The organism is Azospirillum halopraeferens DSM 3675 (assembly GCF_000429625.1).
Lineage (GTDB): Bacteria > Pseudomonadota > Alphaproteobacteria > Azospirillales > Azospirillaceae > Azospirillum > Azospirillum halopraeferens.
This window is the reverse complement of record NZ_AUCF01000039.1, coordinates 1-47,615: the sequence shown is the minus strand read 5'-3', so window position 1 is coordinate 47,615 and position 47,615 is coordinate 1. Positions and strand designations below refer to the sequence as shown.

Genomic DNA, 47,615 nt, shown 5'->3' with positions numbered 1-47,615 from the left:
TGGCGCGCACGTCGTGGGCCTTGCCGTTGTACCAGTACGCGTCGGGGAAGAAGAGGACCTTGGGCTCGATCTGGCCGAAGCGGTCCACCACCCCCTGCGCGCCAAAGTCGGGGGAGCAGGAGGACCAGGTGGCGCCCAGACCGGCGGTGGCCAGCATGGCGGCCAGCGTCTCGGGCATGTTGGGCATATAGGCGGCGACCCGGTCGCCGACGCCGACCCCGGCGGCCTTCAGCGCCTGCTGCAGGCGCGACACCTCGGCCTTCAGCTCGGCCCCGCTCCAGCGGCGGCGCACCTTGTCCTCGCCCCGGAAGACCACGGCGTCACCCGCCGGCGCACCGGCCAGAACGGTTTCGGCGTAGTTCAGGCGGGCGTCGGGGAACCAGCGCGCACCGGGCATGCGGTCGCCGTCCACCAGCACGCGCTCGCCGGGCTCGCCGGCCACGCCGGCCCACTCCCACAGGAAGCGCCAGAAATCCTCCTTCCTCGCCACCGACCAGGCCCACAGCTCTTCATAATCGGCCAGGGCCAGGGCGAAGCGGGCGTTGACCGCCGCGCGGAAGCCGGTCAGCGCCGCGGCGGCGATGCGTTCGGGCGACGGCTGCCACAGGGGTGCTGCGGCGTTCATGGTGTTCATGGCGTTCATGGTGTCCGGGGTCATGGCCGTTTCCTCACTGCGCGGTCCAGCCGCCGTCCATGACCAGCGCCGAGCCGGTCATCTGCGCCGCCGCGTCGGAGCACAGGAAGACGGTGAGGTCGCCGAGCTGTTCGGGCGTGACGAACTGCCGGGACGGCTGCTTCTCCTCCAGAAGCTGCCGGCGCGCCGTCGCCCCGTCGAGGCCGCGGATCTGCGCCAGGGCGTCCACCTGCGCCTGCACCAGCGGCGTCAGCACCCAGCCGGGGCAGACGGCGTTGCAGGTGACGCCGCTGCCCGCCGTCTCCAGCCCCACCACCTTGGTCAGCCCGACGACGCCGTGCTTGGCCGCCACGTAGGCCGCCTTGTGCGCCGAGGCGACCAGCCCGTGCACCGAGGCGATGTTGACGATGCGACCCCAGCCCCGCGCCTTCATCCCCGGCAGGGCCAGCCGGGTGGTGTGGAACACCGCCGACAGGTTGATGGCGATGACGGCGTCCCACCGCTCGGCCGGGAACGCCTCCACCGGGGCGACGTGCTGGATGCCGGCGTTGTTGACCAGGATGTCGATCCGCCCCGGGTCCGCTTGCGCGTGGGCGACCAGCGCCTCCGCCCCGTCCGGCGCCGACAGGTCGGCGCCGTGGAAGGAGACGCGCACCCCGTGCTCGTGCGCCAGGGTGGCGCGCAGGTCCTCGATCGCCCCGGCGTCGCCCAGGCCGTTCAGCACGATGTCGGCGCCGCGCGCCGCCAGCGCGCGGGCAACCGCCAGGCCGATCCCGCTGGTCGATCCGGTGACCAGCGCGGCCTTGCCCTTCAGGTCCATGTCCCTATCCCTTTTCCTGTCCATGGGGTCGCACGCCTGCGGCGTGCGCCCGGTCGGTCTCAATGCGCCATCAGCACGGGGATGGCGGCGTGGTGGAGCACGTGGCGGGTGGCGCCGCCCAGCACCAGTTCGGCCAGGCGCGAGTGGCCGTAGCCGCCCATCACCAGCAGGTCGGCGCCGAAGCCGGCGGCGGCGTCCAGGATGGCGGGGCCGACGCCCCGCGCGCCGGCCGGCACGGCGTCGCTGCGCACGCCAACGCCGTTGCGCGCGAGGTGGGCGGCCGCCTCGGTCAGGGAGTCGGCGCCCTCGCCGACGCGGAACAGCAGCACCTCCGCGGCGGCGGCCAGGATCGGCATGGCGTCGGCGACGGCGCGGCTGGCCTCGCGGCTGCCGTCCCAGGCCACCGCGACCCGCGCGCCGGGCACCCCCGGCGCCCCCGCGTCGGGGACCACCAGCACCGGCCGGCCGGCGGTCATCAGCAGGTGGTGGACGAGGGTGCCGGCGGGCAGCTCCTCCTCGTGGTCGGCGTCGGGCGCGCCGGCCACCGTCAGCCCGGCGTGGCGCGCGCGCCGGCACACCTGTTCCACCCCGCCGCCGGTGTCCATCCACCACAGGGCCGGTACGCCGGCGGCCCGGGCCGCCGCGTGGAAGCCGTCGCGGATGCGGGCGGTGTCGGCGGTGATGGCGTCGGCCTGCGCGGCCAGCGCCTCCGCCGGGATGCCCGCGCGGATGGCGTTGGGCACGTGCGGGTGCACCTCCACCCGCAGCCCCACCAGGGTGGCGCCGAAGCGGGCCGCCAGCCCGGCCGCCACGGCCAGGCGGTGGTCGCTGTGGGCGGTGCGGTCGAGATGGACCAGGATGTCCTTGTGCATGGTGATGTCCTCCGTCCCCGTCGTGCGCGCTCAGCCGCCGTAGACCTGCCGGGGCAGCCAGAGCACCAGTTCCTGCCAGTAGAAGCAGGCGGTCACTGCGGCGGCCTGGAGCAGCACGAAGGGGATCACGCCGCGGTAGATGTGCATGATGGTGAAGCCCGGCGGGCACACGCCCTTCAGATAGAACAGGGAGAAGCCCACCGGCGGCGTCAGGAACGAGGTCTGCAGGCAGACCGCGAAGATCACCACGAACCAGACCATGTCGAAGCCCAGCGCCTGCACCACCGGCGCCACCAGCGGCAGCATGATCAGTGTGATCTCCAGCCAGTCGAGGAAGAAGCCCAGCAGGAAGGCGATCAGCAGGATGAAGATCACCACGCCGGTCGGCTCGAACGGCAGCCCCTTCAGCAGGTCGGCGATGAACTCGTCGCCGCCCAGCGAGCGCATCACCAGCGAGAACGCGGTCGCCCCCAGGAAGATGGCGAAGATGAAGGCGGTGGTGTGCATGGTGGCGCGGCACGCCTCGCGCAGCACCGTCAGGGTCAGCCGGCCGTTGGCCGCCGCCAGCAGGGTCGCCCCGAAGGCACCCACCCCCGACGCCTCGGTCGGCGTGGCGATGCCGAAGAAGATGGTGCCCAGCACCGCCAGGATCAGCGCCAGCGCCGGCAGCACCGCCAGCACCACGTTCAGCACCGCCCGCCAGTCCAGCGGCGGCTGGTTCTCGTCGATGGGGGCCAGGTCGGGTTTCAGGTTGGCGATGATGATCACGTAGGCCATGTAGAGGCCGCCCAGCAGCAGGCCGGGCATCAGCGCCCCCATGAACAGGTCGCCCACCGGCAGCGAGAGCTGGTCGGCCATCAGCACCAGCATGATCGACGGAGGGATCAGGATGCCCAGCGTGCCCGAGGCGGCGACCACCCCCGACGCCAGCTCGCGCGAGTAACGGTGCTGCTGCATCACCGGGATCGACATCATGGCCAGCAGCACCACCGAGGCGCCGACGATGCCCGTGGACGCCGCCAGGAGCACGCCGATCAGCACCACCGTCAGCGCCAGCCCGCCGCGCATGCGGCCGAAGGCGCGCACGAAGTTGTGCATCATCTTCTCGGCGACGCCCGATCGGTCGAGCATCTGGCCCATGAAGACGAACATGGGCAGCGCCACCAGCACCCAGTTGCCCACCTGCGCCCAGATGCGGTCGGCGATGATGGCGAAGTCCGACCAGGCGTCGAGCAGGAAGGTGTCGACGTCGAAATGGTTGCTCAGCAGGATGCCCAGCCCGGTGAAGGCGACCGACAGGCCGCCGAGGATCCAGGCGATCGGAAACCCGGTGAACAGCAGCAGGATGAACAGGACGAGCAGTCCCGTGACGATGATCTCGAAGGCTTCCATGGCGGGTGTCCTTGCGGGCGGCGTCGGTCAGCGCGGCGGCACGGGGCGGGGAAAGCCCAGAACCAGCGCCGTGCAGCGCGACAGGCGGGCCAGTGCGGCCAGCGTCAGCAGCATGAAGCCGAACGGGACCGCGGCCTTGATGACCCAGCGGTAGGGCAGGCCGCCCGGCGCCGGGGACACCTCGTTCAGCAGATAGGCGGTGTGGGCGAGCTTGCTCCCCTCGATGATCACGGCGACGGCGAAGGGCAGCAGCAGCGCCACGATGCCGATGATCTCGATGATTGCGCGGGTGCGCCGCGACCAGCGCTCGGCCAGAACGTCGACGCGGACGTGGCCGTCGGTCTGCAGCGTGTAGGCCAGCCCGATCAGGAAGCCGACGCCGTAGATGTGCCACTGAAGCTCCTCGAACATGATGGAGCCCCGCCCGAGCAGGTAGCGCATGGCCACCTGCACGACGATCACCAGCATCAGCAGCGGCCACAGCCAGGACGCGGCCTCTCCCGTGAACCGGATGGCCCGGTCCGTGGCGGCGGAAAACGCGGTGTGCGGCAGATCCCCGGCCGCGTCGGTGTGCGCGTCCTGCGCGGTGGTGTTCATGACGGGCGCTCCGGCGGCGGGATCGGCGGCTCACTCCGGCGGCATCGGACCGATGCCGCCGGCATGCCCCTCCCGACCGATGCCGGGCATCGATCGGGAGGGTTCGATGGCCGGAAAATGATGAACGGGATCATTTTCCGGCGGGCTTACTTCCAGCCGCGCGGCAGGTAGCCGAGCTGCTTCCAGTTCTCGTAGCCGGCGATGAATGCCTGCTGCGATTCATGGACCTTCCGGAACAGCTCGTTCTTCGCCGATTCCTCGGCGATCACCTCTTCCGAGGCGGTGCGCAGGGCGCGCAGGATCTCGTCGTCGAGCCGCACGGCCTTCACGCCCTCCTTCTCGAAGCGGCGCAGCGTCTCGCCCTGGAGCGCTTCGGACTTGGCCAGCGCGATGGTGACGCCGGCGGTGCAGGCGGTTTCGATCTGCGCCCGGGCGGCGGGGGCCAGGCCCTCCCAGGCGTCCTGCTTCACGTAGAGGTACTGGGCGGTGTAGGGCTGGTGCCAGCCCGGCAGGTAGTAGAACTTTGCGACCTTGTAGAAGCCGAGCTGCTCGTCCACCGAGGGCAGCGAGAACTCGGTGGCGTCGAGCACGCCCTTCTCCAGCGCCTGGAACAGCTCGCTGCCGGGCAGCACGGTGACCGAGGCGCCCAGCTTCTGCAACACCCGGCCGCCCAGGCCGGCGGCGCGGATCTTCAGGCCCTTGATCTGATCCAGCGAGGTCAGCTCGAAGCGGAACCAGCCGGCCGCTTCCGGGCTGATGACGCCGCAGAAGATCGGCACCACCCGGTGCGGCGCGTAGACCTCGCGCAGCAGCTCGTTGCCGCCGCCGAAGTACATCCACGCCATGAACTCCCACGGCTCCATGCCGAAGGGGACCGCGCCGAACAGCACCGAGGCCGGGACCTTCCCCTGCTCGTAGCCCATCCAGGAATAGCCGGCGTCGGTCTTGCCGGTGCTGACGGCGTCGAAGATCTCCACGCCCGGCACCAGCTTGCCCGGCTCGAAGATCTCGAAGCGGATCTTGCCGTCGCTGGACTGCTGAAGCTGCTGCGCCACCCACGGCAGCGTGTCGCCCAGCGCCTTCAGGTTGGAGCCGAAGGCGATCGGCACGCTCCAGCGCACCCGGTCGCTGCGCCCCTGGGCCTCCGCCGGTGCGGCCAGCCCGGCGGCGAGGCCCAGCACGGACGCGGACAGAACCAGGGTGCGGAGGGCGCGGCGGCCCCGAGAGAAGAGTGACATGGTCGATGGCCTCCCGTTATGAACCGTTGAGCCTTCGAAGCCGAAGGCGTGACGCCGGCCGGGGCGGCGAACGCGGACCGTCGCGGGGGAGGGGTACGGCGGAGCGACGCTCCGCCCCGGCGGCGGCGCGCCACCGCGCACCGTCCGATGCTCCTCCCGTCCGGCGACCGTCCCCCGGGTTCACCCCGGGCGTTCGTGCTCCGCCCCGACCGACGGATCGATCGAAGGACGCTGCTGTGCGGACCCTTGCCCGGGCTCGCGGCCCGGTTGCCCCCTGATCAGCAAGGCCCGTGCCAGTCCGCCCGCTGCCGCGCCGACCGCGGATTCCGCAGGGCCGCTGCCGACGAATGTCTTGAGGAGAGGATGATCGGCCTGCCAGAATGTCTGTGTCGGCAGACACTGTGTCGGCACGGCGGACACCGTGCGATTCCGATGCCCGGACCGATGCGGGGGCTGCGGTTGCGCGACGGGGCGTTCCGGCGGGCAAGAACAGGGTGCGACCGGCACCGCATGCCGGCGCGGGGGAGGACGACCATGACGACCGGAATCTCGTTCGACGCGCTGCGCGAACACGCGGTGGCGTCGCTGTTCCAGCATCTCAGCGACACCTGCGTCGGCCTGCTGATCGTGGACCGGGAGGCGCGCATCGCCTGGCTGGGGGAGCGCTACGCCGAACTGCTGGGGAATCCGGTGAACCCGCTGGGCAAGCCGGTGGAGGAGGTGATTCCGCACAGCCAGATGCGCCGGGTGGTGGAGACCGGACAGCCCAACCTGCTGGACCTGATGGAGGTGGGGGAGCGCGTCTTCGTCGTCACCCGCCTGCCGCTGCGCGACGCGGAGGGCACGCTGATCGGTGCCATCGGCTTCGCCCTGTTCGACCGTGCCGAGCACCTGCGCCCGCTGGTCACCAAGTACCAGGCCTTGCAGGAGGAACTGTCGCGCACCCGGCGCGAACTGGCGCTGGAGCGGCGGGCCAAATACTCCTTCTCCCAGCTCATCGGCGTGTCCGAGGCCATGAACGAGGTGAAGCGACTGGGCCGCCGCGCCGCCCGGATGGACTCCACGGTCCTGCTGCTTGGCGAGACCGGCACGGGCAAGGAGCTGCTGGCGCACGCCATCCACGCGACCTCGCCGCGGGCGCGGCGGCCGCTGGTCGGGCTGAACGTGGCGGCGATCCCCGAGAACCTGCTGGAGGCCGAGCTGTTCGGCGTGGCCCCCGGCGCTTACACCGGGGCCGACCGGCGCCTGCGCGAGGGCAAGTTCCAGCTTGCCGACGGCGGCACCCTGTTCCTGGACGAGATCGGCGACATGCCGCTGGCCCTGCAGACCAAGCTGCTGCGCGTTCTGCAGGAGCGGGAGGTGGAGCCGCTCGGCTCCAACCGGATGATCCCGGTGGACGTCCGCATCATCGCAGCGACCAGCCGCGACCTCGCCGCCATGGTGCGGGACGGCGGCTTCCGCGCCGACCTCTACTACCGCCTGAACATCGTGCCGATCATGCTGCCGCCGCTGCGCGACCGCCCGGAGGACATCGAGGGCATCGCCGCCGCCATCCTCGACCGCCTTTCCGGCCGGTTCGGCGAGCCGCCGCGCGAACTGGACGAGGGCGCCGTCGCGGCCCTGCGCGCCCACACCTGGCCCGGCAACGTGCGCGAGCTGCACAACGTCCTGGAACGGGTGATGGCGCTCAGCGACGATCTCTTGCTGACCGCCGCCCACATCGACCGGGTGCTGCCCGTTGCCCCGCCGGCGCCGCCGGCCCGCGCACCGGCACCGCCCGCCGGGAGCCCCGTCCGCTCCCTCAGCGACATCATCCGCGAAACCGAGCGCGCCGCCATCCTCGCCGCCCTGAAGGAGGCGGACGGGGTGAAGGTGAAGGCCGCCGAACTGCTGGGCATTTCGCGCGCCTCTCTTTACGAGCGGTTGCAGGCCATCGGCCTGTCGGGGGACGCCGGCCGGCGGGGGCGCTGACGGGTGCCGTCGAGGACGATCGGGAAGACTATGGCGAGACGCGCTGCATCACGATCGGACGGTTGCGAAGCCGCATGGTCGTGCTCGTTTGGACCCCGCGCGGCGACGCACGGCGCATCATCAGCATGAGGAAAGCCAATGACCGCGAACAAGCACTCTACGGACCGCGCCTGGATGGATCCTGACGACGCGCCCGATCTGTCGGAGCCGGAATGGCAGGCGAAACTCGCCGCGACGCAGGTGCGGCGCGGCCGCCCGCCGGTGAACGATCGGCCGAAGGTCGCCACCAGTCTGCGGCTTGATGCCGAGGTGATCGAGCGGCTGAAGGCGGATGGGCCCGGCTGGCAAACCCGTGCCAACGAACTTCTGCGCACGGCGCTGGGCCTGCGATGATTCCGCTTGCCCCCGGATCGACGAGGATCGGGCGCTGACGGGTGCCGGCGGCCGATCTTATCGACCATTGCGGGAAGTGGCTTCCTCCTCCTCGATTGCGTCTGTATAGGCGTTCGGATTAAACCGAAGGGGGGAAGCCATGCTCAGTTCCATTCAGCCGAGCCGCCGCACGTTCCTGGTCGGCGCCGGCCGCTTCGCCGCCGCGTCGGCCGTTGCCGGCGCCATGCCGTTCTCCGCCGCCGCGGAGGCCGTCAGCCGCCCGATCGAGGCTTCGGCGCTGAAGGACCTGGCCGGTGCGGTGCGGGGCGGGGTGGTGCTTCCCGACGATCCGTTCTTCGGCGACTACGCCCGGCCGAACAACCTGCGCTTCGGCACGCTGCCCACGGCCATCGCGCGCTGCGCCGGGGAGGCCGACGTGCAGGCCTGCATCGCCTGGGTGAAGAAGCACGGCGCGGCGTTCGCCGTGCGCAGCGGCGGACACAACTACGCCGGCTTCTCCACCACCCCCGGCCTGCTGATCGACATGACGCCGATGAGCAGCATCTCCCTGCTGCCGGGCGGCGACGGTCTGGTGCGGATCGGCGGCGGCGTCCTCAACAGCATGGTCTACAAGGCCCTGGAGCGGCTGAACCGCACCATCACCCACGGGCGGTGCGACACCGTGGGCGCGGCGGGCTTCCTGCTGGGCGGCGGCATCGGCTTCAACATGCGCTGGCTGGGCATGGCGTCGGACCTGCTGCACGCCACCGGCGTCGTCACGGCCGACGGCGAGCTGCGCAGCGACGTGCGGGACGGCGGTGCCGACAGCGACCTGTTCTGGGCGTGCCGCGGCGGTGCCGGCGGGAACTTCGGCATCAACACGTCCTTCACCCTGCAAACCGTCCCGGTGGACACGGTCTCGTTCTTCGACGTCACCTGGACGGCGGACGTGGAAGCGGTGCTGCACACCCTGCTGACGCGCCTGGCGGAGGCGCCGCCGGAATTCGGCAGCAAGATCAGCGTCACCCGGCCGCCGCGCGGCAGCGGCAACCCGGCGCTCACGGTGTCCATCCTGGGCCAGCTCCACACATGCGACACCACGGTGGAGGCGATCCTCGGCCCGGTGCTGGAGACGGCGTCCACGGCGACGATCAACAAGGACATGCCCTACTGGCCGGCGCAGGATCTCCTCAGCGAGTTCACCTATCCGTACTTCTATCAGGAGAAATCGTCCTACATGAAGGCGGCGGACATCACGCCCGACGCCGTCGCCGCCATGGTCCGCCTCGCCCGCCTCATGCCGGGCACCAGCATGGGCAATTCCTTCAAGTTCTTCCAGGTGGGCGGCAAGGTGAACGTCATGCCGGCGGACGCCACCGCTTATGTCCACCGCGGCTACGACTGGCTGTTCTCCTCGGAGGTGAACTGGTGGGACCGCAAGGACCCGAAGGCGCTGGTCGACGAGAACCTCGCCTGGCAGGAGCAGTTCTACGCCACCGTCAACGAAGCCACCAGGGCGAAGGGCGCCTTCCAGAACTTCCCCGACCCCTCGCTGAAGGACTGGTCCACCGCCTATTACGGCAACAACTACTCCAGGCTGCGGCAGGTGAAGACCGCCTACGACAAATCCGATCTGTTCACCTACCGCCAGGGCATCAAGCCGCTGTGATCCCGACGGCATCGGAACGATGCCGTCGGGATCAGAAGTTCTCCTGTTCCGCCTCCAGGTAGGCGAGGCTGATGTATTTGCCGATGTTGGCGTCCCATCCCCTGGTGTCGGCGGCGCAGGCGGCGACGCGGGGGTCGCGCAGCACGGCGGCCCTGGCCTCCTCGACGTCGCCGCCGGCCTCCACGGTGGCGACGCAGGTCTCGTAGATGCCCTCGAACAGCGAGCGCTGCCAGTCCAGCACGTCGGGGCCGGGGGTGCCGTGGCCGGGCAGCCAGAGGCGCGTCCGGCTGTTGGCCAGCAGCCCGTCCATGGTCCGGAAGGTGCCGACGTAGGACCCGTCGTCCATGTTGGCGATGCGGCGCTCCATCAGGATGTCGCCGACGCACATGACGCCGTCCTCCGCCACCTCCACCGCGACGTCGCCGGGCGTGTGCGCCGTGCCGTAATGGTGGATGCGCAGCTCCAGGCCGCCCGCCGACAGGACGTCGCCGTGGCCGACGTCGCGGTCGGGGGGGACGATCTCGGTGCCGGCGGTCGCCCCGTTGGTCCAGCGGACCATGGCGGAGCGCCAGAAATCGCCTTCGATGCCGGCCACGGCGGCCCGCGTGTGCGGGTGGGCGTAGCGCGGCAGGTCCATGCCGAAGGCGTTGGTGAAGGCGTGGTTTCCCAGCCAGTGGTCGCCGTGATAGTGGGTGTTGACGATGCCCACTACCGGCGTGTCGGTGACCGTGCGCAGCATGCGGATCGCCATCTCGCCGATCTGCAGCGAGGCGCCGGAATCCACCACCATCACGCCGTCGGGGCCGACCACGAAGGTGATGTTGGCCATCATCCCCTGATTTTCCGGCGTCGGGAAGCCGTCCGGCGCCGGAACGATCCAGACGTGCGGGCTGACCCGGACGATCGGCCGGTCGGGGACCGGCGGCCCCGTGACGAAGGCTCCGACCTCGGCGGCGAACGCGCCGATCGCCCGCCGGTCGGACAGGCCGGCGGCCGTCACCGCGGCGACCGTGGCGGTTGCCGCACCGGCGAGGACGCGGCGCCGGGTGGGAACGATCATGGGACCTCCTGAAAGGGTTCATACGCGGTCAGGAAAATCCTGACCGCTGCGTTCAGACGCCACGCAGGCTTCGGCCCTATCGGGCCGCGGCCGCCGTCGCGGCCGATACCGGGTTTGGATGTCAAGACGTACCGAACCCGGTATCAATGGGCTGCCACCGGCCGGCCGGCCGGGCCGGCCGGGCCGGCGGTCGGGCGGTCGACCAGGATGTCGGTCAGCACCGCGCCGATCCACATGGACCACAGCACCAGCCACGCGGTGAGCACGAAGATCGAGGCGCCGGACACCCCGGCCCCGACGGCGCAGCCGCCGGCCATCACGCTGCCGAAGCCCATCAGGCAGCCGCCGACGATGTAGCGGCGCATGGACGAGCCGTCGTTGAAGCCCTCCAGCGTCAGCTCGCGGCCCAGCGCCCCGGCGATGAAGGCGCCGAGGACGACGCCGGGGATCAGGCCGGTGTCGAAGGTCCAGCGGGTTCCCGGCGGCGACAGCACCAGCATCAGGAAATCGGCCGAGGGCGCGGTGAAGCTGAGGGAGTGGACGGTGACCGGATCGAACGCCGAGGCGGCGGTGCGCCAGGTGAACCACCAGGCCGCGGCCACGGCAAGGCCGACGCCGGCGCCGCCCAGCCCCTTGCCCACCGGCAGCCCGGTGCGCCGGGCAAGCACGACGCCCGCCGCCAGCCACGCCAGGGCGAACAGCAGCGCCCCGCCGTGGCCGATGCCGCTCAGCGCCAGCAGGTCGCGCCCGGCGGCGTCCACCGTCCACAGGGCGTTGAGGGCGGTGCGCAGGGGCGCCAGCAGGCCGCCGGTGGCCGCCTGCGCCACCACCGCGAACACCAGCCCCGACAGCAGGGCCCGCAGGTTCCCCGTGGCCGACAGCACCAGCATGCGGCTGGCGCAGGCGCGCGTCAGCGTCATGCCGCAGCCGAACATCAGCCCGCCGAGGATGGCCCCCGACAGGCTGCCGGGGTTGTTGAGCTGGCGCACGCTGCCGGTGTCGAACAGGCCCAGCAGGATCAGCGTCTGCGTCGCGATGAGCGCGGTGGCGAAGGCCAGCAGCCACACCGCCAGCCGGTCCCCGGGGCGGCCGTGGGCGACCTCCAGCGTCGAGGCGCGCAGGCAGAATCGCGAGCGCTGCGCCAGCGCCCCGAACAGGGCGCCGATCAGCAGCCCGCCGAGGGCTTCGAAATGCTCCTCGCCGAGGAGTTCCATGAGGCCGTCGAACGTCACGGGCGTGTCCCCTTCCCCGTTGTATCAGGGATCTGCGTCAGGGTTTGATGTATGCGTAGCCGTCGCCCGACTGGAGCCGGGTGATGCGCAGCACGCCGGAGCGGGTGAACTCCGCCTCCATGATGAAAGCGTCCTTGTCGAGGTTGCGCCGCTCGATGGTGATCTCGCACACCTCGAAATGGACGCCGCGGGCGTTGAGGTCGGCGATCAGGGGGGCGTAGACGATGGCGTTCTTCTCGTCCTTCGCGCCGTCGAGCAGCAGGTCGATGCCGTCGGCGTGGGTGACCACGCGGATCTCGGTGTCGGGGGCGACGTCCAGGTGGTTGCGGATGTTGCGCAGCGCCTTGGTGCCCTGCAGGGCGGCGTCGTCGATGTGATAGACCACCTTGTCCTGCGCCGCCGCCACCGCCGGCGTCCCCGCCAGGAGGAGGAGCGGCAGCAGCAGGCGGGCGATGCGGCGGGAAACGCTCATGACGGGCTCCTTCGTGGGGGGCGGTGCCGGATGTCCGGCCGTGGGTCAGGCGTCCAGGCCGGGATTGCCGTCGACGCCCTTGAGGGCCGGCAGGTTGAGGGCCGGTGCGGCGAGCGACGTGCGGGCGCGCAGGTTCCGCGCCACCACCTCCCACACGGGTTCGCCGCCGGCGTCGCGCGCCTCCTCCGACACCGGGGCCCATCCGGCCACCTTGTAGGTCTTCGCGGCCTCCAGCGGCCGGTCGCCCAGGGTCAGGTCGCCGATGCGCCGCCCCGCCGGGGCGGTGGGATCGCAGGAGTAGGCGAGGCCGCCGACGCGCACCATGTCGCCGCCCTGCTGGTAATAGGGATCGGGGTTGAACAGGTTGTCGCAGACGTCCTCCAGCACCGCCTTGATCTGCTCGCCGGTCATGGCGGTCAGCGTCACATAGGGGTAGGTGATGGCGGTCTGGTCCAGCAGGTTCTCCATGGTGATGGGTTGGCCCGGCAGGATCGTGGTGCCCCAGCGGAAGCCGGGGGAGAAGGCGATCTCCGCGTCCTTCTCGGCCATCAGCGCGTCCAGGATGAGCTGGTCGAAGCTGCCGTTGAAGTTGCCGCGGCGGTAGAGCAGCCCTTCGCTGACCGCCAGCACCTCCCCCAGCTTGTCCTCGTAGGGTGCGCGCACACGGGTGATGAGCGCGTCCATCTCCGGGTCGGCGGGCAGCAGGTTGGCGAAGACCGGCATCAGCCGGTAGCGGAAATCGCGCACCCGCCCGTCCGTCACCTCCAGGTCGAGGACGCCCAGGAACTTGGCGTTGGAGCCGGCGTTGGTGACCAGCGTGCGGCCGCCGGGGTTGGTGACGATCGACGGGGCGGGCATGCCGTCGTGGGTGTGGCCGCCGAAAATGGCGTCGATGCCCGACACCCGCGACGCCATCTTCAGGTCGACGTCCATGCCGTTGTGCGACAGCACCACCACCACCGCCGCCCCGGCGGCGCGGGCGGCGTCGACGGTCGCCTGCATCTCCTCCTCGCGGATGCCGAAGGTCCAGTCGGCCACCATGTAGCGGGGGTTGGCGATGGGCGTGTAGGGGAACGCCTGCCCGATCACCGCCACCGGCACCCCGTTCACCCGGCGCAGGGTGAAGGGTTTGAACACGTCGTCGCCGAAATCGGCGGTCTTGATGTTCTGCGCGACAATCTCGATGTGGCCGGCGAAGTCCTTCTCCGCCACCTCCTGCACGCGGTCCTGGCCGTAGGTGCATTCCCAGTGCAGGGTCATGATGTCGACGCCCAGCAGCTTGGCGGCGTCCACCATGTCCTGCCCCTGCGTCCACAGCGCCGTGCCCGACCCCTGCCAGGTGTCGCCGCCGTCCAGCAGCAGGGCACCGGGGCGGGTGGCCCGCACCCGCTTCACCAGCGTCGCCAGGTGGGCGAAGCCGCCGACCCGGCCGTACACCGGCGCCCAGCGTTCGAACTCGACGCTGGTGAAGGCGTGGGCTTCCGGCGTGCCGGGCTTGACGCCGAAATGCTCCAGGAACTTCCCGGCGACCAGATGCGGCGCCCGACCCGCCATGTCCCCGATGCCGAGGTTGACGCTCGGCTCGCGGAAATGGATGGGTTTGAGCTGGGCGTGGCAGTCGGTGATGTGCAGCAGCGACACATTGCCGAAGGCGGGTGCGTCGTAGAAGGCGGCGGCCGCCGCCTCGGCACGGGCCGGCCCGGAGGGCAGGACCATGCCGGCGGCGGCGGCGGCGGTGAGGACGTGAAGGAACTCGCGACGGTTCATGGAACGGGCCTCGCGTGCCGGCCGGCGATCACTGGTTGACGGGCGAGCGGGGGTCGAGCAGCAGGGCCATGAGGTGCTTCATCTGCTCCTCGCTGAGGATGCCCATGTGGCCGGCGCGCGGCATGTTGGAACAGGCGTTGTTGGACTTGGAATTGTAGATCTTGGCCCAGGTCGCCTTCATCACCGCGTCGTCCGTGCCGCGCAGCTTGCCGTAATTGTGCAGGCTGGGGCCGATGGTGCCGTGGGAGATCTCCTCGGCGGAGATCTGATGGCAGTTGTAGCAGTTGCCGCCGTTGACCTGCTCCGGCTTGTCGGTCCAGGTGTTGCCGCGCCCGCTCTGGGCGATCTTCTCGCCCTCCTTCCAGTCGCCCAGCCAGACGCCGTCGGCGGGCCACTTGACGGACGCCAGGTTGACCTTCTCGATCTCCTCGCGCCGGGCCGCCGACTCCGGAGCGTAGACCGTCTCCGGATCGGAGCAGAAGACCTGGGTCTCGTCCTGGTTCAGACGGTCCAGCGTGGCGACGCCGCGGCCCTTGAAGCTGGTCTTCAGCATCTGCGCGAAGGCGGCGTCGTCGGCGCCGGGACCCCAGGGACCCGACTGGGCCATGGCCGCGCCGCCCGGCAGCAGGAGGGCGACGGCAACGAGCAACGCACGGTGTTTCATGCCCGCCTCCTTCAGCGCTTGATGCCGGGGGTCTTCATGACCGCCCCGTTGGAATTGGCCGCGATGTACGTGGACAGCGCGATGGTCGCGTCGGAGGCGTAGATCGGCTCCGGGAAGCGTTGCTGGCGGAAGCAGTCGTTGAGACGCCACTGCATGGACCACATCTGGCCGTTGCTGACGCGGTAGGCCGGCCAGCTCGTCCAGCCCGCCGCAGCACCCTCGTGGCCGGGGATGTAGGGCAGGTCCTGCATGCGGATGCGCGTCCCCTCCTGCCCGTGACAGGTGGCGCAGGAGAAGTCGTACGGCCCGCCCTGGAAGAAGAACAGCCGCTTGCCCAGCTCGTACATCGCCCGTTCCTTGGGGTGTTCGGGCGTCACGGTCACCGCCACGTCCCGGGACTGGCCGGACAGGTAGGCGACCAGCGCGTTCATCTCCTCCTTGGGCGGGGCGGTGAAGGAGGCGTCGATGTAGACCTTGGGGTCCTTGCCCTGCAGCGTTTCCATGCAGGTGAGCAGGCGCGATTCCAGGTCCTGGACGCGGTCGGTGTCGGCGAAATACCGCGGCAGCCGGGCGTAGGCGCCCTTCACCACGCCCGGCCCGAGGCCCAGATCGCATTGCTCCAGCGATGCGTTCTTCGGACCGGCCGGCGTCGTCCACAACTCCTCGCCCGCCATCTCGTGCAGTTCGGCGGGATTGCCGTCCTGCAACGCCTCGCGGTACGCCTCGATGCCCGCCTGCGGGTTGTCCATCTGGGCGTGCGCGACGGTGACCGCGGCGACCGCGGCGAGGAACGCCGCGATCCCTGTGCTTGCCTGGTGCATGACTCCTCCCGGAGCGTCGTTGTTCTGGTTGAACCGGCGGTCGGGCCGGCGGGGCCGGCCGGGCGCCCCGGTCAGGTCACCGTCGCCTCGTCGGTGCGGGTGTCGCCGGTGTTGTCGACCCAGGTGACCGTGACCGTGTCGCCGGCCTTGCCGCCCTTGATCCTGAAGGCCAGGAACGGGTTCTTGGAGATCGACGGCCCCCACTGCGCCTGCAGCACGGTGCGGTCGCCCAGCTTGGCGGTGACCTGGTTGATGAACCAGGCGGGAATGGTGGCGCCGCTGGCGTCCTTGCGCTGGCCGGTTTCCATCTCGTGGTTCATCAGGACCTTGATTTCCGTCACGCCGTCCTTCGAGGCGGCGCGGATCTTCATCGGCTTGCCCATGTCGGTGCTCCTTTCCGTTCCGCCTCAGCCGCCGCAGCCGCCCAGCGTGACCTTGATTTCCTTGGACGCGGTGTAGAACTTGCCGTCCGCCTTCACCAGGACGTGGACGTTGGAGGTCTGGCCCATCTTGATGCGGGCGGTGACGTCCGGGATGGTGTCCGCGGCGATGTCGAAGGACCCGGCCAGCATGCTCGGGTTCTTCTCGACCAGGATGGCGATGCGTTCGGTGTTGGGCAGCTTGCTGACCGCCTGCACCGGCACCACCGCGCCGTTCTCGGCGATGTCCGACGCGATGATCTGGACGTCGCCGCCGGTGGCCGGCGTGCCGGCGCCCAGGGCCTTCAGCGCCTCGTCCATGGTGCGGGCCTCGAAGGCCGCCTTGTCCCAGTTGGCCAGGGCCATGCGCGGGAACACCATTCCCGCCGCCGCCAGCGCCCCCAGCAGGGTGAGCACCTGCCGGCGCTCCATCGGATGTTCGATCATGGTTTCGATGTCCTCCTCGTTCGACTCACGTCCCCGGCGCGCCCGCCAGGATCCATTCGACCAGGATCCGCGCCTGGTCGTCGTTCAGGTCGGGCTGCGGCGGCATGGGGATGTCGCCCCACACGCCGTCGCCGCCGTCCTTCACCTTGGCCACCAGGGCGGGCACGCTGTCCCGGCCGCGGTAGCGTTCGGCGATCTCGCGGTAGCCGGGGCCGACGATCCGGGTGTCGACGCCGTGGCACGCCAGGCAGCCCGCCTGTTCGGCCAGGATGCGGGGCGAGGGGGCGTCGTCGTCCGGTTCCTCGTCGGGGCCGGTGCGCCGGCCGCGGACCGGTCCGATGATCCGGTTCTGCGCGGCGAGGTTGCCGTGGGCGCCCAGCGCGTGGTCGGGCAAGGTGGAGGCCAGCTCCACGCCCGCCTTGCAGTCCTTCATGCACAGGGTGTTGGCGGTGTCCGGCGCGGCGCCGGCGGTGTCGAATCCCGGCCCCGGCCACAGGGCGTGCGCCGTGGTCATGCCGTTGCGGTTGGGCATCACCGCCTGCACGTCGCGGATCGTCGCCTCGTTCAGCACGAAGTCGTCGGGCACGATCTCCGCCAGGTTCAGCATGTAGGCGAGCACCGCGTACACGTCGTCGTCGCTCAGCGACTTGGGCGCGTTCCAGGGCATGGCGCGGCGGATGTAGTCGTACAGGGTGGATACCGTCGCCACCTTCATGACGGTGGTGCGCTGGGGGAAGTCGGGCCGTTGCAGCGTGGCGACGCGGCCGCTCGCCATGTCCTCGGCCGTGGTGCCGCCGATCAGCGGGGAGAACACGGTGTTGCTCTCGCCGAAGGTGCCGTGGCAACCGGCGCAGGTGCTCTCCCAGATCTCCATGCCGCGGTCGACGGTGCCGGACCCCGGCGGCAGGCCGGCGAAGTCGGGCCCCACGTCGATGTCCCAGGCGCGGATCTCGTCCGGGGTGGCGGGGCGGCCGAGGCCGAATCCGTCGGCCGCACCCGCCGGCAGGGCGGCGCACAGGACACCGGCCAGGAGCAGTGCCCTAAAGGATCTGGACATTGCTCACATCCCCGTTTTCGGCGACCTGCCAGGTCTGGATGGCGTTGTTGTGGTAGATCGACCGCGTGCCGCGCACCTGCCGCAACTGGCCGTAAGAGGGCTGGACGTAGCCGGTCTCGTCGACGGCGCGCGATTGCAGCAGGGCGGGACGACCGTCCCACACCCAGGGCACGCTGAAGCGGGTCAGGCATTTGGACAGGACGGGGGTTTGCAGGGTCGCCTCGGTCCAGTTGATGCCGCCGTCGAACGACACGTCCACCCGCGTGATGCGGCCGCGCCCCGACCAGGCCAGGCCGCTGACCGAGAAGAAGCCGCGGTCGAGCAGCGCCTGGCCGCCCGACGGGGTGGTGATGACGGACTTGCACTCCTGGATCGAGGTGTACTGCCGGTGCTGCCCGTCGGGCATCAGGTCGACGTAGTGGATCGCCTCGTCCTTGGCGGCGTAGGGGCGTTCGCCCACCTCGATGCGGCGCAGCCACTTCACCCACGACACGCCCTGCACGCCCGGCACCACCAGGCGCAGGGGATAGCCGTTCTCCGGCCGCAGCATCTCGCCGTTCTGGCCGTAGGCCACCAGCACCTCGCCGGACAGCACCGGCTCGATGGGGATGGTGCGGGTCATCGACGAGCCGTCGCCGCCCTCCGCCAGCACGAACCGGGCGGCCCGCAGGTCGGCCCCGCAATCCTCCAGCAGGGTGCGCAGGGGCACGCCGGTGAATTCGCTGCACGACAGCATGCCGTGGCTGTACTGGACGGTGGGGACCGCGACGTTGCCCCACTCCATGCCGGTGTTGGCGCCGCACTCGATGAAGTGCATGCGCGACACCGAAGGCAGGCGCATCAGGTCGTCCAGCGTGTAGACCTTGGGCGTGCGCACCAGCTCCGGCCGTGCGCCGTTGATCATGAAGCGGTGCCGGGCCGGGTCGATGTCGTGCCAGCCCTGGTGGTGCCGTTCGAAATGCAGGCCGGACGGGGTGATGATGCCGAACAGCCCCTGCAGCGGCGTGAACGACACGCTGGCCGCGGCGACCTGGGTCAGGCCGGGGCTCTGGCGGCGCGCCAGGGCGCGCTCGTGGCGCGACGGCAGGCCGTAGGGGTTGGCGGCGACCGGCCGGCCGAGGCTGCCGCCCCAGGGCGTGGTTTGCAGGATGTCGGGGTCGCCGGCCCCCGCCGCAACGGCGGACGGGGCGGCGACGGCCGCGGCGGCGACCGTGGCGGCACCGGCGGCCAGGAAACCGGCGCGCAGGAACTCGCGCCGGCCTTTGCTGACCAGGTGGATCTGCTCTCCGGTCAGGAAGTTCTCGGGGGCCCGCCGCAGACGCCCGGACGTCACATCCGCCGCGGGATCGGGGGGGCCGGCTCGGGGGCTGTCCCCCTTGGCTGTGCGCATGAGTGTCATCACCATCCCTGAGTGTTCGGTCTTTGCCGAATATTCTTGTCTGCTGATGATACGTGCGCGGAACAAAGGCCAACAACCGGGTGGAACCCGGACGCGATCCGGGGTAAACCCGCGGTTTGTGTGGGATTTGTGGCGAATGCGACGATCGTTCGCTCGGCTGGCGCCGGTGCGCGCCGATCAATCCGGCCGGTATTACCCTCTCGATCAATGCCAAGGCATTGATCTGCCGGGTTTTACGGTCGGCAATAGATGGAAGTGATCAATTGCCGACCGTATGAGGGGTGCGGATCCACTTCATGGACGAAGCGGCACCGACCCTCGGCGTCGCACCGAACGTCGTCGGGTCGGGATGGCCGTGCACGCGGTGCAGCCACGCCGGCGAGGCCGACGGCCAGCGGGGGGCCGGGAGGGCGGTCGCGGGACGGCGGACGGGGGCTTGGCTCATGGCGCCCCGGGGCTGCCGGCGGCTCTTATTGCAGCGCCTCCAAAGCGGCAGGCAGATCGGTCAGCGGAAAGTCGTTGCCTTTGAACAGCAGCGGCTCGTTGGTCGATTTGGCCAGGGCGTAGGAGAAGCAATCCCCGTAGTTCAGGCCGGCGGGGTGGCGCCCCTTGCCGAAGCGCAGGAAGGCGTCGCGGGCGAGCCCGGCTTGGGCGGCGTCGACCGCCACGACCTCGAAGCCGTGGTCGGCCATCCAGGCGGCCGAGATGAGCCGAACATCGGCGGTGCCAATGGCGCGGGCGTAGCGCGCGGCGTCGGGCTCGGCGAACAGGATGGCCATGATGGCCGAAGTGTCGACAACCATCAGCGGGGCAGCCCGCTGTCGTCGTAGTCGAGAATGTCGTCGGGCGCGCGCGGGTCGAGGACCGGCCGGGCGGCGAGTTCGCGGTGCAACTGGGCCATGCGAGCTTCGGCGTCGTCGGCGCTGCGGACCCGGCGGGCGCGCAGGCGCTGCGCCTCGCGGCGCAGCAGCTCCAGGACGAGCTGCGAGGCGCCCTTGCCGGTGGCCGCCTTCAGCTCGGCCAGCAGGGAGTCCGCCTCGCGGTTCTTGATGGTGATCGACACGGGCAAATCCTGCGGAATACGGGACGCGTTTCTGCACAACATGGGCGGTTTGTCAGAATTCCGCAATCGGTAGAGAGTTCGTCGCAAACTTGGGGGGCCTTGGCGCCGCAGGGCGGAAGGGGCGGCGGGCGTATGGTTCGGCGGCGGCGTGATACGGCCGGAAAATGATCACTTCCATCATTTTCCGGCCGTGAAACCCGGCAGATCAATGCCTTGGCATTGATCGAAAGGGTCATACCGACGGTACCCTTCACGTGCCGTCGGTATGATCCGCGGCGAATGTCCCGTTCATCACCGTGGTGCGGACCGTCAACATCCGGTGGGCACCGCGCGGGGACCGGCGCATCTGCTGATTGGCGCCCATGCGCCGGTGCAGCAGGCGCCGGACCGTGCTTTCGGTCGTTGCCGTGGAGATGGTCTCGCCCCCGCGCCGGGCGGCGGCGTCGTCGTCGATCAGGCCGGCCTGCCCGACGACGCAGGTCTCCGGAGCCCGGCCGGGTTCATTCGGCGGAGACGGGCTGCGGCGTGCCGGCAGCCGGTGCCCCGGTCATGGGGGAGGCGGCGTCCGGCACCGCGACCGCGACGGGATTCGGGCCGTACAGGCGGCGGTGGCCGTCGATGTCCAGGGGTGAGAAGCCGAACAGGACGCTCTCCGCCTCGATCCCGCAGGGATAGTGCATCAGGGATTCGGGATCATAGGCGGTGAGGGCGATCACCGAAGCGGCGTCGGTGTTCCTTTCCGTCTTCCACCCGCATGCCACGAAACGGTCTTCCGGCGCCACGATCTGTTCGTGACGGTACCCCAGGATGTGGCCCAGCTCGTGGCGCAGGACGCCGATCTTGTCGAACCGGCTGCGCGGGTTGAAGTAGCTGCGGTCGATCTTCAGGACCCATTTGTCCCTGGGATCGCTCGGGTTGAAGCCGTCGGCCAGGAACGCACGCTGCACGTTGACGCCGACGACGAGGAAGGTCGCGTCGCTCCGGTTGGCCACCTCGATGAAACGGATGCCGCAGTCCCGGCAGATGTTCTCCCAGTCGTCCGTCGCCTTCGTCAGATTGGCGCGGAGAAGGGCGAGCTGGTCGGCGTCGGGGAAGCTGCCGGCGTCGATCCAGTAGTGCAGGATCTTGTCCTGCGGGGTCTTCCAGTACGCGGTCGATACGCGCAACGCGAAGGCGGGGTCGGCCTGTGCCCCGCACACCATGACGGCCAGCATGGCGACGCCCAGCCAACGGGCCGCGCGCGCCTTCAGCCACCGGACACCGATCATTCGAACGCTCCTCCGTGACGACATTCCCGGCCGCATCAGTCTTGCGGCGACGCCAGACCGCGGATCGTGGGCTCGATGAACCCTCCCACCGCCTTGCGCAGGATCGGCAGCGCGCGGACCAGCGCGTCGCCGAGCATCCGCCGCTCCGCGGGCGACAGTTCCGCGAACCGTTCGCGCAGCACCGTCGCGGTCAGGCGTGCCACGGGCTCCTCCGGTTCGACCAGGGCGGATTCCCCGCCCAGCGACGAGGCGAGGGTGTAGCCGCACAGACGCGTCAGCGTGCCCTCGGTCAGGCGGCGGTTGATGGCTTCGGCGACCGTCGGGAAGAAGTGGTCGAGCAGCGGCCCCTGCCGGAAGCGGAACCCCGTGCCGGGCGGCATGGGCGAGCCGGCGAGCGCCTGCATCACCGCCGGCACCCGCTCCGGGGCCAGCCATTCCAGGATGCCGGCGATGCGGGTGATCTCCTCCGCCTGCCCGGACGGGCCGGCCGCGGCCGCACGCGCGCGGGCCTCCGCGCCGGTCAGCCGGTCCGCCAGCCGCTCCCCCCATCGGCCGGCGCTGTCGGCCACATAGGCCATCAGGACCGTCCCGCCGCCATGGCCGTGGGAGGGCAGGGCCCAGCGGTAGAGCGCCTCCGCCGTCGCCCGGTGCCCCGGCCGGTCCGGCTCCAGGAGCCCGTCGAGCGTGGCGGCGGGGTTCCGGGAGACGGGATCGTCGGCCAGCCATCCGATGCCGGACGAGGACAGCCAGAGCTGCAAGGCAGCCTCGGCCACCGCATCGACCCATTCGGCGTCGGCGGCCGGCGGGTGCACGGGATCACGGGAGGGAAAGAGCGGCCGGAGCGCCGGGGCCGACAGGAGATGGCCGGCGAGGGTCCGATAGGCCATCTCCCGCGCCGGACGGTCGTCGAGCGCGATCAGGGAGTCCAGGGTCAAACCCGTGCTCATGGCCGGTCCTCCGGTTGCGTGTCCTCGGTCAGCAGCCGCGTCAGGCGCGGCCCGGCGAACCCGCGCAGCACCGTCATCAGCAGGGGCATCACGGGCCGCAGGGTGGCGCGCAGCTCGGCGCGTTCGGCCGCCGACAGGGCCTCGATCCCGTCCGCGATGCGCCCTTCGGTCACGCAGGGATAGTTGGCCGCGACCAGGAAACCGCCGGCGAAGTAGCTCTGCGGGCCGTCCACCACAAGGGCGAACAGGCTCTCCCCGGGGGCGAGCGCGGCGGTCGTGATGCGCTCGACGGTGACCGCCTCCATCGCGAACGGCTGCGCGGACACCAGCCGGAGGAGCGTGTCGCCGACCCGGAGCCGCTCCACCGGGACGTCGGGGTTGATCGCGGCCGCGGCCTCCGGGTCGATGGCCTTCGGCCCCGTGGCGGTGAGGAAGGTGTGGCCGGCCGACACGAAGGGCGGCAGCTCGTTGAAGCCGTGGATGGTCTGCGGCGCGTCCGGGATCCGCTCGCCGTCCTCGGACGCGCGGACGGTCACGGCGCCGTCGGCGGCAAGCAGCCCGTCGCCGGCCCCGACCGCCTCGATCGGCTTCGACGAGCCGTCGGCCAGACACACCGGGGTGCCGCGGACGAAGCAGGAGAAGATCGTCACGATCTCCCAGTCGTCGGGCCTGACGCCGGTCCGGTAGGCGCCGCCCTCGCGGTCCAGGAAGCGCGTGAACGCTTCCCCCCAGATGTAGTTCTGCGGCGGAGGCGCCGCCATCGGTGAAATGACGGTGTTCGGGACATACCGCCGCGTGCCCGCCACGGTCGACACCGCGTCGAAGACGGTGAGGGGGGTGTAGTCGGCCCGGATCAGGCGGCTCACCGGCTTGAAGCCGGTGGCCTGCGGGAACCACTCGGCAAAGCACCGGGTCACACGGTCGCGCTCCGCCGGGTTCAGCCGGCCCACCATGTAGGACACCAGCTCCAGGTGGCGGCCCAGCCGGATCCGGTCGTCGATGGTCGCCTCGCCGTACCTGATGTCGATCTGGTTCCGGTAGGCGTTGTCGGTCACGGCGTTGGCCAGTTCGGTCCCCCAGCCGGCGGGTCCGTTGGCGAGGTAGGCCTGGAACGACGTGCCGTTGCGACTTGCCGCGCTGGCACCGAACCCGGCGTCGTAGATGGCATTCCCGGCCGCGATCGCGGCCGGGCTGTCCGGGGCCAGCTCACGGTCGAGCACCGCGTTCACACGGTCGGCGTCCACGAGCCGGTTGAAGTTGCGCACCACCAGCCGGGTCGCCGCGGCGCACACCAGCGCCACCGAAATCGTCTTCAGCCAGCCGGTGTCGAGCGGGCGGATGCCCGGGACGTTGGCGGGGAAGGGCGCCGGGGCCGGAAGGTCGGCGAAGAAGACCGGGCGCACCTCGGGCACGGCCTTGAGGTATTCGAGAAACCGGGTGGGGACCCCGGGAGCGACGGCGGCGTCGCTCATCGTCAGGAGGTCCTCCACGGACAAAGTTGCCATCGCTGTCTCCCAATGCCGGACGCCGCTCGGGGGTCTGCCGCGGTGCGGCCGTCATCCGCCCGGCGCGACCGTGCCGTCCCACTTGTAGGTGACGAGGGTTTCGGGACTGGTCCGGCTGACCAGCCCGGTGAAGGTCCGGCCCGACGGCGCGAACCGGATGCACCCCGTCCGGTACAGGCCGGCGCGGGCGCCGAACGTCTGCACACCGACCCGGAGGTCGAGATGAAGGACGTCGTCCATGTAGGTGAACCGGTAATCGTCCACGCCGAGGACGATGTCATCCACGGCGACCTCGTGGCCGTTCGGTCCCCCGGCGCGCAAGGTCAGCCGGAAGCCGGGGACCGGGGACGGGGTGCCGCCGGCGAGCAGCACCTCCTGGTCGGTGACGGAGGTGTCGTAGACGGTCGGGCGGCGCGGCGGGCCGGCGTCGCCGAGCAGGGAAGACTCGAAGTTGCCGGCCATCGCCAGGCCCTTGATCCATCGGAACGCCGCCAGGGCGGCCTCCGTCCCGTGGTGTAGGCTGTCGTCCGCTTCCATGGCACGATCCTTGCCGATCCGGGTGATACCGGCGGCAATTGATGGAAGTGATCAAGTGCCGACCGTATGACAGGGGATTGCGGGGCCGGGCGGGCCTGCGCCGGCCCGGCCCCGCGCGCGCTGTTGCCGGGCCCGCGCCTAGGCCATGGCCAGTTCGCCCCCGGCGACCATATCCTCCTCGGCGTCGTCCATGGTCGTCGGCGCCGTCACCTCCTTGGTCTTCGCCACCGCCGGTGCGGCGGTGCCGTCGATGAAGGGGACGAAGACCTGCGAGATCATCTTCTGGATCGTCGACTCCGGCGGCCACAGGTAGCTGATCAGCAGGCCGATCCCCAGGGCGACGAGGGCCAGGATCGCGCCGGCCCCGCTCCAGACCACGGCGGAGGAGAAGACGCCGATCACGGTGGCCACGGTGGACAGGGCGATGGCCACGAACTGCAGGGTCGCCAGCGCCTTTTGCCAGCCCGACTGGCTCGTCTTCCAGACGTTGACCATGTTGATGCCCTCGGACACCGCGGTCCAGATGCTGGCGATCACCATCAGGCCCTTGGCGATGACGGTGAACGCCTTGCCCATGAAGCTGGCGAAGGCGGCCCATCGGGGCGACGCGGCGATCCGGCCGGCAAGACCGGTGATGCCGCCCACCACGCGGTCGCGGACCCAGCCGACCGCCCGGCCGACCGCGCCCACGAGGCGCGAGAAGAAGCCGCGGACGGCGGCGAACAGGCGGTTGGCGGCAACCGCCTCGGCAATCCCGCCGGCCACCGCGCGCACCGTGGTGACGACCCGCATGACGCCCCGTGCGATGGCCTGGCCGATGGAGCGGAAGAAGCGGCCGAAGGCGCCCGGCTCCTGAGGAATCGGTGCCGCCTGCGCACCCCCGTCGCCGGCCCGCCTGAAGATGGACGTGAACAGGTTCTTGACGTTGGTGGCGAGGGAACGCACGGTCTCGATCGCCAGGGACGTGAAGGTCCCGTAGGTCATCACCTTGTCGACCGTCGAGTCGCTGCCGGTCCCTTGCTGAACGACGTTGAGAACCTTCATGAAGGTGAAGATGTAGCCGGCGATCAGGCCGATGCGGAAGACGCCGGTCAGCTTGGGGTAACGCTGGCTGAACGTCTGCGTCGCGCTGTTGGCGCTCTCGAGGAAGTTCGGGCTGCGGGCGTTGACGAGGCTCTGCACCATCATCGAGGCGAGCTGCTTGGCGGTGAGCCCCTCCGCCTTGAGCAGTTCGTTGAGGTCGCCGGTCTCATCGATCGGGCCGAACACCGTGACGCGGTTGTTGGCCACGTCGTTGAGGAACCGCTCGATGTAGTCGGTGAGGGTCGACTCGTAGTCGGTGATCCGGCCGATGTCGGTGTTCTCCAGCGACTTGGCCAGATAGGCCATGCCGACGCCGTCCATGTAGGTCTGCGAGAGGTTTCCGCTGGCGTCGAGCGCGTAGAGCAGACTCGACACGTTGCGCATGGTCAGCAGCGCCTTCTTCTCGCGGTCGGCCTTCTGCTGCTCGAGCGACGCGACCGACGCCTTCTGGAGCGCGATCGACGATTCCAGAGAGTCGATCATCGTCTGCGTCATGTCGATCATGTCGGTGTCGGGTGGCGACTGGCTCTGGAGCTGCGCCAGCTTCGTCCGGTACTGCGCCAGCTTCGCCTCGAAGGTCGCGATCTTGGCGTTGGCGTCGGCGATCGCCTTCTCCTCCTGCGAGACGTCGCCGCCGACGGTGCCCGTGCCGGAGCTGAGGTTGTCGGTGATGATCTGGAACTGCTTCGGCGCGGTCGCGTATTCGAGGATGCGCTCCGCCCAGGTCATGCCGTCCCAGTCGTCCGGAGTCGGCGCGCCCGCGGGCCGCGCCGCCAGCTTGGCCTTGTCCTCCTCGGCGTAGGCTTTCAGGCTCGGCGCCCGGTCGAAGTAGACGGTGCGCCACAGGGCGCTTTGCTGGCGGGTGTAGGTCTCGTCCGCCCCCAGGGCGGTCTGGACATAGGTCTTCAGCGTCCCCCGCCGCGTGTCGTCGATCGGTCGCGGCACCACCTTGCTGTCGAGTTTCTGGTCGGCCAGCGAGTTGCCGAGGATCGCGGTCGCCATGGTGCTGCGGTACCAGTCGCCGTCCTTCAGGATGGTCTCGATCCGCTGCGGGTCCTTGATGTCCGGCTTCTGTTCCTTGAAATAGTTCTCCATCCACTTGCGACGGCTGGTGACCTCGTCATCCGATGTGTCCTGCCACATCGCGTACTTCATGTTCTCCATCATGTAGGAGGTCGATGCGTTCGAGACGTCGTTGTCGTCGGGCCGCTTGCCGAGGATCGCGAGGATCGCCCTCTGCACCTCGGGGGATTCCAGCTCGGCTTCCGACAGCGCGCTCTCGCCGGAGGGGAGCACCGCATCCACGAAGGCCAGCGGCGGGGTCTCCGCCTCCATCAGGGCCGATTCCACGGCGGCCGGCTCCCGCCGCTCGCCGGTCCAGGTGGTGACGGTCACGTCGCCGTCGGCGCCGAGATCGGTGATGGTGCCGGTGAAGGTGACCGCACCGTCCCGGCCGATGTCGAACACGATGTGGGCGGCGCCGGACAGGCCCGCCGCGTCGGGCGTTTCGGGCAGGAGGATGTCGAGCACGGGACGCCCGCTCCGCGCCTCCAGCGACTGGGTGATGCCGTGCGTCACGTCGAGCGCGTCGAGGAAGACGGAGATGCGCGGCGCGAGCCCCTGCCCGGTCTGCACGCCGATCCGCAGGATCGGGCCGTCCGTTGCGCCGGCGCCGGCGCCGGCGCCGGCGGCGGTCAGCGTCGTGGTGTATTCCGACAGCGGGAAGGCCGTCGCGAACACATGGGACTCGGTTGCGGTCTCCGAATCGTCGCCGATGCTGATGTGTCCGTGCAACTCGGTGCCGGACCTGGCATAGAACAGACTGCCACCGGTGAAGCCGCGATCGCTCTGGTGGGCCCAGGCGACGGAACTGCTGCTGAACTGCGGCTGCGTCACGGTGAAGCGGTCGATCAGGATCCGCCCTTTGTCGAACACCAGCGGCCGCAGGTCGGCGGTCTGGCGGAAGGCATCGGCCTCGTCCGTGTAGGCAAGGCTGAAGAAGGGAACGAACCCGTTCCGGATCGTGGCAATCCAGGACGGAACCTTGTCGTACAACGACTTTTGCGAGTTCATTGCGATCTTCCACGAACGGATTGATTGATACGACCGGAGTTATCTAATACGATAACTCTGTCTCATGAAAAGAAATACCACCTTAGGGGAGGGCCGGCAAGTCGATCATGCGAACAGAGGTCGCGCCGTTACAATTTTCTGCATTATCGACAAAATGAGTCGCGGCGACCGCATATGAATGTATGAGTTGTATGGATCGCTGCCCGCAATGGTGTGTTGATTGTGTCCATCTTCTTCAGATGACCGGACACATCGAGTGTTGATTCTTGGAGCCGGGGCGGCGCGGTTCTCCTTGCCCGACGGCGGCAAGAACCCGCCGGTCCCGAAGGTCGCAGGCGCGGATACGGTCGGGAGCACCGGGCACGAACGGCCGGGCGACGATCCTGCGCGGTCGGGACCGTCCTGACCGTTGCGTTCACACGCCACGCAGGCTTCGGCCCTGTCGGGCCGGCATCAATGAGGTGCCGCCGCCGGGGTCACCATCATGCGCACCAGTTCGGCCAGCGACCTGGCGCCCATCTTCTCCATGGCCATCTGGCGGTGGCCTTCGACGGTCTTGATGGAGATCGCCAACGCCGCGGCGATCTCCTTGTTCTGCTTGCCGTCGAGGACCAGCGCCAGGACCTCCCGCTCGCGCCGGCTCAGGCGGGCCAGGCGGGCCTCGACCGCTTCGCGTTCGGCGCTGTGCTCCAGGATGCTGCGGCTCCGGCGGATGGCGGCGTTGATCGCGTCCAGCAGCTCCTGGTCCTTGAATGGCTTCTCGATGAAGTCCTCCGCCCCGGCCTTCAGCGCCGAGACGGCGAGCGGGACGTCGCCGTGGCCGGTGATCATGATGACCGGCCGCTTGCACCCGCGCTGCTTGAGGTGGCGCAGCAGCTCGATGCCGCTCATGCCGGGCATGCGGACGTCCAGCAGGATGCAGCCCGGCCGCAGCGGCGGCCGCAGGCGGGGGGAGCGCAGGAGGTCTTCGGCCGACGCACAGGTTTCGCAGGCAATGCCGACGGACGCCAGCAGGAAGGCGACGGAGGTGCGCATGCCCTCGTCGTCATCCACCACCAGTACGAGCGGGGCTTCTTCCATCACCGCACCTCTTCCAGGTCGTTCGTCTCCTCGGGGCCGGTCTCCTCCGCCGGGGGCAGGGTGAACGCCACGGTCAGCCCGCCCTGCGGGTTGCCGGTCGCCACGATGCGGCCGCCGTGCCGTTCGACGATGGTGCGGCAGATCGACAGGCCCAGCCCCAGGCCGTCCGGCTTTGTGGTGTAGAACGGCTCGAACAGGCGTGACGCCGCCGCCGCGTCGATGCCCGGACCGCAGTCGCACACGGCGACACGGACCATGCCGTCGACCGTGTCGGTGCGCACGGAGATGGCGCCGCCGCCCACCTCCCGCGTGGCGTCGATGGCGTTCTGCACCAGGTTCAGCAACACCTGCTGCACCTCGATCCGGTCGGCCCGCACCGACGGCAGGCCGATGGCGAACTCCGTGTGGATGCGGACGGCCGAGGGTGTCTCCGGCGCGCCGAACAGGGTCAGGGCCTCGATCACCGCGACGTTGACGTCGATGACGGAGCGCCGGGCGTCGCGGCGGCGGACGAAGCCGCGGGTGCGCCGGATGATGGCGGTGGCCCGCTCCGCCTGCTGGGTCACCGCCTGCACCCCGTGGCGCAGCATGGCCATGTCCGGTTGCCCGGACTCCAGGATGCGGTTCATGCCGTTGGCGAAGTTGGTGATGGCGCCGAGCGGCTGATTGAGTTCATGGGCGATGGTGCTGGCCATCTCGCCGACGATGCCCAGGCGGGAGAGCTGGTCGCGCTCCCGCTGCAGGCGCCGGGCGGTGGCCTCGGCCCGCTCGCGCTCGGCGATCTGGTGCTCCAGCTCGCGGGTGCGCCGGCGCACCAGCACCTCCACGCGGGCGGCGTGGACGACCCACCAGACCGCCGCCGCCGCCGCCACGGCCAGCCATTGCCAGTGGTCGCGGGCCAGCTCCTCCAGCGACGGCGCTGTGCGCGGGTAGGGGCCGATGCGCAGGGTGCGGAACAGCTCGTGCACCGGCGTGTAGTCCAGCGGCGCCGTCCACGACTTGCCCGCCGCCGGGGGCATCAGCAGCAGGGCCGCGGCCACCCGCCGCGCCAGGTCGCGGGGGGTGTGGGGCAGGCGGGCGAAGGGCCAGTCGGGATAGAGCCGCGACGACACCCGGCAGGGCATGTCGATGTGCGGGCGGGCAGCCACCACCGCGAACTCCCCGGGGGCGACGCGCCCCTGCTGCTCCAGCTCTTCCAGCAGGCAGGCGCGCAGGATGCCGGCGTCCGCCGTGCCGGAGCGCACGGCGTCGACCACCCCTTCCATGGGGAAGCCCACCGCGCGCAGGTCGCGCAGGTCCGCGAAGGGGCGCACGCCCGCCTCCTGCATCTCCCGCCAGGCGATCTGGAAGCCGCCGAAGGCTTCCGTCGACACCACCGCCACCGTGCGCCCCCGCAGGTCCTTCAGCGCGGCGATGGCGGGGGTGTCGGCGCGGCGGATGATCGTGGAGCCGATGGCGGCCGTGGGCGTGCCGAGGGGGCCGGCCTCCAGCGTGGCGATGCGCGTCGCCGCGAAGCGCGCCTCCAGCGTCACGTAGCTGCCGGGGTTGGTGATGATGAAATCGACGCTGCGGTCCGCCGCCGCCATCACCACGCCGGGCAGGTCGAGCGGCACCATGGTGAACCGCACCCCGGGGATGGTGGCGTTCAGGTGATCCAGCGTCGGCTCGAAGTCCCGCGCCGCCCGCTCCGATCCCTGGTAGGCGAGCACGCCGACGCGCACGGTGTCCGCGGCGGCCGCGGCCGTGCAGAGACCGACGGTGATCGCCGTCCACAATCCGGCGGCCGCCGCCGTCCGGACCGCGACGGCAAGCAGGCAACCCGGCGTTCGCAGCATGACCGGCACTATACCGCAGCCGCCGGACGGGACGGGGGAATTTGTCGGACCGGTCAGCGGCCGGCGATGAAGCGGCCGAAGGCGCGGCTGCCGTCGCCGGTGGGGATCTCGGCGATGACGCGCAGGCCGGCGGTGTCGATGACGCTGACGGCGTTGCCGAACCAGTTGGCGACGAAGACGCGGGTGCCGTCGGGGTGGGCGGCGATCCCCTCGGGAAAGCCGGCGACGGGGATGGTGGCGACGACGCGCAGGGCCGCCGTGTCGATGGCCGACACGGTGTCGTCGTGCTGGTCGGTGACGAAGGCCAGCGCCCCGTCGGGGGTGACGGCGACCGCGTAGGGGGTGGAGCCCACCGGCACGGCGGCCACCGTCCGCGCCGCGTCCAGGTCGATGACGCTGACGTCGTCGCTTTCCACATTGGCCACCCAGGCGCGCCGTTCGTCGGGGTCGACGGCGATGCCGAAGGGGTGGCGGCCGACCGGAACGGTGGCGGTGACGCGGCCGGCCGCCGGGTCCACCAGCGAGACGCTGTCGTCGTCGCGGTTGGCGACCAGCACCAGGCCGCGGCGCGGCGCCACGGCGACTCCCGACGGGGCCCGCCCCACGGGGATCTCCGCCAGCGTCTCCAGCGTGCCGGTGTCCAGGACGAACAGCCGGTTGCCGTACCAGTCCGCGACGTAGAGCCGCCGCCCGTCGGGATCGGCGTCGATGCCCAGCGGCCCGTCGCCCAGGGTGCGCCGGGCGTCGACGGTGCGGCGGCCGGCGTCGATGCGCTGCACGCTGCGGTCGGCGGGGCCGGTGATGAAGACCGCGCTTGCGTCCGGCGCCACCGCCACCCCCGCGGGGGCGCCGCTGACCGGCAGGGTGGCGACCACCGTGCCGGCCGCGGTGTCCAGCACCGAGACGGTGTCCGCCCCCTGGTTGGTGATCCAGGCGAGCTGGGCCTGCGCCCCGCCGGTCCACCCCGGAGCGAGCAGCAGCAGCAACAGCAGCGCCGCCGCCGAGCGCACCCTATTGCCCTTCCGCCAGAGCCTTCAGGTTGGCCAGCCCGGCGTCGTAGACGCCGGTCACGGCGGTGCGCGCTGCCTCGTCGTTGTACTGTTCCGGCGGGTCGTTGTTCATGTAGCCGCGGTAGAAGGCGCCGCGCCATTCCACCAGCGCGCCGCCGCCGTCGCCCGGCTTCACCTCGATCCACGCGGAATAGTTGGCGACCGGCAGCACGTCGATGTTCACGTCGGTGATGCGGTAGAAATAGCTCCGCTTCTCCGGTTCGTAGCGTTCCAGTTTCTCGGCGATCTCGCCGCCGCCCTTGAGGACGAGGACGCGGGTCGCCCCGGGGGTGTTGCCGCCCTCGGCCTGCGTCTTCTCCACCGCCGGGTGCCAGCGGTCCATGGCGGCGAAATCGCCGACCAGGCTCCAGACCTTGTCCGGCGGGGCCGCGATGGCCACGCTCCGCGTCACCTTCTGGCGGGTCGGGCCGTGTGCATCGGCGGCCGGCGCCGCCGCCACCAGTGCGGCCGCAAGGAGCAGACCCAGTCCCTTCATGCCTCCATCCCCTCTGTCGTGTCCGTTTGTGTCGTGTTCGTTCGTTCAGGCTCGGATCGAGCGGTGCGTCACCGCCAGCGGGCTGATCACGACCACCACGTCATCGGCGTCCACCGATTCCGAGACGGCCATCACCGCGGTGAAGGACAGGACGAAGGTGCGTTCGGAGTCGTACACGGTGAAACAGTCCCGTCCCACCGCGACTACCGCCGCGCGCCGCAATTCCCCCATGTCCGACAGGTTGACGCGCACCCACGATCCCAGATGCCGCAAAAGAATCTCGCGCAGGCCGACGTCCCTGGCGCCGCCGATCGGCGAGTCCATCAGTCGCCGGAGCGAGTCATCGGGAGAAACACTGTCCATGCACGCCCCCGCCGGCGGTAAGCACTTCGTTCGTCGCACGGGAGTGTGCGTCCCCCGGACACGCCCGCGCAACGCGACTTTGGTGCAAGACGCCTCAGCCGCCCGGCGCGCCGGCGACCGGCCAGGCGCCGTCGAAGACGCCGCCCTTGGTGTCCTCGGCGCGCACCGTCAGCGGCCCCGGCCCGTCGGGCACGAAGGTGAAGTGGATGCTGGGGTCCTCGCTCAGCGAGATGTCCGCGTCGACGGCGAGCAGCGGCCGGCCCGCGTGGGCGATGGCGATGGTGGTGAGGTAATGGGGCGGCACGTAGGTCCGGGAGATCTGGTCGAACTGCAGGCCGGAGTTGTTCGGATGGCTGATCAGCACCTGCAGCGTCGCCGGCCGGCCCGGCGCCGCCGCGTCGGCGCCGTTCAGCCGCATGCGGCCCAGGCGGGCCAGCGCCGCCACCTGGTCCTTGCCGGCCGGGGCCGAGCAGCCGCCCGACGCCTTGACGAACCGCTCCGCCATGATCAGGCGGCCGTCCGCCGTCTCGGCCACCGCGCGCAGGGGTGTGTACTCGTTGATGCGGATGCGCGTGGCCACCGCCGGATCGGCGCCGTCCGGCGGGAAGCGGAAGACGGCGGCCAGCGGCGCCGGGTTGTTGTCGATGATCAGGTGCACGCTGCGCACCCCGTCGGGGCTGCGGCGCGGCGCGGTGGCGGTGAAGGACACGGGCACCACGGCGGCGTCCTCGGCCCGCCCCGGCGCCTCCAGCACCAGCCGGTCGCCGGCCGGCTCGATCGGGCGGTCGCCGAACAGCTCCCGGCGGATCTCGGCCCAGCGGGCGCCGTCGCCGGACTCGCCGGCGGCGCGGACCGCGGGAGCCGCCAGGGTGACCAGCGGAACGATCAGCGGTGCCATGAGGATGCTTCGGCGGTTCATGACCATGCCCTCCTGACGGGATGTTTCATTCCCATTCCAACTCGACGAAGGCGGCGGTGACGTTGCGGCGGTGGTAGTCGTCGAACAGCACCCAGCGCCCGGCCTCGCCCCGGCCCACCGTCTCGACCGCCCGTTCGAGGGTGCCGCCGGCCCGGATGACCGCGCGCACCTCATCCGCCAGGACGGTGAGGTAACGGCGCTGGTCGGCCAGAGCGCCCGGCCAGTCTTCCGAAACCGGGCCGTGTCCGGGCACCACCCGCCGGGCCGGCAGGGCAGCCAGTTCGTCCAGCACGGCCAGCCAGCCGGTGACGCTGCCGTCCACCGCGGGAATCCGTTGCGCGAACAACAGGTCGGACGCCCACAGGGTGCCGCCGGCGTGGTCGAACACCGTCAGGTCGTTGTCGGTGTGGGCGGTGGCGTGGGCGCGCAGCGTCAGCCGGCGGTCGCCCAGGTCCAGATCGAGGCTGTCTTCCACCAAAAGTGTCGGCGGCACCGCCGCGCTGGCCTCCGCCATGGCGTCACCGAAGGTGCGGCGCAGGGCCTCGCGGTAATGGGGGGCCCGCTGCGCCAGGGCGGCGGGCAGGGCGCGGTGGCCGACGAAGGCCGGCCGGTCGGCGACGAAGGCGGCGTTGCCGAACACATGGTCGGGGTGGACGTGGGTGTTGATGACGTACCGGATGGGGCGGTCGGTGACGGCCCGCACCGCGGCGCGCAGGCGCCGGCCCGCCTCGGCGGAGCCGCCGGTGTCGATCACCGCCACCGCGTCGCGGCCGACGATGAAGCCGATGTTGGCGATCAGCCCGGCGTTGGCGGGGGTGCTTTCCTCGTGCACGCCCATGTGGACGTGGAGGCCGGGAGCCGGTTGCCGCATCGGCAACGGATCTCCGGCCGCCGGGACGGCGGCGGAGGCGAGCAGGGCCGGCGCCACGACCGCGGCGCCCCGCAGCACGGCGCGGCGGCCCGCGGCCATAGACAAGATGCCTCTCATGTTACTTAATATACCGCAATGCATGGTCTCCAAACCATTGGACGAAGGTACAATTTGAAACGACGGCGAAGGTCCGTATGCTTCCGGTGCAATGAAGGGCTGCGCGAGACACTATTCGTCATCTCATTTGCAACTTGCTCGCCTGGCCACCGCAAGAACCGCTTCGTCTGCGGGGTTCGCCTCCGGGGGGAGTGCCACAGCGGCATGCGCGCCGTCCGCCCTTCGTTATCCAAGCGCCGAATGAACATGCGGGAGGAAACCAGATGACAGGAAAGCTGAAAGCGTCACTGCTAGCCGGCGTTGTCGGCATGGCCATGGTGGTGACGTCCGGGCAGGCGACGGCCAATGACGAGCTGAAGAAGCTCCAGACCGACCCCAACCAGTGGGTCATGCCGCTCGGCAACTACTCCGGCCACCGCTACAGCCCGCTCGACCAGATCAACAAGGACAACGTCAAGAACCTGAAGGTCGCCTGGACCTTCTCGACCGGCGTGCTGCGCGGCCACGAGGGCGGGCCGCTGGTGATCGGCGACGTGATGTATTTCAGCACGCCGTTCCCCAACATCGTCTACGCGCTGGATCTGAACGACAACGGGCGGATCATCTGGAAGTACGAGCCCAAGCAGGACCCGAACGTCATCCCCGTGATGTGCTGCGACACCGTCAACCGCGGCGTCGCGTACGGTGACGGGATGATCTTCCTCAGCCAGGCGGACACCACCCTGGTGGCGCTGGATGCCAAGACCGGCAAGAAGGTCTGGTCGGTGGTCAACGGCGATCCCGGCAAGGGCGAGACGCTGACGGCCGCCCCGCTGGTGATCAAGGACAAGGTCTACGTCGGCACGTCCGGCGGCGAGTTCGGCGTGCGCGGCCATCTGACCGCCTACAACATCAAGACCGGCGAGCGGGTCTGGCGCGGCTACTCCATGGGCCCCGACTCCGACATCCTGATGGATCCGGAGAAGACCACGCACCTGGGCCAGCCGGTCGGCAAGGACAGCGGCACCAACACCTGGGAAGGCGATCAGTGGAAGATCGGCGGCGGCACCACCTGGGGCTGGTTCACCTACGATCCCGATCTGAACCTGATATATTACGGCACCGGCAACCCGTCGACCTGGAACCCGGTGCAGCGCCCCGGTGACAACCGCTGGTCCATGACCATCTTCGCCCGCGACGCCGACACCGGCATGGCCAAGTGGGTCTACCAGATGACGCCCCACGACGAGTGGGACTACGACGGCGTCAACGAGATGATCCTCGCGGACATCGACGTGAAGGGCAAGGCCACCAAGGCGCTGGTCCACTTCGACCGCAACGGCTTCGCCTACACCATGGACCGCACCAACGGCGCCCTGCTGGTCGCCGAGAAGTACGATCCGGTGGTGAACTGGGCCACCCATGTGGACATGCAGACCGGCCGGCCGCAGGTGGTCGCGCAGTACTCCACCAGCCAGAACGGCGAGGACGTCAACACCAAGGGCATCTGCCCCGCGGCACTCGGCACCAAGGACCAGCAGCCGGCGTCGTTCTCGCCCAAGTCCGGGCTGTTCTACGTGCCGACCAACCACGTCTGCATGGACTACGAGCCGTTCCAGGTCTCGTACGTGGCCGGTCAGCCCTACGTCGGCGCCACGCTGAGCATGTACCCGCCGGAGGGTGCCGACCATCTCGGCAACTTCATCGCCTGGGACGCCTCGGCCGGCAAGATCGTGTGGTCCAACCCCGAGCCGTTCTCGGTGTGGAGCGGCGCGCTCGCCACGGCCGGTGACGTCGTGTTCTACGGCACGCTGGAGGGCTACCTGAAGGCCGTCGACGCCGCCACGGGCAAGGAGCTGTACCGCTTCAAGACCCCGTCGGGCATCATCGGCAACGTCAACACCTACACCCACAAGGGCAAGCAGTACATCGCCGTGCTCTCGGGTCTGGGCGGCTGGGCCGGCATCGGCATGGCGGCGGGCCTGACCGAGGACACCGCCGGCCTCGGCGCGGTGGGTGCCTACAAGCAGCTCGCCAACTACACGCAGCTCGGCGGCGTGCTGACCGTCTTCACCGTCGACTGATCGCACCTCTCATACCGACGGCATCGGGCTGATGCCGTCGGTATGCCCCTCTCGATCGATGCCGCGGCATCGATCTGCCGGGTTTGGCGGCCGGAAAGGGATCGACGCGATCCTTTTCCGGCCATATCACCCCCGGCCCCCGCATGGGGCCGGGGCGTCTGCGGCCTGAGCCATCCACGAGGAAGCATGTCCATGAAGTGCCATCCTTGCATCCCGGTCGTCGCGGCGGCGGCCCTCTTCTGCGCGGTGTCGGCGGGCCTGCCTGCCGCGGCCCACGCCCAGGAGGGCGACAAGCCGTACACGGTCGAAGGCGGCAAGGTCGACCAGGGGACCTACAACGGGTTCCGCCGTTATCACAGCATCTGTCACACCTGCCACGGCCCCGACGGGCTGGGCGGCAGCTTCGCGCCCAACCTTGCGGAATCCCTGAAGGTGCTGAAGTTCGAGGAGTTCATCGGCATCGTCGCCGGCGGACGCCAGAACGTTTCCGCCAGCAGCGAGAGCGTCATGCCCGCCTTCGCCCACGACCCCAACGTCATGGACCACATCCAGGACATCTACGCCTATCTGAAGGCGCGGTCCGACGGCGTCCTCGGGCGCGGCCGTCCGGAACGGCTGGCGCAGAAATGAGGGGGCGGCTCGCCGCGCTGGTCCTCTTCGCCCTGGCGGCCGCCGTGCCCGGCGGCGCCGGTGCGGCGGCGCCGGAGGTGCGCGAGCGCCAGGCGCTGCGGGTCTGCGCCGATCCGTCGAACCTGCCCTTCTCCGATGCCGCCGGCCAGGGCTTCGAGAACAAGCTGGCGGAGATGGTGGCGGCCGAACTGGGCGTGCCGGTGCGCTACCACTGGCACCCGCAGACCGTCGGCTTCGTGCGCAACACGCTGGCCGCCCTGCGCTGCGACGTCATCATGGGCATCACCACCACGTCGGAGATGGTGCAGAACACCAACGCCTATTACCGCTCCGTCTACACGCTGGTGTACCGGGCCGATTCCGGCCTGACCGCGCGCACGCTGGCCGACCCGCAGCTCGACGGCCTGCGCATCGGCGTCGTCGCCGGCACGCCGCCCGCCAACCGGCTGGCGGCGCTGAAGCGTTTCGACGGGGTGCGACCCTACCATCTGCTGGTGGACACCCGCTACGACCACCCCGGCCGCGCCATGATCGAGGACGTGGCCAACGGCACCCTCGACGTTGCCGTGGCCTGGGGGCCGATCGGCGGCTATTTCGCCGCCCGCCAGGGGGTTCCGATGACCGTGGTGCCGCTGACCGGGGAGGGGGATGCGACGCGCCTGGACTTCCGCGTGTCGCTGGGAGTGCGCTACGGGCAGGACGACTGGAAGCACACGCTGAACGACGTGCTGGCGAAGCTGGCGCCGCAGATCCGCACCCTTCTGGAATCCTACGACGTGCCGATGCTGGACGAGCGGGCGCAGATCGGCGCCGTTCCGCAGTGATCGCGGTCCTGCTGGCGCTGGTCCTGCTCGCCCTTCCCGCCGCGGCGCAGGAGTCGCCGTTCGACGCCGCCGGCTACCGTGTGCGCGACTTCCGGGCGGAGACGGGGACGACCCCGCCGCCGGGGGCCGCCACGGTGGACACGGCGGCTCTGCACGGCCTGCTGGCGGGCGGCGCCATCCCGGTGGACGTTCTGCCCACCCCGCCGCGGCCGCCGACCCTGCGCGAGGGCGCGCTCTGGATGCCGCAGGAACGGCGCAACATCCCCGGCACCCTGTGGCTTCCCGACCTCGGCCTGCCCGCCCTGTCGGCGGTGCAGGAGGCGCGGTTCCGGGACGCCCTGGAGCCGGCGCGCCGGTCCGGGCGGCCGGTGGTGGCCTATTGCCTGAAGGATTGCTGGCTGTCCTGGAACGCCGCCCGCCGCCTGGCGGAGTGGGGCTTTCCCGACGTGCGCTGGTACCCTGGCGGCACCGAGGAGTGGACCGCGGCCGGCCACCCCGTGGCCCCCGCCACCCCGGCGGTGCCGCCGCAGGCGGGGCGCTGACGAAGGGTGACGGATCGCTTCAGCGCCGGCCCTGCTCCTCGCCGAGCCAGCGGACGAAATAGGCGCCGGCCTTCAGCCAGGCGTGGTCGTTGTCGCCGCGGAAATCGAGGATCTTGCGCACCACCACGGCGCCGGTGTCGCCGTCGCGCACGTCGATGTGCAGGGTGAGAACCAGGTTGCTCATGCGGAAGACCCGGGCGGACAGCACCCGGTCGCTGTCGAGGCGCTGCGCCACCTCGAGGATGCACGCCTCGCAGGCGTGGACGCCGCGGCGGGTGCGCAGGTCGGCCAGCAGGTCGGCCGCCGGCGCGTCGTCGAGCACGCGGTAGAGGCCGGCGGCGTCCAGCTCCGCCTTCAGGGTCCGGCGCAACAGATCGGCGCGCGCCTCCCATTCCGGGAGGCGCGCCGCGTCGCTCATGTCCCCTTCCACCTCGATGTCGAGGACGGCGAGGGTTTTCGGTGCCGGGTCCGCGCCGAACGCCGGGAGCGACGCCGACAGGGCCAGCGCCGCCGCGAACGCGCCGGCGAGGCGCGCCGCTGCCCGGCGGGGCATCATTTCACCTGGAAGGTGCCGGTCATGCCGCGCTTCTCGAAGCCCGGCACGAACCATTCGTAGAATCCCGTGCGCTGCGGGGTGAAGAAGATCTCGATGGTGCCCTGGCGGTCGAACTCTACCCCGTAGAAGGTGTTGGTGTGGACCTCCAGGTTGTCGATGACGATCTGGCGCACCCAGGAATCCCGGAACAGCTCCGGGGCGCGGAACATGTACTCCTTGAAGCCGGCGGCGGTGACCTTCAGGCGGTAGGGCTGGCCGCGGCGCAGGGTGTATTCCTTCTGCGACACGATGAAGTCCTCGGTCGGGCTGCCGAGCACCAGATCGGGGAGCTGTTCGGCCCTGGTCGTGACGGCGGCGGTGGCCTTGTCGTCGTCATCATCGTCGTCGGCATAGGCCGGGGCGATGGCGAGCGACAGCGCGGTGGCGAGTGCGAGTGCCTTCCACATGGTGTTCCCTCCCTTTGGTTGTGGTTCGTTCAGGGGGTTGTCGTTCAGGGGCAGTCCGTGTTGCCCTTGATGGCCTCGAAGAAGGCGACGAGCTGTTGCACCTTCTCGGGTTCCTTGACCTGGAAGAACATGCCGTGGGGCATGGTCTTGCCGTTCTTCTTGTTCAGATAGGCTTTGGGATCGGCCAGGTACTCGGCCAGATCGGTTGCCGTCCACACCACGCCGCCCTCGGCGGCGGCCTTCATGGCGGCGGAATAGCGGGTGAAAGATTCGTCGGCGCCGGCCTTGCGTTCGAACACGTCGTGCAGGTTGGGCCCGGTGGCGCGCGGTTTGGCGCCCGCTTCCAGGGCGTGGCATCCCTTGCAGGAGCCGGCCGCCTTGGCCCCGTCCTGAGCGGCACCGGTGAGTTCGCAGGAGCCGGCGAACGCCGGGGCGGTCCATAGGCAGGCAGACAGGCAGACGGCGGCGATCGGCGCAAATCGGCGGTTCATGCTCTCCTCGACCCTCGTTGTCGTTCGTTCCTTCGGCTGGTTCCCGGCCGGGTTGGATTACGGCATTGCTTGCGCCGTTTGCCAATTGGTCTTTCGTCGAACAATTTTCGCAAAGCATATTGCAGTGCAATAGCGGCAAACCTAGCCTAAAGTCCTAAATTGTACCCCTAGGCAGAACACCGGCATCCTGTAAAATACCTGAATACTCATCAGTCATCAGCATCCGGGGAAGAACTCCGGAGCGGCAGCGGCCGGTCTGCCGGTCCGCCGGACACCGGTAGGGGAGGAAGCCGTCATGAACCCGTTTACGTTGAAGCGTCGTTTCGCCGAGCTGGAGAGCCGGCACGCCGAGTTGCAGACCTGGTTCGAGTCGGCGATGATGATGATTGACGTGGTGCCGGTCCCGCTGATGTGGTGCGATACGACCCGGGGCTTCGCCGTCACCTACGTCAACGCCGCCACGCGGGAGCTGGTGGGCCGGATCGGCGCCGCATTTCCGACGGATGCCGAGGGGGTGACCGGCCGGCACGTGGCCGACCTGTTCCCGGCCGCCGCGGCGGACCTGCGCACCGTGCTGCCGGCGCCCGAACGGCTGCCCTTCGAGACGCGGCTGACCATCGGGGCGGAGTGCGTTGACCTGCGCGTCGCTGCGGTCTTCGATGCCCGGAAGACCTATTGCGGCGCCATGCTGACCTGGCAGCCGGTGACCGAGCGGGTGCGCACGGCGCAGACCTTCGAGGCGACCATCAAGGCGGTGGTCGACGGGCTGGGCGGCGGCGCGTCGCAGATGCGCAGCGCGGCGGCGGAGATGGAAGAAACGGCCGAGCGCACCATCCGCCTCGCCGCGACCGTCGGCGCGGCGGCGGCGGCCATCGACGGGGAGGTGCGCACGGCCGCGCAGGCGGTGCAGTCCCTGGGCAGCCTGACCGGGGAGATCGGCACCATGGCCGGCGAGTCCGCCTCCATCGCCGGTGCCGCGGTGGGGGAGGCGCGGGCCTCGCGGGAAACCGTGCAGGGGTTGGCCGACGCCGCCCAGCGGATCGGCGAGGTGGTTACCCTGATCCAGAGCATCGCCGCCCAGACCAACCTGCTGGCGCTCAACGCCACCATCGAGGCGGCGCGGGCCGGCGAGGCCGGCAAGGGCTTCGCCGTGGTGGCCAGCGAGGTGAAGACCCTGGCCACCCAGACCGCCAAGGCGACCGAGGATATCTCCGGCCAGATCGCCGCCATCCAGGCGGTGACCTCCGATACGGTGCGGGTCACCCAGTCCATCGTCCAGACCATCGACCGCATCGACGGGCTGGTGGGGGCCATCGGCGGCGCGGTGGAGAACCAGGCGCGCATCACCCGCGCGATGGGCAGCAGCATCGAGGCGGCACAGGCCGCCGCCCGCGCCATGACCGGCGACGCCGACGCCATGCGCAGCGCCACCGATGCCACCGGCACCGCCGCCCGGCGGGTGCTGGGCGAGGCGTCGAGCCTGTCGGCGCAACTGGGTGACCTGGACGGCCACGTCGGCCGTTTCCTGACGTCCCTCGCCGCGGCGCGGTAGAGCCGGAGGCATTGGACCAAAGTTCAACCATCAGCTCATTGAACAATCTGTCATTTCCCCGGAAGATGGTTGCCTCTTGCACCGCAGGGAACGGAGGCATCATGCGATATCCGGGACGGAACCCGGGATCGGTCCGGCGGCGGACGGTCGGGGCGTTGGCCCTGGCCCTGGCGCTTGTGGCCGGGGCACCGGCCGTAACGGCGGCGGCGACTGCGACGGCGCCCGGCGGGAAAGAGCCGGCGCGCATCCCCGTCGTCTTCCTGCGCGATGATGAACCGCCGGTGATCCCCCTGTCGCTCCTCGACCCCGTCATCGAGGACCCCGGCGTCCAGGGCGCGCGGCTGGCCGTCGCCGACAACCAGACGACCGGCCGCTTCATGGGCCAGTCGTTCGAGCTGGTGGAGGTGACCCTGCCCGAGGGCGATCCGGCGGAAGCGGTGCGCGCGCTCGCCGGCGAAGGGCACCGTTTCTTCGTCGCCGACCTCAGGGCCGACCGGCTGCTGGCCGTCGCCGACCTGCCGGAGCTGCGGGACGCGCTGGTGTTCAACGCCCGCGCCACCGACGACCGGTTGCGCAACGCCGACTGCCGCGCCAACGTGCTGCACACCGCGCCCAGCCGCGCCATGCTGGCCGACGCGCTGGCGCAGTACCTCATGTACAAGCGCTGGACGAACTGGTTCCTGGTGCAGGGGCGCGGCGACGACGACGCGCTCTACGCCGAGGCCCTGCGCCGCGCCGCCAAGCGGTTCGGCGCCAAGATCGTCGACGAGAAGACCTGGGCGTTCGCCGCCGGCTCCCGCCGGTCCGACAGCGGCCACACCACCGAACAGGCGGAGATCCCCGCCTTCACCCAAGGGGCCGCCCACGACGTGGTGGTCGTCGCCGACGAGGGCGAGGCGTTCGGCGAGTACATCGCCTACCGCACCTTCCGGCCGCAGGTGGTCGCCGGCACCCACGGGCTGGTGCCCACCGCCTGGGCGCGGGTGCACGAGCAGTGGGGCGCCACCCAGTTCCAGGACCGTTTCGAGAAGCTGGCCGGGCGCATCATGGCGCCGCGCGATTACGGCGCCTGGATGGCGGTGCGCAGCATCGGCGAGGCGGCGACCCGTGCCCGCTCCGCCGATCCCGCGGCCATCGCCGCCTACATCCGCGATCCCCGGTTCACGCTCGCCGCCTTCAAGGGGGTCGGCGTCACCATCCGGCCGTGGGACGGCCAGTACCGCCAGCCGGTGCTGCTGGCCGGCCCGCGCATCCTGGTGTCGGTGTCGCCCCAGCCGGGCTTCCTGCACGAGCACAGCGAACTGGACACCCTGGGCCACGACCGGCCCGAAAGCGGCTGCCGCCTGCCCGGGCGCTGATACTGCCACCCACCCACCCGAGTGACGCGAGGAGACGATGACCACGTCCGCACTGACCGCCGCCATCGCCGTTGCCGCCGTCCTCGTTGCGGCGCCCATTGCCGCCGCGCAGGCGTACACGATCTACACGTCCAACGAGAAGGACAACACCATCAGCGTGATCGACGGCACCACGCTGGAGGTCACCGCGACCATCCCCGTCGGCCAGCGGCCGCGCGGCATCACGCTGTCCACGGACAACAAGCTGCTCTACATCTGCACCAGCGACGACAACCACATCGAGGTGCTGGACCTGGAGAAGAACAGCGTCGTGCGAATCCTGCCGTCGGGACCGGACCCCGAGCTGTTCGCGCTGCACCCCGACGGGCGCCACCTCTACATCGCCAACGAGAACGACAACATGGTCAGCGTCGTCGACGTGCAGGCGGGCAAGCTGCTGGCCGAGATCCCGGTCGGCGTGGAGCCGGAGGGCATGGGCCTGAACCCCGACGGGTCCATTCTGGTGAACACGTCGGAAACCACCAACATGGCCCACTTCATCGACACGAAGACGCACGAGATCGTCGCCAACGTGGTGGTCGGCTCGCGCCCGCGCGTCGCCCGCTTCACGCCCGACGGCCGCCATGTCTGGGTGTCGGCGGAGATCGGCGGCGACGTGGCGGTGATCGATTCCGACACCAGGGAGATCGTCCACACCATCGAGTTCGCCATCCAGGGCATCAAGCCCGAGGCCATCCAGCCCGTGGGCATCGAGATGACCGCCGACGGCAAGCAGGCGTTCGTGGCCCTGGGGCCGGCCAACCGCGTGGCGGTGATCGACATGGCCACCTACGAGGTGACGCGCTACGTCCTGGTCGGCCAGCGCGTGTGGAACGTGGCCCTGGCGCCCGACGGGAAGCGGCTGTTCACCACCAACGGCGTCAGCAACGACGTCACGGTCATCGACGTCGACCGGATGCGGGCGATCAAGTCGGTGCCGGTGGGCCGCATGCCCTGGGGCGTGGTGGTGCGGCCGTGAGTGCGGCGGTGGCCTCCGTCCCCGCGCCGGCGCGCACGGGGACCGACGCCGCCGCGGCGGCGCCGGCGGCGCTGGAGGTCGCCGGCCTGTCCTATGCCTACGGCCGGCGCCGGGCGCTGGACGACGTGTCCTTCACCCTGGACGGCGGCCGCTTCGCCCTCCTGTTCGGCCTGAACGGGGCGGGGAAGACGACGCTGTTCTCGCTGCTGACCCGGCTCTTCACGGCACCGCAGGGGCGCATCCGCATCCTCGGCCATGACCTGGAGCGCCAGCCCGGCGCCACGCTGGCGCGCCTCGGCGTGGTGTTCCAGCAATCCACCCTCGACCTCGACCTCACGGTGCGGCAGAATCTGGAGTACCACGCCGCCCTGCACGGCCTCGGCCGCGCCGTGACGCGCGCCCGCATCGCCGAGGAGCTGGAGCGCAACGGCCTGGCCGACCGCGCCCGCGACCGGGTGCGGGCGCTCAGCGGCGGCCAGCGCCGCCGGGTCGAGATCGCCCGCGCCCTGCTGCACCGCCCCGACCTGCTGCTGCTGGACGAGCCGACGGTGGGGCTGGACGTGCGCAGCCGCCAGGACATCGAAGCGCACGTGCGCACGCTGTGCGCGACCGACGGGCTGGCGGTGCTGTGGGCCACCCACCTGACCGACGAGGCGTCGCCCGGCGACCGGCTGGTGGTGCTGCACCGGGGGCGGCTGTGCTTCGACGGAACGGTTGCCGGGGCGCTGGCCGCCCGGGGCGGCGGCGACCTGCGCGCCGCCTTCATGGCGCTGATCGGGGAGGCGGAATGACCGCGGTCCACTACTGGCGCTGCTTCTGCGGCATCCTGATGCGCGAGGTGCTGCGCTTCGTCCACCAGCGCGAGCGTTTCCTGTCGGCGCTGGTGCGCCCGCTGCTGTGGCTGTTCATCTTCGGCGCCGGATTCCGCCAGGTGCTGGGCGTGTCGATCACGCCGCCCTACGAGACCTACATCCTTTACGAGGTCTACATCACCCCGGGGCTGGTGGCGATGATCCAGCTTTTCAACGGCATGCAGAGTTCCCTGTCGATGGTCTACGACCGCGAGATGGGCAGCATGCGCACCCTGCTGGTCAGCCCGCTGCCGCGCTGGTACCTGCTGCTGTGCCGCCTGCTGGCGGGGGTGGCGGTGTCGATCGTGCAGGTCTACGTGTTCCTCGCCATCGCGTGGGCGTGGGGGATCGAGATGCCGCCGCTCGGCTACCTCGCGGTGCTGCCGGCCCTGGTGGTGTCGGGGCTGATGCTGGGGGCGCTGGGCCTGCTGCTGTCCTCGGCGATCAAGCAGCTCGAGAACTTCGCGGGGGTGATGAACTTCGTCATCTTCCCGCTGTTCTTCACCTCCACGGCGCTCTACCCGCTGTGGCGGCTGCGCGACGCCAGCCCGCTGCTGGCCGACATCTGCGCCCTCAACCCCTTCACCCACGCGGTGGAGCTGATCCGCTTCGCCCTCTACCTGGACTTCAACACCACGGCCCTGGCCGCCGTCGCCGCGGCGACGGCGGTGTTCCTGGCCGCCGCCTTCTACGGTTACGACCCGGCGCGCGGCTTCACCCGGGGCAAGCAAACGGCCTGACGGGCAAAACGGCCTGACGGACAAAACGGGATGACATCCATGCTGCCGCTCCTCGCCCTCCTCGTCCCCCTGGCGCTCGCCGCTCCGGCGGCGCACGCCGCCGACCCGGCCGACCCGCTGTGGCCGTGCGTGCAGCGCTTCGTGCCCACCGTCTCCGCCTCGGTGTTCTGGGACGGCCCGCCGGTGGAGGACGTCGACTGGCGCTCCGACGCCGAGGTGGCGCGCCTGGTCGACGCCCTGCTGGCGGACCCCGACGCCCGGCCCGACGAGGCGGTCACCCGCTTCGCCGACTCCATCGCCGATCCGGCGGAGCGCGAGGAGCGCCTGACCCAACTGTTCGCCGGCCTGCTGGAGCGCATCAACGCCCACCGCAGCACCGCCATCGCCGCCATCCGCAAGCAGGCGGGCACGCTCAACACCCTGGCCGACCAGCTCAGCGACGCGCTGGGGGAACGCGGCCGCCTGCTGGCCACCGTCAAGGACCCGGACCCCGCCCGGCTGGCCGAGATGGACCAGCAGATCTACTGGATGCAGCGGGTCTTCGACAGCCGGCGGCGCGCCCAGACCTATCTGTGCGAGGAACCGGTGCAGGACGAACAGCGTCTGGGCGTGCTGGCCCGCGCCGTGCTGGCGCACATGCCGTGAGCCGTCGGCCGGCCCCCGGCACACCATTGTGCGAAGGTGGGGGTTGTGCGCCGTCGCCCCCGGAGAGCATGCTGAGGATTGCGGAACAAACGAACCATCGGTGGGGACCATGGCGAAGGCAGAGAAGCCGCTGACGCGGACCGGCAAGGCCCGGGTGCTGGTGGCGGACGACCATCCGCTGTTCCGCAGCGCCCTGCACCAGGTCGTCGCGCAGGTGTTCGGCGAGGCCGAGCTGATCGAGGCGTGCGATCTGGACGAGGCGATCGAGGTGGCCACCGGCACCGACGACCTGGACCTCATCCTGCTCGACCTCAACATGCCCGCGATGAACGGGTTCTGCGGGCTGATGTCGCTGCGCAACGAGGTGCCGACGGTGCCCGTGGTGGTGGTGTCGGGCAGCGAGGACCCGGACAATGTCCGCGAGGCCATCACCTACGGCGCCGTCGGGTTCATTCCCAAGTCGCTGGCCATGGACGCCATGGCCGAGGCCCTGCGCACGGTGCTGGCCGGCGGCGTGTTCGTTCCCGCCCCGGCGGACGCGCGGCCCAAGGCCACCCGCCGCCGCAGCGAGGAGGACGAACGCTTCGCCGGACGCGTCGCCAGCCTGTCGCGCCAGCAGCGGCTGGTGCTGGAAATGCTGGTCAAGGGCCAGTCCAACAAGCAGATCGCCTATGTGCTGGACGTCACGGAAAGCACCGTGAAGGCCCATGTCTCGGCGATCCTGCGCAAGCTCAACGTGCAGAGCCGCACCCAGGCGGTCATCCACGCGGGCAAGCTGTCCCTGCGCGACATCGGCGCCGCGGCGTCCTGACGGGCTCGCGCGGCCCTCCCCCGCCGCAGGCAGGGGGGGGCGGCCGGTGGCATCAGGTCTCCGGCGGCCCGCAGGTCCAGCGGCGGACGATCCAGCCGGGATGGGTCTGCTGCCACTCCGCCGCCAGCATCTGGCCTTCGAACATGCAGGATTGGGTCGTCGGGTAAGGTGCAACAAACGATGGGCGTTCACTGTGGCAGTTGCCGGGGGACGCCACCATGCAGACGACGAAGACGAGTTCGATCATGGGTTCTGCCTTTGTGTCGATAAGACAAGATACCAACAACCATTCGACCCATTTGGCTCAGGAAACACGGCGCAGGTCCACCGTTTTTTATGCCGGGCGCGGCATCGTATGGGAGCGTGGCATGGCGCACCGCGGTTCACCCGATGGGACGGCCCCGGAGACGAGCGCGCCGCCGGAGGCGGGGTGATGGCCGGTGCGGCGCGGCGGGTGCGGCCGTTCCCGGCGGTGCCGGGGCCCCTGCCGATCCTTCCCCTGTCGTGCGGCGAGCCGGCCGCGGCGTTCCGCGCGCTGGCCGGCGAGCCCTGGTCGATGCTGCTGGACAGCGCGGCGCGCGGCGACGCCCGCGGCCGCTGGAGCTACATCGTGGCCGACCCGGTGGGCACGGTGGAGGCGGTGGACGGCACCACCCTGGTGGACGGGGTGCCGGTCCCCGGCGATCCCTTCACGGCGCTGGAACGCGCCCTGGCGGCCCTGGCGCCGGCCGGCGGTGCCATCGGCGGCGGGCCGGCGCCGTTCGTCGGCGGGGCGGTCGGCTTCATCGGTTACGAGGCGGGGCGGCGGTTGGATTTGCCGGTGTCGCGCCACGCCAACCCCGGCGGCGAGCCGGAACTGGCCTTCGGCCTCTACGACGCCGTCGCCGCCTTCGACCACGCCAGCGGGCGGGCGTGGGTCGCGGCGGCCCGGCCGGAGGCGGCGGCGCGGGCCCGCCGCCTGGCCGCCCGCCTGGAAGCC

The 47,615-nt window shown here is 70.4% G+C and carries 49 protein-coding genes and 2 pseudogenes; 16 read left to right on the top strand and 35 right to left on the bottom strand.

What is annotated here, in order from left to right; all coding sequences use genetic code 11:
• The 6 genes from G472_RS0123380 to G472_RS0123355 form a co-directional block, all read right to left on the bottom strand.
• Nucleotides 1-658, bottom strand: a 658-nt coding sequence (locus G472_RS0123380) for an AMP-binding protein (protein ID WP_029010312.1), incomplete at its 3' end; no start/stop codon positions are given.
• Between the two features lie 10 nt (nucleotides 659-668).
• The gene (locus G472_RS0123375; RefSeq protein WP_029010311.1) at nucleotides 669-1,454 is read right to left on the bottom strand and encodes a 3-hydroxybutyrate dehydrogenase; all 786 of its coding nucleotides are present in this window, start codon (nucleotides 1,452-1,454) and stop codon (nucleotides 669-671) included.
• Nucleotides 1,455-1,513: 59 nt separating this feature from the next.
• The gene (locus G472_RS0123370) at nucleotides 1,514-2,326 is read right to left on the bottom strand and encodes a universal stress protein (RefSeq protein ID WP_035693529.1); all 813 of its coding nucleotides are present in this window, start codon (nucleotides 2,324-2,326) and stop codon (nucleotides 1,514-1,516) included.
• A 30-nt stretch (nucleotides 2,327-2,356) separates the two neighbouring features.
• Nucleotides 2,357-3,718: a TRAP transporter large permease gene (locus G472_RS0123365; protein WP_029010309.1), complete on the bottom strand. Its 1,362-nt coding sequence runs from the start codon at nucleotides 3,716-3,718 to the stop codon at nucleotides 2,357-2,359.
• 27 nt (nucleotides 3,719-3,745) lie between these two features.
• Nucleotides 3,746-4,315, bottom strand: coding sequence for a TRAP transporter small permease subunit (locus G472_RS0123360; RefSeq protein ID WP_029010308.1), 570 nt, complete (start codon nucleotides 4,313-4,315; stop codon nucleotides 3,746-3,748).
• Nucleotides 4,316-4,461: 146 nt separating this feature from the next.
• Complete coding sequence (locus G472_RS0123355; protein WP_029010307.1) at nucleotides 4,462-5,553, bottom strand: TRAP transporter substrate-binding protein; 1,092 nt, start codon at nucleotides 5,551-5,553, stop codon at nucleotides 4,462-4,464.
• Nucleotides 5,554-6,087: 534 nt separating this feature from the next.
• Here G472_RS0123355 and G472_RS0123350 point away from each other — a divergent pair.
• From G472_RS0123350 to G472_RS0123340, 4 genes are all read left to right on the top strand, one after another.
• Complete coding sequence (locus G472_RS0123350; protein WP_084536873.1) at nucleotides 6,088-7,524, top strand: sigma-54 interaction domain-containing protein; 1,437 nt, start codon at nucleotides 6,088-6,090, stop codon at nucleotides 7,522-7,524.
• 62 nt (nucleotides 7,525-7,586) lie between these two features.
• The gene (locus G472_RS40830) at nucleotides 7,587-7,709 is read left to right on the top strand and encodes a BrnT family toxin (RefSeq protein ID WP_425388002.1); all 123 of its coding nucleotides are present in this window, start codon (nucleotides 7,587-7,589) and stop codon (nucleotides 7,707-7,709) included.
• Nucleotides 7,663-7,917, top strand: coding sequence for a BrnA antitoxin family protein (locus G472_RS0123345; protein ID WP_035693528.1), 255 nt, complete (start codon nucleotides 7,663-7,665; stop codon nucleotides 7,915-7,917). The genes G472_RS40830 and G472_RS0123345 overlap by 47 nt, the downstream gene beginning before the upstream one ends.
• Nucleotides 7,918-8,056: 139 nt before the next feature.
• On the top strand, nucleotides 8,057-9,565 hold the full coding sequence (locus tag G472_RS0123340; RefSeq protein WP_029010304.1) for an FAD-binding oxidoreductase: 1,509 nt from the start codon (nucleotides 8,057-8,059) through the stop codon (nucleotides 9,563-9,565).
• 31 nt (nucleotides 9,566-9,596) lie between these two features.
• Here G472_RS0123340 and G472_RS0123335 read toward each other — a convergent pair whose 3' ends face one another.
• From G472_RS0123335 to G472_RS0123215, 25 genes and pseudogenes are all read right to left on the bottom strand, one after another.
• Entirely contained in the window at nucleotides 9,597-10,625 is a 1,029-nt protein-coding gene (locus G472_RS0123335; RefSeq protein ID WP_029010303.1) for an MBL fold metallo-hydrolase, read from the bottom strand.
• A 143-nt stretch (nucleotides 10,626-10,768) separates the two neighbouring features.
• Nucleotides 10,769-11,857 carry a YeeE/YedE family protein gene (locus tag G472_RS35190; protein WP_245593564.1) on the bottom strand — a complete coding sequence of 363 codons (1,089 nt, stop codon included), beginning with the start codon at nucleotides 11,855-11,857 and terminating at the stop codon, nucleotides 10,769-10,771.
• Nucleotides 11,858-11,894: 37 nt separating this feature from the next.
• Nucleotides 11,895-12,329, bottom strand: coding sequence for a DsrE family protein (locus G472_RS0123325; RefSeq protein WP_035693527.1), 435 nt, complete (start codon nucleotides 12,327-12,329; stop codon nucleotides 11,895-11,897).
• A gap of 45 nt (nucleotides 12,330-12,374) precedes the next feature.
• Nucleotides 12,375-14,096 carry a thiosulfohydrolase SoxB gene (gene soxB / locus G472_RS0123320; protein WP_029010301.1) on the bottom strand — a complete coding sequence of 574 codons (1,722 nt, stop codon included), beginning with the start codon at nucleotides 14,094-14,096 and terminating at the stop codon, nucleotides 12,375-12,377.
• 28 nt (nucleotides 14,097-14,124) lie between these two features.
• A complete protein-coding gene (soxX, locus tag G472_RS0123315) occupies nucleotides 14,125-14,760 on the bottom strand; it encodes a sulfur oxidation c-type cytochrome SoxX (protein ID WP_029010300.1) in 636 nt (211 codons plus the stop codon).
• A gap of 11 nt (nucleotides 14,761-14,771) precedes the next feature.
• Nucleotides 14,772-15,581 (bottom strand): sulfur oxidation c-type cytochrome SoxA, encoded by an 810-nt coding sequence (gene soxA / locus G472_RS0123310; RefSeq protein ID WP_029010299.1) that lies wholly within the window; start codon nucleotides 15,579-15,581, stop codon nucleotides 14,772-14,774.
• Nucleotides 15,582-15,652: 71 nt separating this feature from the next.
• Nucleotides 15,653-15,964: a thiosulfate oxidation carrier complex protein SoxZ gene (gene soxZ / locus G472_RS0123305; RefSeq protein WP_029010298.1), complete on the bottom strand. Its 312-nt coding sequence runs from the start codon at nucleotides 15,962-15,964 to the stop codon at nucleotides 15,653-15,655.
• A 24-nt stretch (nucleotides 15,965-15,988) separates the two neighbouring features.
• Nucleotides 15,989-16,447, bottom strand: a complete 459-nt coding sequence (gene soxY / locus G472_RS0123300) for a thiosulfate oxidation carrier protein SoxY (protein WP_051341185.1) — start codon at nucleotides 16,445-16,447, stop codon at nucleotides 15,989-15,991.
• A 25-nt stretch (nucleotides 16,448-16,472) separates the two neighbouring features.
• On the bottom strand, nucleotides 16,473-17,504 hold the full coding sequence (locus G472_RS0123295; RefSeq protein ID WP_029010296.1) for a c-type cytochrome: 1,032 nt from the start codon (nucleotides 17,502-17,504) through the stop codon (nucleotides 16,473-16,475).
• The gene (gene soxC / locus G472_RS0123290; RefSeq protein WP_084536875.1) at nucleotides 17,488-18,894 is read right to left on the bottom strand and encodes a sulfite dehydrogenase; all 1,407 of its coding nucleotides are present in this window, start codon (nucleotides 18,892-18,894) and stop codon (nucleotides 17,488-17,490) included. The genes G472_RS0123295 and soxC overlap by 17 nt, the downstream gene beginning before the upstream one ends.
• A 479-nt stretch (nucleotides 18,895-19,373) precedes the next feature.
• Nucleotides 19,374-19,706 carry a PIN domain-containing protein gene (locus tag G472_RS0123285; protein WP_029010294.1) on the bottom strand — a complete coding sequence of 111 codons (333 nt, stop codon included), beginning with the start codon at nucleotides 19,704-19,706 and terminating at the stop codon, nucleotides 19,374-19,376.
• Nucleotides 19,706-19,966, bottom strand: a complete 261-nt coding sequence (locus G472_RS0123280) for a type II toxin-antitoxin system VapB family antitoxin (protein WP_029010293.1) — start codon at nucleotides 19,964-19,966, stop codon at nucleotides 19,706-19,708. Before G472_RS0123280 ends, G472_RS0123285 begins: the two co-directional genes overlap by 1 nt.
• 250 nt (nucleotides 19,967-20,216) lie before the next feature.
• Nucleotides 20,217-20,459: pseudogene (locus G472_RS38350) on the bottom strand (ISKra4-like element ISAzba1 family transposase); the annotation flags it as partial.
• A gap of 7 nt (nucleotides 20,460-20,466) precedes the next feature.
• Nucleotides 20,467-21,234 carry a M12 family metallopeptidase gene (locus tag G472_RS39095; protein ID WP_029010292.1) on the bottom strand — a complete coding sequence of 256 codons (768 nt, stop codon included), beginning with the start codon at nucleotides 21,232-21,234 and terminating at the stop codon, nucleotides 20,467-20,469.
• Nucleotides 21,235-21,269: 35 nt separating this feature from the next.
• Nucleotides 21,270-22,181: a hypothetical protein gene (locus G472_RS0123265; RefSeq protein ID WP_029010291.1), complete on the bottom strand. Its 912-nt coding sequence runs from the start codon at nucleotides 22,179-22,181 to the stop codon at nucleotides 21,270-21,272.
• Nucleotides 22,178-23,686: a hypothetical protein gene (locus tag G472_RS0123260; RefSeq protein WP_156927231.1), complete on the bottom strand. Its 1,509-nt coding sequence runs from the start codon at nucleotides 23,684-23,686 to the stop codon at nucleotides 22,178-22,180. The genes G472_RS0123265 and G472_RS0123260 overlap by 4 nt, the downstream gene beginning before the upstream one ends.
• A gap of 51 nt (nucleotides 23,687-23,737) precedes the next feature.
• Nucleotides 23,738-24,223 (bottom strand): hypothetical protein, encoded by a 486-nt coding sequence (locus G472_RS0123255; protein WP_029010289.1) that lies wholly within the window; start codon nucleotides 24,221-24,223, stop codon nucleotides 23,738-23,740.
• A gap of 138 nt (nucleotides 24,224-24,361) precedes the next feature.
• The gene (locus G472_RS0123250; RefSeq protein WP_029010288.1) at nucleotides 24,362-27,379 is read right to left on the bottom strand and encodes a hypothetical protein; all 3,018 of its coding nucleotides are present in this window, start codon (nucleotides 27,377-27,379) and stop codon (nucleotides 24,362-24,364) included.
• Between the two features lie 453 nt (nucleotides 27,380-27,832).
• Complete coding sequence (locus G472_RS0123245) at nucleotides 27,833-28,459, bottom strand: response regulator transcription factor (protein WP_029010287.1); 627 nt, start codon at nucleotides 28,457-28,459, stop codon at nucleotides 27,833-27,835.
• On the bottom strand, nucleotides 28,459-30,294 hold the full coding sequence (locus tag G472_RS35185; RefSeq protein ID WP_084536871.1) for a sensor histidine kinase: 1,836 nt from the start codon (nucleotides 30,292-30,294) through the stop codon (nucleotides 28,459-28,461). The genes G472_RS0123245 and G472_RS35185 overlap by 1 nt, the downstream gene beginning before the upstream one ends.
• Nucleotides 30,295-30,347: 53 nt before the next feature.
• Entirely contained in the window at nucleotides 30,348-31,304 is a 957-nt protein-coding gene (locus G472_RS0123235; protein WP_035693526.1) for a YVTN family beta-propeller repeat protein, read from the bottom strand.
• Nucleotide 31,305: 1 nt separating this feature from the next.
• Nucleotides 31,306-31,839, bottom strand: coding sequence for an SRPBCC family protein (locus tag G472_RS0123230; RefSeq protein ID WP_029010285.1), 534 nt, complete (start codon nucleotides 31,837-31,839; stop codon nucleotides 31,306-31,308).
• A 45-nt stretch (nucleotides 31,840-31,884) separates the two neighbouring features.
• Nucleotides 31,885-32,163 carry a hypothetical protein gene (locus tag G472_RS0123225; protein WP_029010284.1) on the bottom strand — a complete coding sequence of 93 codons (279 nt, stop codon included), beginning with the start codon at nucleotides 32,161-32,163 and terminating at the stop codon, nucleotides 31,885-31,887.
• Between the two features lie 133 nt (nucleotides 32,164-32,296).
• Entirely contained in the window at nucleotides 32,297-33,121 is an 825-nt protein-coding gene (locus tag G472_RS0123220; RefSeq protein ID WP_084536874.1) for a quinoprotein dehydrogenase-associated SoxYZ-like carrier, read from the bottom strand.
• A 25-nt stretch (nucleotides 33,122-33,146) separates the two neighbouring features.
• Entirely contained in the window at nucleotides 33,147-34,091 is a 945-nt protein-coding gene (locus tag G472_RS0123215; RefSeq protein WP_035693524.1) for a quinoprotein relay system zinc metallohydrolase 2, read from the bottom strand.
• Nucleotides 34,092-34,372: 281 nt separating this feature from the next.
• Between G472_RS0123215 and G472_RS0123210 the strand changes: the two genes are divergently transcribed.
• The 4 genes from G472_RS0123210 to G472_RS0123195 all read left to right on the top strand — a co-directional run bounded on the left by G472_RS0123210 (nucleotide 34,373) and on the right by G472_RS0123195 (nucleotide 38,168).
• Nucleotides 34,373-36,172: a methanol/ethanol family PQQ-dependent dehydrogenase gene (locus G472_RS0123210; RefSeq protein WP_084536870.1), complete on the top strand. Its 1,800-nt coding sequence runs from the start codon at nucleotides 34,373-34,375 to the stop codon at nucleotides 36,170-36,172.
• Between the two features lie 192 nt (nucleotides 36,173-36,364).
• A complete protein-coding gene (locus tag G472_RS35180) occupies nucleotides 36,365-36,802 on the top strand; it encodes a c-type cytochrome (protein ID WP_051341184.1) in 438 nt (145 codons plus the stop codon).
• Nucleotides 36,799-37,626: a quinoprotein dehydrogenase-associated putative ABC transporter substrate-binding protein gene (locus G472_RS0123200; protein ID WP_029010280.1), complete on the top strand. Its 828-nt coding sequence runs from the start codon at nucleotides 36,799-36,801 to the stop codon at nucleotides 37,624-37,626. The genes G472_RS35180 and G472_RS0123200 overlap by 4 nt, the downstream gene beginning before the upstream one ends.
• Nucleotides 37,623-38,168 (top strand): rhodanese-like domain-containing protein, encoded by a 546-nt coding sequence (locus G472_RS0123195; protein WP_029010279.1) that lies wholly within the window; start codon nucleotides 37,623-37,625, stop codon nucleotides 38,166-38,168. The genes G472_RS0123200 and G472_RS0123195 overlap by 4 nt, the downstream gene beginning before the upstream one ends.
• Nucleotides 38,169-38,187: 19 nt before the next feature.
• On the opposite strand, the gene G472_RS0123190 is transcribed toward G472_RS0123195, so the two are convergent.
• The 3 genes from G472_RS0123190 to G472_RS35175 are packed head-to-tail and all read right to left on the bottom strand — an operon-like array spanning nucleotide 38,188 to nucleotide 39,661.
• The gene (locus G472_RS0123190; protein WP_029010278.1) at nucleotides 38,188-38,721 is read right to left on the bottom strand and encodes a DUF2380 domain-containing protein; all 534 of its coding nucleotides are present in this window, start codon (nucleotides 38,719-38,721) and stop codon (nucleotides 38,188-38,190) included.
• Complete coding sequence (locus G472_RS0123185; protein ID WP_029010277.1) at nucleotides 38,721-39,170, bottom strand: cupredoxin domain-containing protein; 450 nt, start codon at nucleotides 39,168-39,170, stop codon at nucleotides 38,721-38,723. Before G472_RS0123185 ends, G472_RS0123190 begins: the two co-directional genes overlap by 1 nt.
• A 44-nt stretch (nucleotides 39,171-39,214) precedes the next feature.
• Nucleotides 39,215-39,661, bottom strand: a complete 447-nt coding sequence (locus tag G472_RS35175; RefSeq protein ID WP_051341183.1) for a c-type cytochrome — start codon at nucleotides 39,659-39,661, stop codon at nucleotides 39,215-39,217.
• 295 nt (nucleotides 39,662-39,956) lie between these two features.
• Between G472_RS35175 and G472_RS40680 the strand changes: the two genes are divergently transcribed.
• The 7 genes from G472_RS40680 to G472_RS0123145 all read left to right on the top strand — a co-directional run bounded on the left by G472_RS40680 (nucleotide 39,957) and on the right by G472_RS0123145 (nucleotide 46,636).
• Complete coding sequence (locus G472_RS40680; protein WP_051341182.1) at nucleotides 39,957-41,213, top strand: methyl-accepting chemotaxis protein; 1,257 nt, start codon at nucleotides 39,957-39,959, stop codon at nucleotides 41,211-41,213.
• 155 nt (nucleotides 41,214-41,368) lie between these two features.
• A complete protein-coding gene (locus G472_RS0123170) occupies nucleotides 41,369-42,571 on the top strand; it encodes an ABC transporter substrate-binding protein (RefSeq protein ID WP_245593563.1) in 1,203 nt (400 codons plus the stop codon).
• Between the two features lie 37 nt (nucleotides 42,572-42,608).
• Nucleotides 42,609-43,589 (top strand): PQQ-dependent catabolism-associated beta-propeller protein, encoded by a 981-nt coding sequence (locus G472_RS0123165; RefSeq protein WP_029010275.1) that lies wholly within the window; start codon nucleotides 42,609-42,611, stop codon nucleotides 43,587-43,589.
• A gap of 8 nt (nucleotides 43,590-43,597) precedes the next feature.
• Complete coding sequence (locus G472_RS0123160) at nucleotides 43,598-44,380, top strand: ABC transporter ATP-binding protein (protein WP_051341180.1); 783 nt, start codon at nucleotides 43,598-43,600, stop codon at nucleotides 44,378-44,380.
• Nucleotides 44,377-45,180 (top strand): ABC transporter permease, encoded by an 804-nt coding sequence (locus tag G472_RS35165; RefSeq protein WP_035693522.1) that lies wholly within the window; start codon nucleotides 44,377-44,379, stop codon nucleotides 45,178-45,180. Before G472_RS0123160 ends, G472_RS35165 begins: the two co-directional genes overlap by 4 nt.
• 39 nt (nucleotides 45,181-45,219) lie before the next feature.
• Nucleotides 45,220-45,825: a hypothetical protein gene (locus tag G472_RS0123150; RefSeq protein WP_029010273.1), complete on the top strand. Its 606-nt coding sequence runs from the start codon at nucleotides 45,220-45,222 to the stop codon at nucleotides 45,823-45,825.
• A gap of 109 nt (nucleotides 45,826-45,934) precedes the next feature.
• A complete protein-coding gene (locus G472_RS0123145) occupies nucleotides 45,935-46,636 on the top strand; it encodes a response regulator (protein WP_051341179.1) in 702 nt (233 codons plus the stop codon).
• A 52-nt stretch (nucleotides 46,637-46,688) separates the two neighbouring features.
• Here G472_RS0123145 and G472_RS38345 read toward each other — a convergent pair whose 3' ends face one another.
• Nucleotides 46,689-46,883 (bottom strand): hypothetical protein, encoded by a 195-nt coding sequence (locus tag G472_RS38345; protein WP_084536867.1) that lies wholly within the window; start codon nucleotides 46,881-46,883, stop codon nucleotides 46,689-46,691.
• Nucleotides 46,884-47,069: 186 nt separating this feature from the next.
• On the opposite strand from G472_RS38345, the pseudogene G472_RS35160 reads away from it, so the two are divergent.
• A pseudogene (locus tag G472_RS35160) lies at nucleotides 47,070-47,615 on the top strand (aminodeoxychorismate/anthranilate synthase component I); the annotation flags it as partial.

Excerpts from the sequence above, each read along its gene's own strand:
- G472_RS35175 (WP_051341183.1), bottom strand. The coding sequence starts at position 39,661 with ATGAACCGCCGATTTGCGCCGATCGCCGCCGTCTGCCTGTCTGCCTGC.
- G472_RS0123150 (WP_029010273.1), top strand. The coding sequence starts at position 45,220 with ATGCTGCCGCTCCTCGCCCTCCTCGTCCCCCTGGCGCTCGCCGCTCCG.
- G472_RS35165 (WP_035693522.1), top strand. The coding sequence starts at position 44,377 with ATGACCGCGGTCCACTACTGGCGCTGCTTCTGCGGCATCCTGATGCGC.
- G472_RS0123245 (WP_029010287.1), bottom strand. The coding sequence starts at position 28,459 with ATGGAAGAAGCCCCGCTCGTACTGGTGGTGGATGACGACGAGGGCATG.
- G472_RS0123190 (WP_029010278.1), bottom strand. The coding sequence starts at position 38,721 with ATGCCCCGCCGGGCAGCGGCGCGCCTCGCCGGCGCGTTCGCGGCGGCG.
- G472_RS0123285 (WP_029010294.1), bottom strand. The coding sequence starts at position 19,706 with ATGGTTGTCGACACTTCGGCCATCATGGCCATCCTGTTCGCCGAGCCC.
- G472_RS0123370 (WP_035693529.1), bottom strand. The coding sequence starts at position 2,326 with ATGCACAAGGACATCCTGGTCCATCTCGACCGCACCGCCCACAGCGAC.
- G472_RS0123185 (WP_029010277.1), bottom strand. The coding sequence starts at position 39,170 with ATGTGGAAGGCACTCGCACTCGCCACCGCGCTGTCGCTCGCCATCGCC.
- G472_RS35180 (WP_051341184.1), top strand. The coding sequence starts at position 36,365 with ATGAAGTGCCATCCTTGCATCCCGGTCGTCGCGGCGGCGGCCCTCTTC.
- G472_RS0123255 (WP_029010289.1), bottom strand. The coding sequence starts at position 24,223 with ATGGAAGCGGACGACAGCCTACACCACGGGACGGAGGCCGCCCTGGCG.
- G472_RS0123260 (WP_156927231.1), bottom strand. The coding sequence starts at position 23,686 with ATGGCAACTTTGTCCGTGGAGGACCTCCTGACGATGAGCGACGCCGCC.
- G472_RS0123375 (WP_029010311.1), bottom strand. The coding sequence starts at position 1,454 with ATGGACCTGAAGGGCAAGGCCGCGCTGGTCACCGGATCGACCAGCGGG.
- G472_RS0123360 (WP_029010308.1), bottom strand. The coding sequence starts at position 4,315 with ATGAACACCACCGCGCAGGACGCGCACACCGACGCGGCCGGGGATCTG.
- soxZ (WP_029010298.1), bottom strand. The coding sequence starts at position 15,964 with ATGGGCAAGCCGATGAAGATCCGCGCCGCCTCGAAGGACGGCGTGACG.
- G472_RS0123220 (WP_084536874.1), bottom strand. The coding sequence starts at position 33,121 with ATGAACCGCCGAAGCATCCTCATGGCACCGCTGATCGTTCCGCTGGTC.
- G472_RS0123345 (WP_035693528.1), top strand. The coding sequence starts at position 7,663 with ATGACCGCGAACAAGCACTCTACGGACCGCGCCTGGATGGATCCTGAC.
- G472_RS0123210 (WP_084536870.1), top strand. The coding sequence starts at position 34,373 with ATGACAGGAAAGCTGAAAGCGTCACTGCTAGCCGGCGTTGTCGGCATG.
- G472_RS0123230 (WP_029010285.1), bottom strand. The coding sequence starts at position 31,839 with ATGAAGGGACTGGGTCTGCTCCTTGCGGCCGCACTGGTGGCGGCGGCG.
- soxC (WP_084536875.1), bottom strand. The coding sequence starts at position 18,894 with ATGCGCACAGCCAAGGGGGACAGCCCCCGAGCCGGCCCCCCCGATCCC.
- G472_RS0123295 (WP_029010296.1), bottom strand. The coding sequence starts at position 17,504 with ATGTCCAGATCCTTTAGGGCACTGCTCCTGGCCGGTGTCCTGTGCGCC.
- G472_RS0123355 (WP_029010307.1), bottom strand. The coding sequence starts at position 5,553 with ATGTCACTCTTCTCTCGGGGCCGCCGCGCCCTCCGCACCCTGGTTCTG.
- G472_RS40680 (WP_051341182.1), top strand. The coding sequence starts at position 39,957 with ATGAACCCGTTTACGTTGAAGCGTCGTTTCGCCGAGCTGGAGAGCCGG.
- soxY (WP_051341185.1), bottom strand. The coding sequence starts at position 16,447 with ATGATCGAACATCCGATGGAGCGCCGGCAGGTGCTCACCCTGCTGGGG.
- G472_RS35185 (WP_084536871.1), bottom strand. The coding sequence starts at position 30,294 with ATGCTGCGAACGCCGGGTTGCCTGCTTGCCGTCGCGGTCCGGACGGCG.
- G472_RS0123225 (WP_029010284.1), bottom strand. The coding sequence starts at position 32,163 with ATGGACTCGCCGATCGGCGGCGCCAGGGACGTCGGCCTGCGCGAGATT.
- G472_RS0123200 (WP_029010280.1), top strand. The coding sequence starts at position 36,799 with ATGAGGGGGCGGCTCGCCGCGCTGGTCCTCTTCGCCCTGGCGGCCGCC.
- soxX (WP_029010300.1), bottom strand. The coding sequence starts at position 14,760 with ATGAAACACCGTGCGTTGCTCGTTGCCGTCGCCCTCCTGCTGCCGGGC.
- soxB (WP_029010301.1), bottom strand. The coding sequence starts at position 14,096 with ATGAACCGTCGCGAGTTCCTTCACGTCCTCACCGCCGCCGCCGCCGCC.
- G472_RS0123165 (WP_029010275.1), top strand. The coding sequence starts at position 42,609 with ATGACCACGTCCGCACTGACCGCCGCCATCGCCGTTGCCGCCGTCCTC.
- G472_RS0123215 (WP_035693524.1), bottom strand. The coding sequence starts at position 34,091 with ATGGCCGCGGGCCGCCGCGCCGTGCTGCGGGGCGCCGCGGTCGTGGCG.
- soxA (WP_029010299.1), bottom strand. The coding sequence starts at position 15,581 with ATGCACCAGGCAAGCACAGGGATCGCGGCGTTCCTCGCCGCGGTCGCC.
- G472_RS0123335 (WP_029010303.1), bottom strand. The coding sequence starts at position 10,625 with ATGATCGTTCCCACCCGGCGCCGCGTCCTCGCCGGTGCGGCAACCGCC.
- G472_RS0123365 (WP_029010309.1), bottom strand. The coding sequence starts at position 3,718 with ATGGAAGCCTTCGAGATCATCGTCACGGGACTGCTCGTCCTGTTCATC.
- G472_RS38345 (WP_084536867.1), bottom strand. The coding sequence starts at position 46,883 with ATGATCGAACTCGTCTTCGTCGTCTGCATGGTGGCGTCCCCCGGCAAC.
- G472_RS0123250 (WP_029010288.1), bottom strand. The coding sequence starts at position 27,379 with ATGAACTCGCAAAAGTCGTTGTACGACAAGGTTCCGTCCTGGATTGCC.
- G472_RS39095 (WP_029010292.1), bottom strand. The coding sequence starts at position 21,234 with ATGATCGGTGTCCGGTGGCTGAAGGCGCGCGCGGCCCGTTGGCTGGGC.
- G472_RS0123340 (WP_029010304.1), top strand. The coding sequence starts at position 8,057 with ATGCTCAGTTCCATTCAGCCGAGCCGCCGCACGTTCCTGGTCGGCGCC.
- G472_RS0123350 (WP_084536873.1), top strand. The coding sequence starts at position 6,088 with ATGACGACCGGAATCTCGTTCGACGCGCTGCGCGAACACGCGGTGGCG.
- G472_RS0123145 (WP_051341179.1), top strand. The coding sequence starts at position 45,935 with ATGGCGAAGGCAGAGAAGCCGCTGACGCGGACCGGCAAGGCCCGGGTG.
- G472_RS0123265 (WP_029010291.1), bottom strand. The coding sequence starts at position 22,181 with ATGAGCACGGGTTTGACCCTGGACTCCCTGATCGCGCTCGACGACCGT.
- G472_RS0123325 (WP_035693527.1), bottom strand. The coding sequence starts at position 12,329 with ATGAGCGTTTCCCGCCGCATCGCCCGCCTGCTGCTGCCGCTCCTCCTC.